42 protein-coding genes and 1 tRNA gene are annotated in these 49634 nt (G+C 70.4%); 17 read left to right on the forward strand and 26 right to left on the reverse strand.

Translation table 11 applies throughout. The features are described from left to right. The 4 genes from HKK72_RS14285 to mfd form a co-directional block, all read right to left on the reverse strand. The coding region (locus tag HKK72_RS14285) for a biosynthetic peptidoglycan transglycosylase (RefSeq protein ID WP_315987243.1) at positions 1-776 on the reverse strand (776 nt) is incomplete at its 3' end. 33 nt (positions 777-809) lie between these two features. Then, a complete protein-coding gene (locus tag HKK72_RS14290; RefSeq protein ID WP_187234833.1) occupies positions 810-1772 on the reverse strand; it encodes a MazG family protein in 963 nt (320 codons plus the stop codon). A gap of 2 nt (positions 1773-1774) precedes the next feature. Continuing rightward, positions 1775-2422 carry a SurA N-terminal domain-containing protein gene (locus HKK72_RS14295; RefSeq protein ID WP_187234834.1) on the reverse strand — a complete coding sequence of 216 codons (648 nt, stop codon included), beginning with the start codon at positions 2420-2422 and terminating at the stop codon, positions 1775-1777. Positions 2423-2506: 84 nt separating this feature from the next. Beyond that, the gene (gene mfd, locus HKK72_RS14300; protein WP_187234835.1) at positions 2507-6055 is read right to left on the reverse strand and encodes a transcription-repair coupling factor; all 3549 of its coding nucleotides are present in this window, start codon (positions 6053-6055) and stop codon (positions 2507-2509) included. Positions 6056-6392: 337 nt separating this feature from the next. Here mfd and HKK72_RS14305 point away from each other — a divergent pair, with 337 nt between their 5' ends. From HKK72_RS14305 to HKK72_RS14360, 12 genes are all read left to right on the forward strand, one after another. Beyond that, positions 6393-7214, forward strand: coding sequence for a class I SAM-dependent methyltransferase (locus tag HKK72_RS14305; RefSeq protein ID WP_315987244.1), 822 nt, complete (start codon positions 6393-6395; stop codon positions 7212-7214). Positions 7215-7340: 126 nt separating this feature from the next. Continuing rightward, positions 7341-8951 carry an adenylyl-sulfate kinase gene (gene cysC, locus HKK72_RS14310; RefSeq protein ID WP_187234837.1) on the forward strand — a complete coding sequence of 537 codons (1611 nt, stop codon included), beginning with the start codon at positions 7341-7343 and terminating at the stop codon, positions 8949-8951. Positions 8952-9247: 296 nt separating this feature from the next. Beyond that, positions 9248-10516, forward strand: a complete 1269-nt coding sequence (locus tag HKK72_RS14315; protein ID WP_187234838.1) for a delta-60 repeat domain-containing protein — start codon at positions 9248-9250, stop codon at positions 10514-10516. A 152-nt stretch (positions 10517-10668) separates the two neighbouring features. Continuing rightward, positions 10669-11820: a hypothetical protein gene (locus HKK72_RS14320; protein WP_187234839.1), complete on the forward strand. Its 1152-nt coding sequence runs from the start codon at positions 10669-10671 to the stop codon at positions 11818-11820. Between the two features lie 221 nt (positions 11821-12041). Further along, a complete protein-coding gene (locus HKK72_RS14325) occupies positions 12042-13433 on the forward strand; it encodes a hypothetical protein (protein ID WP_315987245.1) in 1392 nt (463 codons plus the stop codon). Next, positions 13430-14620, forward strand: coding sequence for a phosphotransferase (locus HKK72_RS14330; protein ID WP_187234840.1), 1191 nt, complete (start codon positions 13430-13432; stop codon positions 14618-14620). Before HKK72_RS14325 ends, HKK72_RS14330 begins: the two co-directional genes overlap by 4 nt. Then, positions 14617-15486 carry a sulfotransferase domain-containing protein gene (locus tag HKK72_RS14335; RefSeq protein ID WP_187234841.1) on the forward strand — a complete coding sequence of 290 codons (870 nt, stop codon included), beginning with the start codon at positions 14617-14619 and terminating at the stop codon, positions 15484-15486. The genes HKK72_RS14330 and HKK72_RS14335 overlap by 4 nt, the downstream gene beginning before the upstream one ends. A gap of 7 nt (positions 15487-15493) precedes the next feature. Then, entirely contained in the window at positions 15494-16963 is a 1470-nt protein-coding gene (locus HKK72_RS14340) for a hypothetical protein (RefSeq protein ID WP_187234842.1), read from the forward strand. A 102-nt stretch (positions 16964-17065) separates the two neighbouring features. Further along, positions 17066-18805 (forward strand): Wzz/FepE/Etk N-terminal domain-containing protein, encoded by a 1740-nt coding sequence (locus HKK72_RS14345; RefSeq protein ID WP_187234843.1) that lies wholly within the window; start codon positions 17066-17068, stop codon positions 18803-18805. 14 nt (positions 18806-18819) lie between these two features. Next, complete coding sequence (locus HKK72_RS14350) at positions 18820-20502, forward strand: polysaccharide biosynthesis C-terminal domain-containing protein (RefSeq protein WP_187234844.1); 1683 nt, start codon at positions 18820-18822, stop codon at positions 20500-20502. Continuing rightward, positions 20486-21802 carry a ParB N-terminal domain-containing protein gene (locus tag HKK72_RS14355; protein WP_187234845.1) on the forward strand — a complete coding sequence of 439 codons (1317 nt, stop codon included), beginning with the start codon at positions 20486-20488 and terminating at the stop codon, positions 21800-21802. The genes HKK72_RS14350 and HKK72_RS14355 overlap by 17 nt, the downstream gene beginning before the upstream one ends. A gap of 4 nt (positions 21803-21806) precedes the next feature. Then, positions 21807-22838, forward strand: coding sequence for a glycosyl hydrolase (locus HKK72_RS14360; protein ID WP_187234846.1), 1032 nt, complete (start codon positions 21807-21809; stop codon positions 22836-22838). Here the strand turns inward: HKK72_RS14360 and HKK72_RS14365 are convergent. The 12 genes from HKK72_RS14365 to HKK72_RS14420 all read right to left on the reverse strand — a co-directional run bounded on the left by HKK72_RS14365 (position 22835) and on the right by HKK72_RS14420 (position 35474). Next, positions 22835-23830 (reverse strand): glycoside hydrolase family 26 protein, encoded by a 996-nt coding sequence (locus HKK72_RS14365; RefSeq protein ID WP_315987246.1) that lies wholly within the window; start codon positions 23828-23830, stop codon positions 22835-22837. The genes HKK72_RS14360 and HKK72_RS14365 overlap by 4 nt on opposite strands. A 16-nt stretch (positions 23831-23846) precedes the next feature. Further along, positions 23847-24782, reverse strand: coding sequence for a glycosyltransferase family 2 protein (locus HKK72_RS14370; protein ID WP_187234847.1), 936 nt, complete (start codon positions 24780-24782; stop codon positions 23847-23849). Between the two features lie 82 nt (positions 24783-24864). Continuing rightward, positions 24865-26136, reverse strand: a complete 1272-nt coding sequence (locus tag HKK72_RS14375; protein ID WP_187234848.1) for a sulfate adenylyltransferase subunit 1 — start codon at positions 26134-26136, stop codon at positions 24865-24867. A 2-nt stretch (positions 26137-26138) separates the two neighbouring features. Then, positions 26139-27050, reverse strand: a complete 912-nt coding sequence (gene cysD / locus HKK72_RS14380; protein WP_187234849.1) for a sulfate adenylyltransferase subunit CysD — start codon at positions 27048-27050, stop codon at positions 26139-26141. Between the two features lie 108 nt (positions 27051-27158). Beyond that, positions 27159-28010 carry a 3'(2'),5'-bisphosphate nucleotidase CysQ gene (locus HKK72_RS14385; protein WP_315987251.1) on the reverse strand — a complete coding sequence of 284 codons (852 nt, stop codon included), beginning with the start codon at positions 28008-28010 and terminating at the stop codon, positions 27159-27161. A 146-nt stretch (positions 28011-28156) separates the two neighbouring features. After that, on the reverse strand, positions 28157-29626 hold the full coding sequence (locus HKK72_RS14390; RefSeq protein WP_187234850.1) for a sugar transferase: 1470 nt from the start codon (positions 29624-29626) through the stop codon (positions 28157-28159). Positions 29627-29838: 212 nt separating this feature from the next. After that, entirely contained in the window at positions 29839-30444 is a 606-nt protein-coding gene (pth, locus tag HKK72_RS14395) for an aminoacyl-tRNA hydrolase (protein WP_187234851.1), read from the reverse strand. A gap of 328 nt (positions 30445-30772) precedes the next feature. Then, positions 30773-31405, reverse strand: a complete 633-nt coding sequence (locus HKK72_RS14400; protein WP_187234852.1) for a 50S ribosomal protein L25/general stress protein Ctc — start codon at positions 31403-31405, stop codon at positions 30773-30775. A 182-nt stretch (positions 31406-31587) separates the two neighbouring features. Beyond that, positions 31588-32565, reverse strand: a complete 978-nt coding sequence (locus HKK72_RS14405; RefSeq protein ID WP_187234853.1) for a ribose-phosphate diphosphokinase — start codon at positions 32563-32565, stop codon at positions 31588-31590. A 25-nt stretch (positions 32566-32590) separates the two neighbouring features. Then, a complete protein-coding gene (gene glmU, locus HKK72_RS14410) occupies positions 32591-34024 on the reverse strand; it encodes a bifunctional UDP-N-acetylglucosamine diphosphorylase/glucosamine-1-phosphate N-acetyltransferase GlmU (RefSeq protein WP_315987247.1) in 1434 nt (477 codons plus the stop codon). Positions 34025-34231: 207 nt separating this feature from the next. Then, positions 34232-34304: transfer RNA gene (locus HKK72_RS14415), tRNA-Gln, on the reverse strand. 231 nt (positions 34305-34535) lie between these two features. Beyond that, positions 34536-35474, reverse strand: coding sequence for an ADP-ribosylglycohydrolase family protein (locus HKK72_RS14420; protein WP_187234855.1), 939 nt, complete (start codon positions 35472-35474; stop codon positions 34536-34538). A 142-nt stretch (positions 35475-35616) separates the two neighbouring features. Here HKK72_RS14420 and HKK72_RS14425 point away from each other — a divergent pair, with 142 nt between their 5' ends. The 3 genes from HKK72_RS14425 to HKK72_RS14435 all read left to right on the forward strand — a co-directional run bounded on the left by HKK72_RS14425 (position 35617) and on the right by HKK72_RS14435 (position 38042). Beyond that, positions 35617-36573, forward strand: a complete 957-nt coding sequence (locus tag HKK72_RS14425) for an acyl-CoA desaturase (protein ID WP_187234856.1) — start codon at positions 35617-35619, stop codon at positions 36571-36573. 153 nt (positions 36574-36726) lie between these two features. Beyond that, positions 36727-37500 carry a TetR/AcrR family transcriptional regulator gene (locus tag HKK72_RS14430; protein WP_315987248.1) on the forward strand — a complete coding sequence of 258 codons (774 nt, stop codon included), beginning with the start codon at positions 36727-36729 and terminating at the stop codon, positions 37498-37500. A 68-nt stretch (positions 37501-37568) separates the two neighbouring features. Continuing rightward, a complete protein-coding gene (locus HKK72_RS14435) occupies positions 37569-38042 on the forward strand; it encodes a hypothetical protein (RefSeq protein WP_187234857.1) in 474 nt (157 codons plus the stop codon). A gap of 91 nt (positions 38043-38133) precedes the next feature. Here the strand turns inward: HKK72_RS14435 and HKK72_RS14440 are convergent, their stop codons facing one another. Then, on the reverse strand, positions 38134-38931 hold the full coding sequence (locus HKK72_RS14440; protein ID WP_187234858.1) for a trans-aconitate 2-methyltransferase: 798 nt from the start codon (positions 38929-38931) through the stop codon (positions 38134-38136). 83 nt (positions 38932-39014) lie between these two features. On the opposite strand from HKK72_RS14440, the gene HKK72_RS14445 reads away from it, so the two are divergent. Continuing rightward, the gene (locus tag HKK72_RS14445; RefSeq protein ID WP_187234859.1) at positions 39015-39530 is read left to right on the forward strand and encodes a MarR family winged helix-turn-helix transcriptional regulator; all 516 of its coding nucleotides are present in this window, start codon (positions 39015-39017) and stop codon (positions 39528-39530) included. Positions 39531-39625: 95 nt separating this feature from the next. Here HKK72_RS14445 and HKK72_RS14450 read toward each other — a convergent pair whose 3' ends face one another. The 3 genes from HKK72_RS14450 to HKK72_RS14460 all read right to left on the reverse strand — a co-directional run bounded on the left by HKK72_RS14450 (position 39626) and on the right by HKK72_RS14460 (position 42953). Next, the gene (locus HKK72_RS14450; RefSeq protein WP_187234860.1) at positions 39626-41443 is read right to left on the reverse strand and encodes an ABC-F family ATP-binding cassette domain-containing protein; all 1818 of its coding nucleotides are present in this window, start codon (positions 41441-41443) and stop codon (positions 39626-39628) included. A gap of 65 nt (positions 41444-41508) precedes the next feature. Then, on the reverse strand, positions 41509-41910 hold the full coding sequence (locus HKK72_RS14455; RefSeq protein WP_187234861.1) for a hypothetical protein: 402 nt from the start codon (positions 41908-41910) through the stop codon (positions 41509-41511). A gap of 140 nt (positions 41911-42050) precedes the next feature. Further along, positions 42051-42953 carry a 4-(cytidine 5'-diphospho)-2-C-methyl-D-erythritol kinase gene (locus HKK72_RS14460; RefSeq protein WP_315987249.1) on the reverse strand — a complete coding sequence of 301 codons (903 nt, stop codon included), beginning with the start codon at positions 42951-42953 and terminating at the stop codon, positions 42051-42053. Between the two features lie 118 nt (positions 42954-43071). On the opposite strand from HKK72_RS14460, the gene HKK72_RS14465 reads away from it, so the two are divergent. Next, entirely contained in the window at positions 43072-44679 is a 1608-nt protein-coding gene (locus HKK72_RS14465) for a serine/threonine-protein kinase (RefSeq protein ID WP_315987250.1), read from the forward strand. A gap of 49 nt (positions 44680-44728) precedes the next feature. Here HKK72_RS14465 and HKK72_RS40955 read toward each other — a convergent pair whose 3' ends face one another. The 6 genes from HKK72_RS40955 to HKK72_RS14490 form a co-directional block, all read right to left on the reverse strand. Then, complete coding sequence (locus tag HKK72_RS40955) at positions 44729-44986, reverse strand: Uma2 family endonuclease (protein ID WP_261986812.1); 258 nt, start codon at positions 44984-44986, stop codon at positions 44729-44731. Then, on the reverse strand, positions 44962-45306 hold the full coding sequence (locus HKK72_RS40960; RefSeq protein ID WP_261986813.1) for a Uma2 family endonuclease: 345 nt from the start codon (positions 45304-45306) through the stop codon (positions 44962-44964). Before HKK72_RS40960 ends, HKK72_RS40955 begins: the two co-directional genes overlap by 25 nt. Before the next feature lie 47 nt (positions 45307-45353). After that, complete coding sequence (gene rsmA, locus HKK72_RS14475) at positions 45354-46226, reverse strand: 16S rRNA (adenine(1518)-N(6)/adenine(1519)-N(6))-dimethyltransferase RsmA (protein WP_410050302.1); 873 nt, start codon at positions 46224-46226, stop codon at positions 45354-45356. Positions 46227-46304: 78 nt separating this feature from the next. After that, positions 46305-47087 carry a resuscitation-promoting factor gene (locus tag HKK72_RS14480; RefSeq protein WP_187234865.1) on the reverse strand — a complete coding sequence of 261 codons (783 nt, stop codon included), beginning with the start codon at positions 47085-47087 and terminating at the stop codon, positions 46305-46307. Between the two features lie 255 nt (positions 47088-47342). Then, positions 47343-48173, reverse strand: coding sequence for a TatD family hydrolase (locus HKK72_RS14485; protein ID WP_187234866.1), 831 nt, complete (start codon positions 48171-48173; stop codon positions 47343-47345). 81 nt (positions 48174-48254) lie between these two features. After that, positions 48255-49634, reverse strand: a 1380-nt coding sequence (locus tag HKK72_RS14490; RefSeq protein ID WP_187234867.1) for a methionine--tRNA ligase, incomplete at its 5' end; no start/stop codon positions are given.

Below are 49634 nucleotides of genomic sequence, written 5' to 3' on the forward strand. Positions count from 1 at the left end.
CGGGTCAGCACGACATCGCGGCGCGTACGCGCGGCCTTGGGGTGCAGCCGGGGGTTGTAGGCGTGCGGATACCGCACCAGCCCGGCCAGCGTCGCCGCCTCACGGAGGTTGAGCTTCGCGGCTCCCTTGGAGAAGTAGTGCCGGGCCGCCGCCTCGATGCCGTACGCCCCGTCGCCGAAGTAGGCGATGTTGAGGTAGTTCTGCAGGATCTGGTCCTTCGACAGCCGCCGCTCGAGCGCGACCGCGTAGCGCAGTTCCCGCACCTTGCGGGCGGGCGTGACCTCCAGTGCCGCCCGCCGTTCCTCATCGGTCGTGGCCTGCTCGAACAGCAGATTCTTGACGTACTGCTGGGTGATGCCCGAGCCGCCCTGCGTGACGCGGCCCGCCTGTGCGTTCTGCACCAGTGCGCGCAGCGTGCCCTGCGAGTCGAGCGCCCCGTGCTCGTAGAACCGGCTGTCCTCGACCGCCAGGACGGCCTGCCGCACGATCGGGGCGACCTGGTCGAGCCGCACCTCCACCCGGTTCTCGAAGAAGAACGTCGCCAGGGTGGAGCCGTCGGCGGCGAGGATCTTCGATCGCTGGGGCAGCGCCGGCGTCTCCAGATCGTCCGGGATGTTCTGGAACCAGCGGGCGCCGTCGCGCGCGCCGAGGCCCGTCGTGCAGGCAACTGGCAGCAGCATCAGCGCGACCAGTACGCCGGCGACGGAGCCCATCCCCGCAAGACGGCTCAGGGCGCGCAGTGACGCTCCTGCCCGTGCCTCCCCGCGTGACACCACAGGGTAAGCCTAGAGCGCAGAGATCTCGCCGCCCTAACGATCCTGTTCCCACTCTTGGACACGGTCACGGAAACGCCTGGCGATGTCGCGCAGGTCCGCCTCCGCGTCGTGCCCCTCCGCGCGCGCCCTCGCGACGAGCGCGAACAGGTCGGCGCCGAGGCCCTCGCCGAGGTCGGCGGCCAGTTCCTCGGGCGCGCCGGCGCGTGCGGCGCGCCGCTGCAGCTGGGCCGCGAGCGACAGCGCGGGCTGACCCATCGGGACGCCGTCGAGGATCGAGTGGTCCTCGCTCTTCTCCGCCCGCTCGGCCGCCTTGATCTGCTCCCAGTTGGCGTTGACCTCGTCGGCGTCGGCCACCGTCACGTCGCCGAACACGTGCGGGTGGCGCCGCATGAGTTTGTCGACGATGCCGCCCGCCACGTCGTCGATCGTGAAGCGCGTGTCGTCGGAGCGCTCCGAGGCCACGACCGAGTGGAAGGCGACCTGCATCAGCACGTCGCCGAGCTCTTCGCGCAGCCCGTGCAGGTCCCCGCTCTCGACCGTGTCGAGCACCTCGTAGGACTCCTCGAGGAGGTAGGGAACGAGCGACGCGTGCGTCTGTTCCCTGTCCCACGGGCACTCGCGGCGCAGCGTGTCCATCACCGTCACCAGGTCGAGCAGCCTGGCGCCGGGCAGATCGTAGGAGGCGTGCAGCACTTCGATGTCCACGGTCTCGGCACCGCCCGACACGACCAGCGTGCCGATCTCGCGGAGCAGCCGCTCGTCCCCGTCGGGGGCGGCCACCCAGACGACCGTGCCGGATCGCGCCGCCTCGATCAGCGTGCGTGGATCGGCCGGCACGACCTCGACCGGCACGCCCGCCTCACGCAGATAGGGCAGCTGCGGGTGATCCTCTGAGCCCACGAGGACCCGAGAGGCCGACCGCAGGGTCTGCCAGGCCGGCCAGGTGAGCACGCCGGGCGCCACCCGGTGGGTCGTGGCGAGCATGACCAGAGCCATGGTCAGCGAATGTCCGTACCGTTCTTGGACAGCGTATGGACCATCGGGGCGATCCCTCCCTGTCGCGGGTCGAACGACCCGTACCGCGGGTTGATCTTGATCTTGAGCGTCTTGGCCGCGCTCAGGTACGTCTCCTGCAGCCGGCGCAGGGCCTCCTGCTGCTGTTGCTGGTTCGCCTGCGGCTGGGCGCCCACGGTCGCGCCCGCCTGCTGGGCGACGGCCTGGAGGATGAGGCCCGAGCGCACGAAGTCACGGCTGTAGCGGACCGGCAGCGAGCCCGCGAGCAGGTTCGCGTGGATCACGCGATCGCCGCCGTTGCGGGCGATCATCTCGTCCACCTGGCCGCGGCCGACCGTGATGTTCTTGTCCTTCGCCACCTGGTCCCACACCCGTATCTCGATGAGCTGGTAGAGCGCGCTGCGGATCGGTGAGTCGGGGTCGAACGGGATCTGCTGACCCTGCTGCTGCAACCGCTGCTGGAGCTGCCCGGCGTCGGGGTTCGCGGCGAACTCGCGCTGCCAGTCGTCGACGACCGATTCGAGCTGCGAGACCGTGATGCGCTGGTCGCCGACGGTCGCGGCGGCGCCCAGCTTCACCGGCTGGCAGGCGGTCAGCGTGACTCCGGCCAGAACGGCCGCGGCGGCGGCCACAGCTTTGCAGGATGTACGGAACACGAGCTTCCAATCACGTCCGTGACCAATGATCACAGTTCGGCACGATCAGCGGTCGGCAGTCTAGTTTCCAGATTTGACCGGTTCGAGCAGCAGGGCCTCCACCAGGTCGGTGCACCATGCCAGAAGCTCCTGGTCGCGGAGCGGGCGGCCGCCGAGCGGAGCCGTCTTGGGTGTCGGCACCAGCAGGGTCCGCTGAGCGGATTTGAGCAGGCTCTTCGGGTACAGCCGTTGCAACCGTACCTGCTTGGAGTCGGGCAGCTCGACCGGGGCGAACTTGATGTGGTTGCCCTGAAGCGTCACGTCGGTGAGACCGGCCCGACGTGCCTTGGCGCGGAACCTCGCCACTTCGAGCAGGTTGAGCACGGCCACCGGGAGCGGTCCGAACCGGTCCTTCAGCTCCTCGTGCACCGCGGCGATCTCGTCGGCCGACTCGATGCCGGCGATGCGCCGGTAGGCCTCCAGCCGCAGCCGCTCCCCCGGCACGTACCCATGCGGCACGTGCGCGTCGATCGGCAGCTCGACCTTCACCTCGGCCGTCTCGGCCGGGCCCTCGTGGCGCAGCTCACGGACCGCCTCGCCCACCATGCGGACGTAGAGGTCGAAACCGACGCCCGCGACGTGGCCGGACTGCTCGGCGCCGAGGATGTTGCCGGCACCGCGGATCTCCAGGTCCTTCATCGCGACGAACATCCCGGCGCCCATCTCGGTGTGCTGGGCGATGGTCGCCAGCCGCTCGTGAGCGGTCTCGCTCAGCGGCACCTCCGGCGGGTAGAGGAAGTAGGAGTAGGCCCGCTCACGCCCGCGACCCACCCGCCCGCGCAACTGGTGCAGCTGTGACAGGCCGTACATGTCCGCCCGGTCGACGATCAAGGTGTTGGCGTTGGGGATGTCGAGCCCGCTCTCCACGATGGTCGTGGCGACGAGCACGTCGTAGCTCTTCTCCCAGAAGTCCACCATGACCTGCTCGAGCTGCTGCTCGTTCATCTGCCCGTGGGCCGTCGCGATGCGCGCCTCGGGCACGAGCTCGCGCAGCGTCTGCGCGACCCGGTCGATGGACCGCACCCGGTTGTGCACGAAGAAGACCTGGCCCTCACGGAGCAGCTCGCGCCGGATCGCCGCGGCGATCTGCTTCTCATCGTAGGGACCGACGAACGTCAGGACGGGATGGCGCTCCTCGGGCGGCGTCAGGATCGTGGACATCTCGCGGATGCCGGTCAACCCCATCTCCAGCGTCCGCGGGATCGGCGTGGCCGACATGGCGAGCACGTCCACCTGGGTGCGCAGCCGCTTGAGCTCCTCCTTGTGCTCAACGCCGAACCGCTGCTCCTCGTCGATGATGACCAGGCCGAGGGACTTGAACCTGCTCTGCGACGACAACAGCCGGTGCGTGCCGATCACGACGTCGACGGTGCCCTCGGCCGCGCCGCGCAGCGTCTCGGCCACCTCGGCGTCGGTCTGGAACCGCGACACCGGCTTGACCACGACCGGGAAGGCGTTGAACCGCTCGCTGAACGTCGACATGTGCTGCTGCACGAGCAGCGTCGTCGGCACGAGCACCGCCACCTGCTTGCCGTCCTGCGCCGCCTTGAACGCGGCCCGCACCGCGATCTCGGTCTTGCCGTACCCGACGTCGCCGCAGATCAGCCGGTCCATCGGCACCGGCTTCTCCATGTCGCGCTTGACCTCTTCGATCGCGCCGAGCTGGTCGGGCGTCTCGACATAGGGGAAGGCGTCCTCGAGCTCGCGCTGCCACGGCGTGTCCGCGCCGAACGCGATGCCGGGCGAGGCCATCCGGGCCGAGTAGAGCCGGATCAGCTCGCCGGCGATCTGCTTGACCGCCTTGCGCGCGCGCCCCTTGGCCTTCTGCCAGTCCGCGCCGCCGAGCCGGTGCAGCGACGGCGACTCGCCGCCGACATAGCGGGTGATCTCCTCGAGCTGGTCGGTCGGCACGAAGAGCCGGTCGCCCTTGGCGTACTCGATGATCAGGTACTCGCGGGTGGCGCCCTGCACCGTACGGCTGACCATCTCCACATAGCGCCCGACGCCGTGCTGTTCGTGCACCACGTAGTCGCCGGTGCGCAGTTGCAGCGGGTCGATGCCGCCCCGGCGCCGGGACGGCATCCGCCGCATGTCCTTGGTGGAGGACTTCTGCCCGGACAGATCGGTCTCGGTGAGCACCGCCAGCTTGACGGCGTCCCAGACGAAGCCGTTCTCCAGCCGTCCCGTGGCGACGTGCACGATCGACGGCTCGGGCGGCCCCGGCAGCCCGCCCAGCCGCGCGCCCAGCCCCTCCTCGCGGACGACCTCGGCGAGCCGCTCGGCCGGGCCGTGGCCCTCGGTGAGCAGAACGACGTGCCATCCGTCGTGGATCCACTGTTTGACGTCGGTCATCACCCTGCCGGTGTCGCCGCGGTAGGCCTCGGCCGCGTGCGCACCGATGACCGCCACGAGATCGGACCCGCCGGTCTCGTCGGCCGCCTGCTCCTCGTCTGCGGGCCCGAACGGCGTGACGTTCCACCACGGGAGGTCCAGCTCGGCGGCGCGCTCGCGGATCTCCTCCAGGCTCTTGTACGCCGCCGCGCCGAGGTCGATCGGCGCCTCTCCGCCGGCCGCCGCGTTGACCCACGACGCCTCCAGGAACTCCTGGCTGGTCCGTACGAGCTCGATCGCGCGGGAACGGAGCCGCTCAGGGTCGCAGACGAGGACGTATGAGCCCTTCGGCATCAGGTCGAGCAGCAGTTCCATGTGGTCGGCGAGGACCGGAGAGAAGGCCTCCATGCCCTCGACCGTGTCGCCGTCGGCCAGCCGGCCGAGGATGTCGACCAGGGACGGGTGCTCGTCGGCGAGCCGTTTGGCGCGTTCCCGTACCTCCGGGGTCAGCAGCAGCTCGCGGCAGGGCGGCGCCCACAGGCCGTCCTGCGCCACCTCCAGGGACCGCTGGTCGGCCGCTTTGAAGTAGCGGATCTCCTCGATCGTGTCGCCCCAGAACTCCACCCGCAGCGGGTGCTCCTCGGTGGGCGGGAACACGTCGAGTATCCCCCCGCGCACGGCGATCTCGCCGCGCTTCTCCACGAGGTCGACCCGGTGATAGCCCCCGTCGACCAGCCGCCCCACCACGTCGTCGAGCCCCGTCTCGTCTCCCGTCCGCAGCCGCACCGGTTCGAGGTCGCCGAGGCCGGACACGATCGGCTGCAGGACGGCCCGCACCGGGGTGACCACGACCCGCAGCGGACCGGCGGCGGGGTCGGCGGGGTCGGGGTTGGCGAGCCGGCGCAGCACCGCCAGGCGCTGCCCGACCGTGTCGGAGCGCGGCGACAGCCGCTCGTGCGGCAGCGTCTCCCAGGCCGGAAAGTGCGCGACGGCGGCGGGGTCGAGCAGGCTGGTGAGGGCGGCGGTCAGATCCTCGGCCTCGCGGCCGGTCGCGGTCACGGCGAGCACTGTGCCCTCCGTGCCGGCGATCTCGGTGGCCAGCGCGGCGGCCAGCATCGGCCGCAGCGACGTCGGGGCGACGAGGTCGTAGGTGGTGACCGGCCCGCCGCGCGCGGCGTCGAGCGCACGCCGCAGGGCGGGGTCGGATCGGGTGAGATCGAGAAGTCCGGAGAGCGTCATTTCAGCCAAGAATATTTCTGCCGAGGTCAGGCGGGGGCATCGCGCCGGGTCGGTGCAGCCCGAACCGCCCGGGAACGTGATGGACCCGGGGATCGTCACCAGCCTACGCGGCCCGCCCACGGCCCCGGTCGCCGTTCCCGTCGCCCGCCGGATCCCCCTCGCGCCGCCCGGCCGATTCCCCAGGCGGGCGCCCGCCGGACCGCCTTTCGACCCGCCCTGCGGATACCTTCGAATCACCCTGCGAATCGCCCTGCGAATCGGCCCTGGCACGCCCATAAGACACGTCAAGGACCCGCAAATGACGGACACTCCGCTGTCGCCTGGCTACGCTGCGTCCGTGACCGATCTGCGTACGCCGCCGGTCAACGACGGCGAGTCAACCGGGCCCCGCCACCCGATCCAGCTGTTCTCCCTGCGCGCGCGTGAATACGCCTACCACAAGCCCCTGCAGACCATCCAGGTGCTCGAGGCGGGCTGCGGCTGGGGGCACGGGCTCGATCTCGGTGCGAAGGAGTGCCACGTCACCGGTGTCGACGTCGACACCCCGGCGGTCCGCGCGCACACCAGCGGCCGCGCCGATCTCGACGCCTGGCACCTCGGCGATCTGCGCACCGTCCCCATGCCACCGCGCATGTACGACATCGTGCACGCCCACTTCCTCATCGAACGGGTGGCGCACGCGGAACTGGTGCTCGACCGGTTCGTCGCCGCGCTGAAGCCCGGCGGGCTGCTGCTCGTACGGTTCCGCGATCGCGAGACCGCCTACGGCTTCGTCGACCGCGCGCTGCCGGGCTGGCTGCGTGCCCTCGCGTGGCAGGTGATGTCCCGGCGCACGGGCGACCCGGGCGACGACGACCCCGGCCGCCGGCCGGACGCTCCGGAGAGGTGGCTCGGCCCGGAGGGCACGCCGCCGCCCGCGGTCTACGAGACGATCGCGTCCCTCAGCGGCATGCAGTGGTACTGCGTGATGCGCGGCCTCATGATCGCCGAGGAGTACACCTCCGTCGACGCGATGGCCGCCTTCGGCCGCTGGAGCCACCTTGTCAACGGTGTCTGCCGGGCGGTGGCGGGGCTGTCCCGAGGACGGCTGACCGCTGAGCACAGCGAGGTCACGCTGGTCATCCGCAAGCCGGAGAACCGCCTCGCCCGCGTCATCTGAAACTTCCTGAGATCACGGGCTTTGGGGCAGGACCCTCCCATTGTGTTCCCCGGATGTGCACCTCGGCCTGACCAGCATTAACGTTTGGAAGGCTGGATCCGTGCGCTGATCTGAGCGGAGAGTCATGTGACCGCCGAACACAACTTTTCCGACCTGCCGACGTGGGCGCCCGACTTCGCCGAGCTGGCCGACCTCGAGCTGCTGCTGTCCGGGGCCTTCACTCCGCTGACCGGCTTCCTCGGCTCGATCGACACCGCCGCGGTGATCGCCGGCGGCCGGCTCGCCGACGGCACGCCGTGGCCGGTCCCCGTCGTGCTCACGGTGCCGGAGGAGCTCACCAAGGAGGACCGGCTCGTCCTGCAGGACCCGGAGGGCCTGCCGCTCGCCGTGCTGCGCGTCACCGAGGCCTGGCAGGACTCCGCCACCGGCACGCACCGGCTGGCCGGCCCGGTCGAGCCGCTCGGCGCCCCGGCGCACGGCCCGTTCCGCGGTCTGCGCCACCGGCCCGGCGACCCCAGGCTCATCGCCGAGGCCGCGCCGGGGCCCGCGACCGAGAGCGCCGAGGGCTCCAGGGCGCCGTCCGAGACCGGCGTGGTGCTCGCGGTGGCCACCCGCGAGCCGCTGCACCGCCGTCAGCTCGGCCAGCTCAAGCAGGTCACCGAGAAGCTCGCGGCGGGAGCGGGGCTGCGTCCCCCGGCCGGCCCGGAGGCCGTGCGGATCCTCGTGCTGGCGCTCATGTCCGACGAGCACGACGACGCGCTCGTGCGCTCGCTGCTGGCGGTCCGCCGCGAACTGCCGGAGGGCGCCCTCATCGTCCCGGTGCCGCTGACCAGGCGCACTGATCCCGTACGCGACCTGCTCTTGCGCTCGCACGTGGCCAAGGCGTACGGCGCCACGCACCTGTTCGGCGACCCGGCCGAGGTGGCCGAGGCCGCCGGCCCGCACCAGGGCGCCGGGCTCGCCGCCGAGACGCACGGCACGGCCGTCCCGCTGATCGTGCCCGAGCCGTGGGCCTACGACGCCGACGTCGAGGTGTGGCGCCCGGTCGCCAAGATCGAGGCCGATCACGCCAGGGTCGAGCTCACCCGGGCCGACATCGACGAGATGCTCGACCGGGGCGACCCGATCCCCGAGTGGTTCACGCCGCCCGCCGTCGCGGCCGAGCTCGCCGCCGCCCGGCCGCCACGCCACCGCAGAGGTGTCACGGTGTTCTTCACCGGTCTGTCCGGCTCGGGCAAGTCGACGATCGCGCGCGGGCTCGCCGACGCGCTCATCGAGCACACCTCCCGTACGGTCAGCCTGCTCGACGGCGATGTCGTCCGCAGGCTGCTGTCGGCCGGCCTGACGTTCTCGAAGACCGACCGTGACCTCAACATCCGCCGGATCGGCTATGTCGCCGCCGAGGTGACCCGTCATGGTGGCGTGGCCGTCTGCGCGCCCATCGCGCCCTACGCCGCGACGCGGGCCGAGGTACGGCGCATGGTCTCGGCAGCCGGAGACTTCGTGCTGATCCACGTGGCCACCCCCCTGGCGGAGTGCGAGCGGCGCGATCGCAAGGGTCTCTACGCCAAGGCACGCGCTGGACTCGTTCCCGAGTTCACCGGGATCTCCGACCCGTACGAGGAGCCGGACGACGCCGACCTCGTGCTCGACACCTCTCAGCTCACGCCGGACGAGGCGGTGAGGGCCGTTCTCGACCTTCTGGAGGCGGGCGGCTGGGTCCGGCCGATCTCCTGATCGCACCCTCCTGACCTGCCCCTTGAGCGCGCCCTCCTGAGCGCACGGGGGTCATCGCCGCGACGGCATTCGACGTCGCGGAACGGCGTTGTTTCCTGCTTCGTTTCCTGCTTCGTTTCCTTCTTCGTCATAAAGCCGTACCGCCCTGGCAGTGCGGCGTTCTCGCCGAATATGCACGCGCGGACAGGCACCCGAGGCGGCCAACATCTCGATCGCGCAAACGCACCTCGGACCCCGCCGGATATGTGCCATCATCATGCGGAACTCTTGCCAGTCGTATCTTAAGGAACCACAACATGCGCCGACGTTTCATCGCGGTGTCGACCGCGGTCCTGGCCTGCACAATGAGCCTTGCCCCCGCAGCCAGCGCGGATCTCAAGCAGACCAAGGTGGTGTCGACCAACCCGGCGAACACGACTCCGCATGTGCTCGACGGCACCGTCCGGGCGATCGCCGTCGTCGGCACGAAAGTCGTGGTCGGTGGCAACTTCGAGAAAGTGCGCGAGGCCGGCACGGGCAAGCCGACGATCGCGCGGCACAACATCTTCGCCTTCGACTCGAAGACCGGGAAGGTCGACACGACCTTCAAGCCGAAGGTCGACGGCACCGTGTACGCCCTGGAGACGGGCCCGTCCAACACCGTCTACGCCGGCGGTGCGTTCGCCAACGTGAACGGCGTCGCCCTGGGGGCGCTCACCCAGCTGTCGGTGCCCGCGGGCACCGCGGTCGCCAAGTTCAAGGCGCGCGTCGGCGGCGGCCTGGTCTTCACGATGGTGCGGCGCAACACGCGCATCTACATCGGCGGCAAGTTCACCAAGGTGGCCGGCCAGGCCCGCACCGGCCTGGCCAGGATCGACGGCACCAGCGGGGCACCGGACGCCAACTTCAACCTGAGCGTGAGCATGCCGCGCGCCGGTGAGCTGAAGGTCTTCGAGCTGGCGGTGAACCCGCAGGACACCCGGCTGGTGATCAACGGAACCTTCACCATGGTCGCCGGCACCCGCCGCTACCAGATCGCCATGATCGATACCACCAAGACGCCCGCCGCGCTGACCAGCTGGTCGACGGAGCGCTACGCCTCCCCCTGCAACATCAACTCCTTCGACACCTACATGCGGGGCATGGACTTCGCCCCTGACGGTTCCTACTTCGTGGTGGTCACCACGGGCGGCCCCTTCGGCACCACGCAGCTGTGCGACAGCGCCGCCCGGTGGGAGACGAACAAGACCGGCGCCGGCCAGCAGCCGACCTGGGTGAACTACACCGGCGGCGACACGCTCCTGTCGGTGTCGGTCACCGGGGCGGCGGTCTACGTCGCCGGCCACCAGCGCTGGCAGGACAACCCGCAGGGCAAGGACAAGGCGGGGCCGGGCGCGGTCTCGCGCGAGGGCATCGCCGCCCTCAACCCGGTCGGGGGCAAGGCCCTGGCCTGGAACCCGACCCGCTCCCGCGGACACGGCGTCGAGGCGCTCGTCGCCACGTCGACCGGACTGTGGGTCGGCAGCGACACCGACCAGCTCGGCAAGGAGTACCACGGCAGGGTCGGGTTCTTCCCGCTCTCCTGAACCGCGACGCCCGAGCCGCGGCCGATTCAGCCGCAGCCGATCGGGCCATGACCGACGAGGTGGCCACCGAGTTAACTCGGTGGCCACTCGCGTTTCACCAGATTGTCGATCCGAGTGGCCTAGTGGTCGCGGCAAAACTATGATTCACCGCCATGACTGCCCCAAGGAACCCCCGCCGATCGGCACCGAAGAGCCGTAAGTGGCTCTGGGGAGGCATCGCCGCGGCGGGCGGGCTGGCCTGTGCACTGGCCATCGGGGTCGCCGTCGTCGATACCGGCTCGCCCAGCGCGGCCGCCGATCCCATCGAATCCGGCTCGCAGGCCGCGAACGCGCAGGACGGCAAGGGCGGCGAGCCCGCCGCGAAGCCGCGCAAGTGCACCGTCTCGGCGCTGCTCGTACCCTCGTGCGGCGCGTGGTGGGGGGTGACGCCGGGCGCGTTCAGCGGGCAGCGTCCGCAGCGGGCCCTCAGTAACTTCGAGCGGCGGACCGGCCGGACCGTCGACATCTTCCACTATTTCCACAAGGGCAAGCAGTTCTTCCCCACCCCCACCGAGATCGCCATAGCCCGCGAGCCGGGCAAGAACCGCAAGCTGCTGCTGAACTGGAAGCCCGACGACGGCGAGTCGTGGGCCAAGGTCGCGAACGGCTCCATGGACGCGCACATCGACCAGCTGTCCGCGTACATCAAGGCCAACTACCGCGAGCGGTTCTGGCTGGTCCTGCACCACGAGCCCGAGGAAGAGGTGAAGCTGCAGCCCGGCTCCGGCTACACCCCGGCCGACTACAGCCGGATGTTCCGGCACGTCGTGCAGCGCTTCCGCAAGAACGGCGTGAAGAACGCGCTGTTCACGGTGGCCTACCGCGGCTACTCGAACTGGACCATCAAGCCGTGGTTCATGCAGCTCTACCCCGGCGCGGACGTCGTCGACTGGGTGGCGTTCGATCCCTATGTCAAGGGCCCGCAGACACCCGACTTCGCTTCGCTCATCGACAAGGCCGCGCCGCTCGAGCACGACCAGGGCTACCCCGGCTTCTACACCTGGTCGCAGACCCGAATGCCCGGGAAGCCGTTGATGATCGCTGAATGGGGGATTCTGAACGACAAGACCACCCCCGAGGAACGGGTCGCCTTCTTCCGCAGCGTGGGCAGCCAGATCAAGGACTTCCCGCGGCTCAAGGCGCTGGTGTACTTCGAGGCGCCGCACGGCGGCCTTGGCGACTCGCAGGTCCACACCGACCCGGCCACCCTGAGGGCCTTCCGTCAGCTGAGCCGCCAACGGGACTTCAGGCCTACGGCGAGGTGACGCGATGGGGCCGGCCCTCCGCCCTCTGCGGCGCGGTGAGACCGGCTCCGGCGGAGGGCCGACCGGCCCAGGGCGACCCCGGGCCGGTCGGGCTGGCGGTACAGTTCGCCCGGCGGACGGCCATCTTGGGCGGCGGCCTTCCACGCCGCCGCACCGGCCAGCGCACCACGGCGTTGCGGCACTGACGAGCCCCTCGCGGCACAGAGACGGGGATCCGGATTGTGACTGCCACGACACCCGCGATCGTGCGACCGACCCCGCCGGTCATTCCGGCGGCGCCACCGGGACGGCGGGCGCGGTCACGCGCGGGCTGGCCGCTCACCGTCGTCTTCCTCGGTTTCCCGCTGTGGTGGGTGCTGGGCCTGGGAGCGCTGATCTTCATGATCATGGCGCTGCCCATGGCGGTGTTCCTCTACCGCAGGCGCGCGACCCTCGTGGTCCCCCGTGGCTTCGGCGCCTGGCTGCTGTTCCTGTTCTGGGCCCTGCTCGGGGTGGCGGTGCTGTGGGCCGACGCCCCCGGAGCGGTGCCGGGCGGCGGCGGGGTCAACCGCATGCTCGTCTTCGGCTGGCGGATGACCTGGTACCTGTCGTGCACGATCGCCCTGCTGTACGTCGGCAACCTGCGTGAGGACGAGCTGCCCAGCGACCGGATCGGCCGGCTGCTCGGCTACATGTTCGTCGTCACGACCGCCGGCGGGCTGCTCGGCTCGTTCTTCCCCCAGCTGCAGCTGACCTCGCTGATGGAGATGGTGCTGCCGCAGGGCCTCGCCACCAACGACTTCCTGAGGGACGCGATCCATCCCAAGACCGCCACGATGGAGACCATCACGGGGGTCATGCAGGCCCGTCCGATGGCCCCCTTCGCCTACGCCAACACCTGGGGCGCGGCCTACGCGTTCTTCCTGCCGTATTTCGGCATCACCTGGATCGTGCGAGGCGACAAGTGGCGGCGGCTGGCCGCCGGCCCGATCCTGCTGGTCTCGCTGTGGCCGGTCGTCTACTCACTCGACCGCGGGCTGTGGGTCGCGCTCGGGCTCATCGCCGCCTTCGTCATCCTCAAAATGATCCTCTGGCGAGGCGGCCGGGCGATCGCCTGGACCCTGGTGGTCCTCACCGTGGGCGGGGTCGTCGCCGCCGCCTCGCCGCTGCCCGGTCTCATCGAGAAGCGGCTGGACAACCCGCACAGCAACAACCGCAGATACCTGCTCACCGAGCAGACCGTGCGCAGCACGCTGGCCGGCTCGCCCGTCGTCGGGTTCGGCACGACCCGCAACGTCCAGGGCAACCTCGTCACGCTGGGCGGCGGCAGCCGTCCCGACTGCAAGGCGTGCGGCGCCCCGCCGCTCGGCACCCAGGGCCACCTGTGGTTGTTGATCTTTGCGAACGGTCTCGTCGGAGCGGCCGCGTTCCTGTTCTTCTTCGCCATACGATTTGTACGACATTGGCGGGATAGATCGGCCTACGGCATGGCTGGTTGCTGTGCCCTGCTGTCCTTCGCCCTGTTCACGCTCATCTATGACCTCGTGGAGGTACCGCTGTACACCGTGATGATCGCGGTCGCGCTGATGTGGCGGGCGCAGCGCGACACCCTCAAGAGCCGGGTGCCGCGATGACCGCGGACGGCTGGCTCGAGACGGTGGAGGCGCTGTGGCCGGGCGCACGGGTCGACGTCGTGAGCCCGGGCACGCGGGGCGCGCAGGCCACGCAGCGGGAGTTCGCGTTCCTGCCGGACGCCGACCGGCCGCGGCTGCTGCTGCCGGGGAGCCCCCGGGCGGCGGCCACCGCGCTGCGCCGCTACAGCCATGACCTGACTATCCCGCAGCGGGTGTCGCGCAGCCTGACCGCCACCGCGATGCGCACCGGGCTGCCGCAGCGGACGCTGCGCGACCGGCTCCGCGTGGTCGAGGACGGCGAGGGCGGGTCCATCGAGGACCGGCTCGGCGGCCTGCTCGGCGAGGCGGTGGTCGTGAGCGTGGGCCTCGGCACCGCGCGGGCCAACCGCAAACCGATCCTGCACGTCCTCAGCCCTTCGGGCCGTCCCCTCGCGTTCGTGAAGGTGGGCGACACCGAGACCGCCCGCGATCTGATCACTCAGGAGGCGGCCGCGCTGGAGTTCCTGGCCGGCGTCCCGCTGGAGCGCGTCGCAGTGCCCCGGGTGCTGCACCACGGACCGTGGAACGGCATGACCCTGCTGGTGCTCTCGCCCCTGCCGACGAGCGCGCGCGGCTGGCGTCCCCGCCGCAACGTCCCGATCGAGGCGATGAGAGAGGTGTTCGCGGCCGCCGGGGTGACGAGCGGTCCGCTCGCCGACAGCGGTTTCCTGGCGCGCCTGCGCGAGGTCCCGTCGCGGGTGTCCGATCCCGAACAGGCCGGCCGGCTGGACGCCGTGATCGAGCGAGTCGGCCGCGCGTACGGCGGCCAGACGCTGCGGTTCGGCGCCTGGCATGGCGACTGGACGCCATGGAACATGGCGTGGCACCGCGGCAAGGTGCAGTTGTGGGACTGGGAACGGTTCGCCCGCGACGTTCCGGCCGGGCTCGACCTGCTGCACTGCCGCCTTCAGGAGGCGATGCGCTCGGCCGGCGAGCAGCCGTACACCTCGTGGCCCGCCGGCAGCGTGCGTACCCTCACCGAGGTCGGGGTGACCGGCCGCGACGCCGCGGCCACCCTCGAGCTCTACTTCGTCGAACTGTGCTGCCGCTATCTGCTCGCAGCCCAGGGACCCATCGGCGCACCCCTGCGCACCCAGGCCGAGCGCCTGCTCACACTGCTCCAGATGAACGCGGGGAGAAGCTCATGATCACGCGACGCGACGCGCCGCAGTGGGTGAAGGAGGCCGGCCGGGCGGCCAGCCGCAACGCCGGCCGGCTCACCTCGGGCGCGCGGATGCTGCCCGACTTCCTGCTGGTGGGCACGCAGCGTGGGGGCACCACGTCGCTGTTCCGGTCACTGGCCGAGCACCCCGGTGTCGTCACGCCGAACTTCCACAAGGGCGTTCACTACTTCGACGTCAACTACCACCGCGGGCAGGGCTGGTACCAAGGCCACTTCCCGGTCCGGGCGGTGGCGCGGCGGCGGGCGACCGGCGACGGCGGGGGCCCGCTGGCCTTCGAGTCGGCCGGCTACTACATGCACCACCCACTGGCGCCCCAGCGCATCGCACGCGACCTGCCGGAGGTGAGGCTGCTCGCGATCCTGCGCGACCCCGTCGAGCGCGCCTACTCGGCGCACAAGCACGAACTGGCCCGGGGCTTCGAGACCGAGTCGTTCGAACGGGCCCTCGAGCTCGAGCCCGAGCGGCTCGCCGGCGAGGTCGACCGGATCCGCGCCGAGCCCGGCTACACCAGCCACAGCCACCGGCACCACTCCTACGTCGACCGCGGCCAGTACGTCGAGCAGTTGGAGGCGCTCTTCGAGCGGTTCCCCCGCGAGCGGGTGCTCGTCGTCTTCGCCGAGGACTTCTTCGGCGAGCCCGAGCCCTGCTACGACCGGGTCGTGGACTTCCTCGGGCTGGCGCGCTGGCGGCCCGCGGCGTTCGAGCGGCACAACGCCCGGCCCCGCTCGCCCATGCCCGAGGATCTGCGCAAGCGCCTCACCGAGCACTTCGAGCCGTACGACGAGAGGCTCACCACGCTGCTCGGCGAGGTCCCGGCCTGGCGGCGGTGATCCAGGAATGACCGATCGCGCCGGAGCGCGTACGTCCACCGCCCCGAGAGCGGGGCCGGACGCCGTGCCCTTCGGCCGCTACGGAGCGTTCCTGCGGCGCAACGGAGCGATCGTCGTCCTGGCACTGATCCTCGGTGTCTCGGCGGGCGCGCTGCGCACCGCGTTCACCGATCGGACCTACACCTCCACCGTCGAGATCTTCGCACCGGCCGTCGCGCTGCACTCCGGCGCGAGCGTGACCGCGATCCTGCCCGCGACGCCCGCGACCGGCGACCAGGATCCGCCGAGTGAGTCGACCATGGACACCGAGGCTCAGCTGGCCCTGTCCGAGAAGGCGCTCGCCCCGCTCGCGAAGGTACGGGGCTTCCCGGCCGACCGCGTGGCGCTGAGGAAGCGCATCACCGTCACCGTGCCGGCCTACACCCGAGTGCTGACCCTCCAGGTCCGTGCGGCCGACGCGAAGACGGCGCGGGACGGCGCACGCGCGCTGACGAGGAGCTACCTGGCTCTGCGCAAGGAGATCATCGCCGGCATCCAGGCACGCAACCGCCAGGCCGTGGCGCGGAACCTGTCGCTGCTCCGGGCGGAGCTGCACGCCATCGACGGAAAGCCCACCGACATCGCCCGGCTGACCGCCCGCGGCAGGCGACAGGTGATCACCAAGCAGATCGGTGTGATGCAGAGGCAACTGGCGCAGACCGAGGACAGGACCCTGCAGTCCGGCGAGGTCGTGAACAGCCCTGAGGTGCCGCTGCGCGCCGACGACAGCCGCGGCGACGTGGGACTGAGCACCGGGCTGGGCGTCGGGCTGCTCGCCGGCCTGCTGCTCGGCCTGATCCAGGACCGGCGGCCCCGGCGCATCCGTACCGCCGCCGACGTGCGGCGCGTGGGCGCGCTGCCCGTGCTCGCCGAGGCGCGCGACCGGCCGGACCTGCTGCGCGACGCCTGCCGGAGACTGCGCAACATCATCCACGAGGAACAGGCCACCACGGTGCTGCTCACCGGCGTCGCCGAGGCTCCCACCGAGCAGGTGGCGCGCATGCTGGCCTCGGTCTGCGCCCTGGGCGGCACGTCGACGATGCTTCTGCGAGTCGGCGTCGACGCGGACGAGAACGTGGTCGCCGGGCCCGCCGCCGGTGTGAACGGTGCGAACGGCGCCGTCGAGTCCCACCGCGGGGCCGACGCGACCGAGGGCGTCACCGTGCGCACGATCCCCTCCGGCGGCGACAGGCAGCTCTCGGCGGCCGTGCGCAAGGCCCGGCGCGAATCCGACCTGGTCGTGATCACCGGCCCTCCACTGCACAGCTCCGACACGGCGACGTTCGCGACGATCTGCGACCTCACCTTCCTCACGGTGGAGCTCGGCCGCGTCTCCGCCGACGAGCTGATCTGGAACACCACCTATCTGGCCTACACCGCGGCGCCGGCCAGGGGACTCGTTCTCATCGACCCGGCGAACCAGCGGAGGCGATCGTGAACCGGGCCCGACCGGGCCCGGCGGCGGGCCCACTCCAGATAACCTGCTGGGAAGCAGGTGACCCTTGCGGTTTCACCGTCGAGCACCCAGAGGGGACCCAACGTGGCGGTTGACCAGTCGGCTGAGGCGCCGGGACAGCTGGCCACCCTGCTGGCCCGGCACCGCGGGCTCATCGCGCTCGTCGGCCTGCTCGGGCTCATGGCCGGGCTGGTGGTGGGGTTCATGCTGCCGGCGTCCTACACGGCGTCGGCGGCCGTCCTCGTGACCCCGCTGGAGGGCAACCCCTACTCCCCGGTCGGGCGCGGCGACGACATCGTCAATCTCGGCACCGAGGCGCAGATCGTCAGCACCGACGCGGTGGCGAAGATGGCCAGGGACCGGCTGCGCACCGGCGACCCGCGGGCACTGCGCAGCAAGGTGTCGGTGGAGAACCCGCCCAACACCCAGGTGCTCAACATCGGCTACAGCGGCTCGAGCGCCGAGAAGGCCCGCGCGGGCGCCCAGGCCTTCGCCGAGTCCTACCTCGAATATCGCCGGCAGCGCTCACAGAGCATCCTGGACGGCAAGCTCAAGAAGCTGGAGGAGCAGTCCAAGCGGGTCCAGCAGGAGATGCAGGCGACGAACGCGAAGCTGCCCGCCTCTTCGGGCTCCCAGCGCACGTTCCTCAACCAGCGCATCGCCGCCTACACCAACCAGCTCGGCATCATCGACGAACAGTCCAACGACATCGCCAGCACCACGGTGAATCCGGGCCAGGTCATCACGCCCGCCATCCGGCCGGGCAGCACCGGGCGGATCACCGGCACGGTGCTGGGCGGCGTCGGCGGCCTGGTCGCCGGACTGCTGCTCGGTGCGGGCATCGCCGTGCTGCGCGATCGCCTGGAGCGGCGGGTCGCCGACGCGGACGCGCTGGAGCGGCTCGGGCTGCGGGTGCTGACCGTGGTCCCGCCGTTCGACGACCCCGCCGAGGCGCTGGCCCTCGTCGACGCGCCCAAGAGCGAGGTCGGCGACTCCTACCGCCGGCTGCGCGCCGCCACCGTCGCGGCGTTGCCCGAGACCCCGGTCACCGTGCTGGTCACCAGCGCGACGCCCCGCCGTACGGCCATGCTGACCAGCTCCAATCTGGCGCTCGCCCTCTCCTACGCCGGATCCGCCACGATCATGATCGACGCGGGGACCGCCGGAGTGGACTCCGCGGCCCTGTTCGGGCTGCGCAGCCCCAAGGGCCTGTCCGACACGCTGCTGGACGGAGTCGACCCGGCCACGCTGCTGGTGCACGGTGCCGCGCAGCTGCGGTTGCTGCCGCGCGGCGGTCACGCCGAGGAGTCCTCACAGCGGTTCAGCGGCCCGCGGATGCGCGACGCGGCCGCGGTCCTGCGCGAACGCGCGGACTTCGTCATCATCAACGGGCCGAGCCTGCACGACGCGGACGCTCAGGCGCTCTGCACCCTCGCCGACGCGGTCGTGCTCGTCGTGACGCTGGGCGTGACCACCCGCGACGACGTCGCCCAGGCGCGGACCGAGGTGCAGCGCGCCGGAAAGACCGTCATCGGCGCGGTCGTGGAGAGCCTCGAGATGGACCGGATCCACCTGGCCGACATGCGCAGGAACTCGGCGCCCCGGCACGACGCCCGGGCCGGTCAGTCCAGGCGCAGCGCCCCGGCGAGCTTCGGCGCCCCCGGCCACCGGGCGGCCGACCCGCTCAGGGACCTGCCGGGGGGCCCGGGCGTTGGCGCACCGCTTCCGGGCGTGGGCGGACCGCTTCCGGGCGAGGTCGAGGAGGCCACCGAAGAGCCGCCCGCGGAGTGGGCGGCACGCCGGCCCTCCGAGCCCGGCGCCTAGGAACCGGCCGCCACATGAGCTCCGCACGCATGGAGCCCACCATGAACCGGCTCGCCCGGGGTGGAGCGCTCAACCTCGCCGGCGCGGTGTCCGCGGGCGTACTCGGGCTGGCCCTGGTCGTCGTGGTGGCGCACGTCTACTCACAGCAGGTCGCGGGCGCCTTCTTCGCCGCCACGTCGCTGTTCATCATCCTGGGGGCCGTGTCGGGCCTGGGCTCCGACGCGGGGCTGGTCCGGTGGCTGCCCCGGCACCTGGCGCTCGGTGATCGGGCGGCGGCCCGGCGCACGGTCCCGATCGCGCTGATCCCGGTGCTGGCCACCGCCTGCGTCGCCGCGTTCGCCGTGGCGGTGGCCGCGCCCTGGGCCGCCGGGGTGATCGACGACGCCCATGCCGCGCAGCTGACCGCCATGCTGCGGGTCCTCGCGATCTTCCTGCCGATCGCGGCGTTGCACGACGGGCTCCTCGCGGCGACCCGCGGGCATGCCACCATGCGCCCCACCGTCCTGATCGAGAAGATCTTCCGGCAGGCGGCACAGGTCACCGGCGTCGCCATCGCGCCGCTCGTCTCCGACCACGCCGCCGCACTGGCCCTGGCCTGGGCGTTCCCCTACCTGCCCGGCGCGATCGCGGCCGCCGTCTGGTACCGCCGGCTCGCCGCCGTGTCGCCCGCCGAGCGCGTGGCGGCCGCCGAGACCGCGGCCATCCCCGCCTCCGCTCTTCATGCGGTCGGCAAGCGCCCCCCGGCGTCTCAGGAGCCCGCCACGCGGGCCCCCGAGACGCCGCAGGCCCCGGCCGGGCACGGACCGATCCGCGAATTCTGGTCCTACACCGCGCCCCGCGCGGTCGCGCAGATCTTCCAGACCGCGCTGCAACGCGTCGACATCGTGCTCATCGCGGCCCTCGGCTCCGCACGTGACGCCGCCATCTACACCGCCGCGACCCGGTTCATGGTGGTGGGACAGCTCGGCACCCAGGCCATCCAGCAGGTGATGCAGCCCGCGGTGAGCAGATTGCTGACGCTGTCCGACGACGCGACGGCGGGCCGCGTGTTCGCGGTGAGCACGACCTGGACCGTAGCGCTCACCTGGCCGGTGCATCTTGCCGTGGCGACGGCCGCGCCCGCCTATCTGAGCTCCTTCGGCGCGGGTTACGCCGACGCGGGGCAGGCCGCCACCGTGATCCTCGCCCTCACCATGCTGCTCGCCACCGCGAGCGGGCCGGTCGACGTGATGCTGCTGATGGCCGGGCGCAGCGGGCTGAGCCTGGTCAACAACGCCGCCGCGCTGGCGGTCAACCTGGTCCTCAACCTGCTGCTGATCCCGCACTACGGCATCGTGGGCGCGGCGGTCGCATGGGCCGCCGCCATCGTCACGCGCAATCTGCTGCCGCTCGTTCAGGTGCGCCGGATCCTCGGCATGAGCCCCATGAGCGCCGGGCTGCTGTGGGCGGCAGGTTCGGCGGCGGTGAGCTTCGCCGCCCTCCCGCTGCTGTCCAGGGCAGGCCTGGGCACCGGGGTCGGCGCCGTGTGCGCCGGTCTGATCCCCGGCGCCGCCCTGTACGTCACGCTGCTGTGGGTCGCCCGGCAACGCCTCGGACTCAACGCCTTCGGCTCGCTGCTGCCCGGCCGGGCCGCGCCCACGCCCCCCGCTCCACCCGACGCCGTCCCGATGAGGAGTGTTCATGTCCACGGTTCCTGACCAGGTACGCCGCAAGTCGCGGACGGCTCTGCGCAAGGCGGGGCTGGCTCCGAGCGGGCCCGTGTACGGGCGGATCGTCGACACCGGCCGCGCGCTGCCCGTCCCGCCGAAGGCCCGTGTCCTCATCTCGACGGCGATCCTGCGCCGCCCCTGGCGGATCTCCGTCCCCCTGGACCGGCTGCTGGTGGGCGCGCAGGGCGGCTGGACCGCGCGGGGCTTCGCGGAGCGTACGGATGATCTGCTCTGGCCGTCGACGCCGCTGCTCGAGGGCCCGCACGTCGCACTGCTGCGACAGGCGGCCGCCGGCGAACCGACCGACGAGGAACTGCTGGACAGCCCGTACGGCCGCCTCGGGCGACGGTGCATCGAGGCCGGCGGCGACTACTTCGGGGCCACCGACGACGCGGGAGTGGTCGCCTCGGCCCGCGCCTTCATCGGCCGGTCGCGGGGGGCGGAGGCCGGCGGCGACCGGCGCCCGCAGCAGAGCGGATCGCTCGACCCCGTGCTGGTGGCGCCGGTCCGGAACTCCTCGTACTACCAGGTGCTCGACGGCCATCACCGGCTGGCGCTCGCCGCCCATCGGGGCGAGACCACCGCACGGGTCGTCGCCAAGTGGGCGCCCGTGACCACGCCGCTGCAGGACCTGCTCCTGAAGATGAGCTGGCTCGACGGGACCAAGGAGCTCTACCAGCCGATCGACGCCCCGGAGCTTCAGGACGAATGGACGACGGTGCGCCGCTGCACCGACCGGCGCGACAAGATGCTGGCCTTCCTCCAGGAGCGCGGCATCGGCGCTCCGGCCACCTATCTCGATGTCGCGAGCTGCTACGGCTGGTTCGTGGACCAACTGCGGCAGGCCGGCTTCACGGCCGGTGGCATCGAACGCGACCCCCTCGCCGTACCGCTGGGCCAGGCCGTCTACGGGCTGCCCGACGGAGTGATCAGCACCGGCGACTGCGTCGAGGTGCTCCGTGCCGCCGAGCGTCCCTGGGACGTGGTCTCCTGCTTCAGCCTCCTGCACCACTTCGTGCTCGGGCGCGGTTCGGTCGGCCACGAGGAACTCATCAAGCTGCTGGACGACGCGACCGGCCGGGTGCTGTTCTTCGACACCGGCCAGGAGAACGAGGCATGGTTCAAGAGCTCGCTGCGCGGCTGGAACCCCGCCACCATCGCCGACTTCCTCCGTGCGAACACCTCCTTCGACGAGATCGTCGACCTCGGCCCCGATGACGACGCGCGGCCCCCGTACGCCGACAACTACGGGCGGCACCTGTTCGCCTGCGTGCGTTCTCGCCCGTAGGCGAATGCGAGCGTTCATCGCCAGAGCCGGGCGGGGGGCGGCTGTCACGGCGCTCACCATCGCCGTCCTCATCCCGGGCCTGGCGGCCGGGGACGCCTTCCGCGCGCCGGACGCGCGGGGACGAGCGGACCGCACAGGGGCGTCCGGCGACCAGGACGGCGTGATCCTGGGAGCAGTGGGCAACTCGCGCGCCGAGACGATCGAGCGGGAGCGAGAGACGGGGCGCCGGGTCCAGGGCATCCGGGCCTTCAAACGTTGGAACGAGCCGCTGATCGGCGCCGACCAGCGATGGGCCAAGCGCACGCATCACACGGTGTTCCTGTCGGTGAAGTCCCGGCTCCTGGACGGGTCGCTGCTGCGATGGCGCGATATCGCGAACGCCGCTCCGGGCAGCCCGCTGGACGCCGATCTCCACCGGCAGGCGCGCGAGCTCAAGAGCTTCCGGGCGACCGTCTATCTGATCTTCAACCACGAGCCGGACGCCAAGACGTCGCGGCCGATGGGCGAGCCGGCCGACTTCGTGGCCGCCTGGCGGCGGCTCGTCTCCACCCACCGCGAGGCCGGGGTCACCAACGTTCGGTATGTCTGGACGATGACCGACCAGGCGTTCCAGCAGGGCTACGCCGACAAGTACTATCCCGGTGACCGCTATGTCGACGGCATCGCCGTGGACGCCTACAACTGGTACGACTGCCGCGGGGGCAGGGGCCGGTGGACCAGCCTGGCCGACCTCATCGAACCGCATCGGCGGTTCGGTCTGCGGCATCCCGGCAAGGACCTGATGGTGCTGGAGTGGGGCTCGGTCGAGGACCGGTCCCGGCCGGGGCGCAAGGCCCAGTGGATCCGCGACGCCGCCGCATTGTTCGACCGGCCGAAGTACCGCGCCTACCGTGCTCTGGCGCACTGGGACGACCGCTACACGGGTCCGCCGTCGGGACAGCCATGCCAGTTCGACTACCGCACGTCGCCGGCCGCTCTGGCCGCCTGGCGGGACATGGCGGCCGGCTCCGCCTTCCGGGCCAGGCCGGCCCGCTAGGTGCTCTTGACTGGCAGGTTGCGCGGGTTGAAATAGGGCGTGGTCGCGAATTCGCGCATGGCCGACGTGGCCGCCTGGTCGCCGCCGAGCGAGTAGCGCTCGGCGGACGTCTTGCCCGCCTTGTCGGAGTCGAAGTAGACGACCGCCTTGACCTGCGGGTTCTGCAGGGTCTTGGCCGCCTTGCGCAGCCACTCGGCCCGCCTCCCGGCGTAGGACCGCGGCACGCCGAACTCGGCCACCATGATCGGCTTGGGGTGGGACTTGGCCCAGTCCATGAAGTTCTTCATCGCCTCGGACACATCCCGGTAGTCGGCGCCGGTGCCCGGGTAGGCGTCCCCGCAGATCCAGTCGATCTCCTCGTCGCCGGGGTAGTACTCGGCGGCCTTGCCGTCAGCGAAGCCCGCCGCTGTCGGACACCAGACCCAGGCGACGTTGTCGACCCCCTCCTGCCGGAAGACCGCCCGGATGTGCTTCCAGGCGGCGACGTAGTCGGCGGGCGAGTTGATCCTGGACCTGAGCGCCGACCGGTCCATCCCCGGCTGCCAGCGAAGGAAGATCGGCTTGGCGGTCGCCTTGATCGCCCGCGCCCGTTCGCGGATCACCCGGTCGCCCGCTCCGGACGCGACGACCTTGGTGTCGGTGCCGTTCCAGGACAGCAGCAGATAGCGGTTGCTGTTCAGTACGGCGGTATCGGCCTCGCGCGGAAAGGGTTGATCCCAGTTCCGGAAGGTGTGCACCACGTCCATCTCCCGGCCGAGGCTGGCCTCGAAACCGGTCACGGCGCCGAGAGGGCCGGGCCGCCCGCGATAGGACCGCGACGGTTCGACGAAGGCGCCGAAGTACGCGCCCTGCGCCGACGGCGTGGGAGCGACACCGGGCCGGACCGTGGACTTGATCTGGGGTGCCTTGGCCTCGCTGCCGGCACAGCCCATGGGAAGCAGGACCGCCGCCGCCGCGAACATCGCCGTCGCCGCGCGCGTACGCGCCTTCACATTCTCCTCCGCTCGGTCAGATGCCGCGGCCGCGAGCGTGCAGTGCGAGCAGCACCCGCTCACCGGAGACGAGCCCGGACGCCACCGCCAGCGCGAACGGCACCCGTTGCTCCTTCCAGTTCGCCCGCAGGGCACGGCCAGCCCATCGCACCGCCTCGCGCCGCCGCCCCACACAGGCGTGGCCGAAAGCGATCTGCGCGTAGACCCGGGCACCGCCGACCGGTGACCGTGCTATCTCGGGGTACCGGTCGAGGAACCATTGAAGGGCCGCGATTTTCGTTTCCCAGGCTTGGGCATAGTAGGACGTTCTGCCCCACAGCACCTGGACGTACGGATGATCGACGTTAACGATCGGGTGACGCCGCGCGGCCCGCAGCGCCAGATCCCAGTCCTCCCCCTGGCTGCCCGGGATCTCCTCGTCGACCATCCCCATCTGGACCAGCGCGGTGCGCCGGGCCACGTAGGTGGAGGAGTGCACCATGACCATCCGGGACCGTACGAGCTGGTCGTAGGTCACCTGGTCGGTCTCGGCGAGCCGCGGGATCCGCTCCCCGTCGAAGTCGATGAGGATGCCGCAGCTGACCAGTTCCGCTCCGGCATCGGCGGTGAGCGCGTCGACCTGGGCGGCGAGCTTGCCGGGCAGCCAGACATCGTCGTCGTCGCAGAAGGCGACCAGGTCGGTGTCGAGTGCGAGGATTCCGCTGTTGCGGGCTCCGGCCAGCCCGGGCGAACGGGTGTTGGTGATGAGCCGCACGCGGTCGCCGGCGAGGCTCTGGTCGGGCTCGGCCCGGTCGTAGACGACGACCGCGCGCAGTTCCCCGTCGTACTCCTGGGCCAGCACCGCGTCGAGCGCCTTACGGAGCAGTTCCGGGCGGTTGTGCGTCGGCAGCACGACCCCCACGGAGGGCCGGACGCCGGTCGGTTGGGGCGGGAGATGTCGGGGGGTGTCCATGGCCGGCCTCTGTCATCTGGCGTCTGTTGGCTGGAACGTCGCTTGCCCGGAACGTCGGTCACCCGGGGCGTCGGTCACCCGGTCACCTGGCGTCGGTGATCATTCCTGCGCCAACGGTAGCGTTGGTGGCCTCGTCGATGAGGATGAATCCTCCGGTCAGCCGGTTACGTCCATAGTCGTCGACGAAGAGCGGCTGAGTGACGCGCAGGTTGATCCGGCCGATCTCGTTGAGCCCCAGCGACTCGGCGTTCTCGTCGCGGTGCAGTGTGTTCACGTCCAGCCGGTACTGCAGGCCGGTGACCATGGTCCTGGCCGTACGGGTCGTGTGCTTGATGACCAGCTTGGTGCGGGGGGTCAGCGCCCGCGTGTCGCTCATCCAGCAGACCATGGCGTCCAGGTCCTGAGCCACCCGGGGACGGTTGTTGGGCCGGGCGATCATGTCGCCCCGGGAGATGTCGATGTCGTCGGCCAGCCGCAGCGTCACCGACATCGGGGGGAACGCCTCGTCGACCGGCCCGCCGTCCGGGCCGACGATCGAGGTGATCTTCGTGTTCAGGCCCGAAGGCAGGTGCACGACCTCGTCCCCGGGCTTGAGAACGCCGCCGGCGACCTGACCCGCGTAGCCCCGGTAGTCGTGCAGCTCCGGATCGGTCGACTTGTGCGGCCTGATGACGTACTGCACGGGGAAGCGCACATCGATGAGGTTGCGGTCCGAGGCGATGTGCACGTTCTCCAGATGGTGCAGCAGCGACGGGCCGTCGAACCACGGCATGTTCACCGACCGGTCGACCACGTTGTCGCCGTGCAGCGCCGAGATCGGGATGAACGTCAGGTCGCCCACCTTGAGCTTGGCCGCGAACGCGGTGAACTCGTCATGGATGCGGTCGAACACCGCCTGGTCGTAGTCGACCAGGTCCATCTTGTTCACCGCGAGGACCAGATGCGGCACCTTGAGCAGCGTCGTGAGGAACGCGTGCCGCCGCGACTGCTCCAGCAGCCCCTTACGGGCGTCGATCAGGATGATCGCCAGATCCGCGGTGGAGGCCCCGGTCACCATGTTCCGCGTGTACTGAATGTGGCCGGGAGTGTCGGCGATGATGAACTTCCGCTTCGGCGTCGCGAAGTAGCGGTAGGCGACGTCGATCGTGATGCCCTGCTCGCGCTCGGCCCGGAGGCCGTCGGTGAGCAGCGCGAGGTTGGTGTACTCCTCGCCCCGATCGGCGCTGGTGCGCTCGACCGCCTCGAGCTGGTCCTCGAAGATCGACTTGGAGTCGAACAGCAACCTGCCGATGAGCGTGGATTTCCCGTCATCGACCGAACCGGCGGTGGCGAACCGCAGAATGTCCATGGACATGACTAGAAGTAACCTTCCTTCTTGCGGTCTTCCATGGCCGCCTCGCTGGCCCGGTCGTCGGCGCGGGTCTGGCCGCGCTCGGTGATCCGCGTCGCCGCGATCTCCTCGATGACCTCATCGAGGGTCGACGCGGTCGACTTGACGGCGCCGGTGCAGCTCATGTCGCCGACCGTGCGATAACGCACCAACGCCTCGAACGCCGGCTCGTCCTCGCCGCGGGCCGCGTACGGGCTGTCGGCGAGCAGCATGCCGTCGCGTTCGAAGACCATGCGGGTGTGCGAGAAGTAGATCGGCGGGATCTCCAGCTCCTCGGTCTGGATGTAGTCCCAGATGTCGAGTTCGGTCCAGTTCGACAGCGGGAAGACCCGGACGTGTTCACCCCGGCGGATCCGGGTGTTGTAGAGGTTCCACAGCTCCGGCCGCTGGTTCTTCGGGTCCCACTGGCCGAAGTCGTCGCGGAAGGACACCACGCGCTCCTTGGCGCGAGCCTTCTCCTCGTCCCTTCTGGCCCCGCCGAACGCCGCCGTGAACTCGTGCTCCTCGATCGCGTCGAGCAGCGGCACCGTCTGCAGGCGGTTGCGGCTGGCCCGCCGCCCGGTCTCCTCGACCACCCGGCCCTTGTCGATCGCCTCCTGCACCGACGCGACGACCAGCCGTACGCCCATCTCGGCGACCCGGCGATCGCGGTACTCGATCACTTCCGGGAAGTTGTGGCCGGTGTCGACGTGCATCACCGGGAATGGGATCGGCGCGGGCCAGAACGCCTTCTCGGCCAGGCGCAGCATCACGATGCTGTCCTTGCCCCCCGAGAACAGCAGGACGGGGCGCTCGAACTCGGCCGCCACCTCACGGATGATGTGGATCGACTCGGCCTCCAGAACAGCGAGCTGGGACAGCAGGTAGTCACTGCGCATGGGACAGAGCTCTCTCTCCGCGTGGTCGGGCGGCATCGCCTGGGCAGGTGGATTCGGTATTCGGCTTCAACAGACGACGTCCATCAAACGACGTCGCCCGGGCGACGTTCAATCGCCACCGTTGCTCTCCCGAATGCCGGCGAGCATCATCGGCGCCAACTCCGGGTGGCAAACCAGGATATCCGGCAGTGTGGGGTCGTGTTGGTTGTAGACCAGCTCGGAGCCGTCGATCCGGGATGCGTGGGCGCCCGCGGCGAGCGCCACGGCGACCGGTGCCGCCGAGTCCCATTCGTACTGGCCGCCCGCGTGAACGTAGGCGTCGACCTCGCCGACCAGCACCGCGGAGATCTTCGCGCCGGCCGATCCGATGGGGACGATGTCGGCGGTCACTCCCCGCGCCTCGAGGTAGGCCTGAAGGCTCTGCATGAACCGTGGCGGCCTGCTGCGGCTCACCGTCACCCGGATGCGGCTGAGGTCCGGCAGATCGCGGGTGACCAGTGGTGACCGCTCGGACGTGCTCTCGTCGGTGATCTCGGCGCCGCCCGACACGGTCGCGAGGGTCCTGCCCCAGGCCGGCAGCGCCACGGCGCCCGCGACGAGGCTCCCCTTCGTCCAGAGGGCCACGTGCACGGCCCAGTCGTCGCGGCCGTCCTCGCCGAACTCGCGGGTGCCGTCCAGCGGGTCGATGATCCAGACCCGCTCGGAGCCCAGCCGGGCCGGGTCCGCCCGGCCTTCGGGTCCCTCCTCACTGAGGACCGCGTCCCCGGGCCGGTATCTCGCCAGCGCCGCCATCAGATGCTCGTGCGCCGCCTGGTCGCCGGCGTCCATCAGATCGCGGGGGTCGTCGAATCCCTTGTCGGCGCGCAGATCCAGCAGCAGCCGCCCCGCCGAACGGGCCAGCTCCGCCGCCAGCGCGTGGTCGTCAGCCGCGACCGGGCCGTCCCCCGAGAGCTCCGTCATCATCGTGCCTTCGTCGTCGCGCGGCATCGCCGCTGGGTCTATCGGCCTGATCACGCCCGGCCGGCGATCCCGCACACCCGAGCCCCATGAGACGAGACTCACACGACCCGACACCACGGAGGCTGCGGTGCTACGGATTCACCGGCTCAGTACGCACCGGACCCGTGCGCGACCGCAGACCAGGTCTTCCACAGGATCTGCAGGTCGAGTGCGAGGGACCAGTTCTCCACATAGCGCAGATCGAGGCGTACAGATTCCTCCCAGGACAGATCCGCTCGCCCGCTGACCTGCCACAGACCGGTCATGCCCGGTTTGACGACGAGACGCCGCCGGACGTCGTCGCCGTACTTCGCGACCTCGTCGGGCAGCGGCGGCCTGGGCCCCACCAGCGACATGTCGCCCCGCAGCACGTTGATCAGCTGGGGCAGCTCGTCGATGGAGTAGCGGCGCAGCCAGCTCCCGATCGGGGTCACCCGCGGGTCGCTTCTGATCTTGAAGAGCACACCGTCGTCGTGTTGGTTCTGCGCGATGAGGGCGGCCTTGCGCTTCTCCGCGTCGGGCACCATCGTGCGGAATTTCAGCACGGTGAACTCGTGGCCGTCCTTGCCCACCCGGGTCTGCCGGAACAGGGCCGGGCCCTTGCTGGTGAGGCGGATCGCCACCGCGATCGCGCCGAACAGCGGACCGAGCAGGAGCACGGCGAACAGCGCGGCGGCCCGGTCGAACAGGCTCTTGAGCAGCTGGCGGCTACCGCTCAGCTCGGGATGCTCCACGTGCAGCAGCGGCAGACCGGCCACCGGGCGGATGCTCGTGCGCGGGCCCGCCACGTCCATCAGGGCCGGCGCGACCACCAGGTCGGTGTCGTTCTTCTCCAGCTGCCAGGCCAGGCGACGAAGCGCCACCCCGTCGAGTTCGGGACAGGCCAGCACCGCCACGGTGTCGGCCCTCATGGAATCGACGACCAGCGCCGTCTCGCCGAACGCGCCCATGACCGGGACGCCCTCGACTTCGCTGAGCCCTTCGTTCCCGGCCGCGAAGGCCTCGGGAAGGCACACGGCGACGACGTCCATGCCGTGGTAGCGCTCGCGGCGCAGCTGGCGCACCAGGTCGGCCACCGCACCCCGGTGTCCCACCGCGACGACGCGCCGCATGCAGGTGCCGGCGTTGCGCAGCCGGTGCAGGTGCTTGCGCAGCAGGAAGCGGCCGAAGAGATTCAGTACGGTCGCGAGCGGCAGTGCCAGCACCACATAACCGCGGGCCAGCTCGGTCTTGGTGGCGTAGGACAGGATGGCCAGCGAGGCGGTACAGGTGAAACCGGCCTGCAGGACCCGGCGGAACTCCTCCGACCCCACACCGATGAGGCGCCGCTCATGCGCACGGAACATCACCAGCGTCGCCATCCAGAGGACCGGCAGCGAGGCGGTGACCACGACGTACCGGGTGCTGTAGGCGGTCGGCGCGCCGAACCGGACGATGAAGGCGATGAAACCCGCGGCGAGCACGCTCAGGAAGTCGACTCCGAACGCAGCGCGGACATACCAGTTCGGCCACGAGGTCGCCTGCTCTCGCCGATGCCCGGAAGTGGAATCAGCCAGAACCCGATCGACCACTGTCATACGTACATCACGCCCCGCCACACCAGTTGCTCACCACTCAGACGTCACAAGGACGCCTGATGGGCACCTTTGGTTCACCTAGCGCACGAACCTCATGTGGCGAGCATCTTACGGGCGCCGCAAGGCCGACGGGCGCGTTCGTCCAGACATGGGCCTGACCGGGAGCTCAATAGATCATCCAGGGTGACGGGAGAGGCCCGACGTGATCGAGATCACAGTGACTGAGCCCCGTGGAAGGCGTTCTGCGCGTCCGCGAGGCCCGCCCCGATGAGCGCCTCCACCGCGTCCGCGGCGCGCTCGACGTGCACATCGAGGTCTTTGCGTTCGGTCGCGGAGAAGTCGCGCAGAACGAAATCGGCCGGGTCCATCCGGCCGGGCGGGCGCCCCACCCCGAATCGAATGCGCAGATAGTCGCGGTCGCCCAGCGACTTGGTGACGGACCGGAGCCCGTTGTGGCCATTGTCCCCGCCGCCCCGCTTCAACCGGATGGAGCCGTACGGGATGTCGAGCTCGTCGTGCACGACGATGATCCGATCGAGCGGCACCTTATAGAAGTCACGCAGCCCCGCCACGGGCCCACCGGACACGTTCATGAAGGACCGCGGCTTCGCCAGCACCACACGTGTGCCGGCACCGCTCGGGCCGGGAACGTCGAGACGCCCCTCGACGACCTCGGCGCGCGTCTTGTGCGACTTGAACCGGCCACCGACGCGACCGGCCAATGCGTCGGCCACCATGAAACCGACGTTGTGCCGGTTCCCCGCGTACGCCGGACCGGGGTTGCCCAGCCCGACTATCAACCATGGTGCTGTGCTCATTGCCTCGCTCCGCTCGGCGGCTCGGGCTGTGCTCATGGCCACGCCTTCGGCGCGGCGGCTCGGGGCGCTTCGAGGCGGTGTCTTCCCTCGTCGCTCACGAGCGCTCGTTCCTCGCACTCGCTCGCTCCTCAGTCCAGACACCGCCGCGCCCCTCGCAGGCCTTCGGGGCCAGACGACGCCGGGCCCCTCATAGTGTCCATCCGTTCGCCCCGCTCGTCGGCTCGGGACGGTCTTGGGGCGGCGTCTGCCTCATCATGCCGAAACGCCCCGCCTGGTCGGACGGGGCGTTCTCGGGCATTGCTCGGTCACCGATGGGGATCGGTGTGGGTCACTCGGCGGATTCGGTGCTCGCCTCGGCCGCGGGCTCGGCTTCGGCGGCCTCGGGCGCCTCGCCGCTGATCTCGGCCTCGACCTGGTCGGCGGTCTTCTCCGCGACGACGTGCAGGACCAGCAGCTCGTCATCGGCGGCCAGAGCGACGCCACGCGGGAGCTTCAGGTCCTTGGCGAGGACGGCGGTACCGACCTCGAAGCCCTCGACGTCGACCTCGACGGACTGCGGGATGTGGGTGGCCTCGGCCTCGACCGCGATCTGGACGACCTGCTGGTCCAGCATGCCGCCGGGCGCGATGTCACCGGTCACCTGCACCGGGATCTCGACGTTGACCTTCTCACCCAGTTTGACCAGCAGAAGGTCGATGTGCTCGAGAAAACCCTTGATCGGGTCCCGCTGCACGTCCTTGGGCAGCGCGAGTTCCTCGCCGCCGTTGAGGCCGTGCACACGGAGGAGCACGTTCGGGGTCTTCAGGGCACGCATGAGGTCGTGGCCGGGAAGTGAGATGTGCTGCGGGTCGGTGCCGTGACCATAGAGGACAGCGGGCACCTTGCCGGCCCGGCGGGTGCGCCGGGCGGCACCCTTACCGAACTCGGTGCGCGGCTCGGCGGCGATGCGTACCTCGGACACGGCGAAAACTCCTCGTCGAATAAAAGCTGGTCGGTGCTGATCCGATACTCGATGCTCGTATCGGCGTCGAAAATCGTCGGGGCGCGCCCTGCGGCGTACGGGACCGTACAGCACAGCGTGGGGCGCACGCAGTCCCAAGAGTCTAGCCGATATACGGCCCGCAGGCCGCATCAGGGCGGCGATCAGGACTGGCCGCTGAAGAGACTGGTCACCGAACCGTCGCTGAACACTTCATTGATCGCCCGGGCGAGCAGCGGCGCGATCGACAGCACCGTCAGCTTGTCGTACTGCTTCTCCTCGGGGATCGGCAAGGTGTTCGTCAGAACCACCTCGGAGATCCGGGAGTTCTTGAGCCGGTCCACCGCCGGGCCGGACAGCACGCCGTGCGTGGCGGTCGCCACGACCTTGGCCGCTCCCTGCTCGAACAGGGCGTCCGCCGCCTTCACGATCGTGCCACCGGTGTCGATCATGTCGTCGACGATCACACAGGTCCGGCCCTTGACCTCACCGACGACCTCGAAGACCTTGACCTCGTTGGCCACCTCTGGATCGCGCCGCTTGTGGATGATCGCCAGCGGGCAGCCCAGCCGGTCGGTCCATCGCTCGGCGACCCGCACGCGGCCGGCGTCCGGAGCCACCACGGTCACCTGCGAGGGGTCGAGCTTGCTCTCGACATAGCTCGCAAGGATGTCGAGCGCGAACAAATGGTCTACGGGCCCGTCGAAGAACCCCTGGATCTGCGCCGTGTGGAGGTCGACCGTGATGAGCCGGTCCGCCCCCGCGGTCTTGAACAGGTCGGCCATGAGCCGCGCCGAGATGGGCTCGCGGCCCCGGTGCTTCTTGTCCTGACGGGCGTAGCCGAAGAACGGGGCCACCACGGTGATCGTCTTGGCGGACGCGCGCTTGAGCGCGTCCACCATGATCAGCTGCTCCATGATCCAATGGTTAATGGGGGCGGTGTGGCTCTGCATGACAAAGGCGTCACTCCCGCGCACCGATTCCAGAAACCGAACGAACGTCTCGCCGTTGGCGAAGTCGTAGGCCGCTGTCGGAGTCAACTCGATCTCGAGGTTGTCCGCGACCTCCTCGACCAGCTCGGGGTACGCCCGGCCGGAGAAGAGCATCAGTTTCTTCGCTCCGGTCGCCTTCATGCCACTCACGTTCCGCTCCCACCCTCATTGGACTTCATGACTCGCCGGCGGACGCTTCCCTGGCCCGGCGTGCCGCCTCGGCGGCAGGGGTCCCAGCGCGTTTACGCTCGACCCACCCCTCAATATTGCGCTGCCGGCCTCGGGCGACCGCCATCGCCCCTGGTGGGACATCACTCACGATCACCGAACCGGCGGCGGTGTAGGCGCCGTCGCCGATCTCGACCGGTGCGACGATCATGTTGTCGCTGCCCACCTTCACGTGGTCGCCCACGGTGCTCCTGTGCTTCTCCACACCGTCGTAGTTGACGAAGACACACGCGGCGCCGATGTTCGAGCCCGCTCCGATGTCGGCGTCCCCGACGTATGTGAGATGAGGCACCTTTGAGCCTTCCCCCACTACGGCGTTCTTTATCTCGACGTAGGTGCCGACCTTGGCCCCGCGGCGCAGCCTGGTGCCGGGCCGCAGATAGGCGAAGGGCCCGACGCCGACCTCCGGGCCGATCTCGGCGCCGACGCAGACGGCGTTGACGACGGTGGCGTCCTCACCGACCAGGGTGTCGGTCAGGGTGGTGCCCGGGCCGATCTCGGCGCCCGCCTTGACATGGGTACGGCCGCGCAGCCGGGTGTCCGGGTGGAGGACGACGTCCGGCTCGGCCGTGACGTCGACGTCGACCCAGGTGGTCTGCGGGTCTATCACGGTGACGCCGTCGCGCATGTGCCGTTCGAGCAGCCGGTCGTTGAGCTGCCTCGTCGCCTGGGCCAGCTGCACCTTATCGTTGACGCCCTGCGTCTCGATCCAGTCCGCCGCCTTGTGGGCGCCGGCCCGGTGGCCGTCGCCGCGCAGGATGGCGATCACGTCGGTGAGATACTCCTCACCCTTGGCATTGTCGGTGGTCACCCGGCCCAGCGCGTCGCCGAGGAGCACGCCGTCGAAGGCGTACATGCCGACGTTGATCTCGCTGATGGCCCGCTGGGACTCGTCGGCGTCCTTGTGCTCGACGATCGCGCTGACGCTGCCGTCGCCCTCGCGCACGATGCGGCCGTAACCGGTCGCGTCCGGGATGTCGGTGCTCAGGATCGTCGCCGCGTTGCCCTCCTGCTCGTGGACGCGGACGAGATCCCGGAGGGTCTCGCCGCGCAGCAGCGGGTGGTCGCCGTTGGTGACCACGACGGTGCCGGCGAGGGCTCCGACCTGTTCGAAGACCATGCGTACGGCATGCCCGGTGCCACCCTGCCGGTCCTGGACCACGGGCTGGGCGTCTGGAGCCATGTCCTTGAGGTGGGCGATGACCTGGTCGCGGCGGTGGCCGACCACGACGATCAGGCTCTGCGGGTCGAGCTCGCGGGCCGCGGTCAGCACATGGCCGACCATGCTGCGGCCGCACAGCTCGTGCAGGACCTTGGAGGTGCGGGACTTCATCCGGGTGCCCTCACCAGCGGCGAGGACGATTACAGCAGCCGGGCTCACTTGAGGAGACTCCTCGGCGTCGCGGACGGGACAGTCGGGCCGCACGGGAGGCGCCATATGGCCGACGACCTGCGTGAACACCAGTGATGGCAGGCCACGGCCCGCCCGACCATCGAAGGATACCGTCCGGCCTGTCGCTGTCACTCCGACAGGTTGTGATTGCCCTGCCGCACCACGGGGGCGGCATGCGCTGTGGACATCGGTGTGCTCCGCCGCCAGGGATCGAACCTGGAGTCTTCTGGACCAAAACCAGCTGCGTTGCCAATTACGCTACGGCGGATCGAGCGGACATCTCTTCAGCAAAAGGAAGAGCCTCGGTCAAGGCCAACGATACCGGCCCCGGCGGGTTCGCCCACAACCCAATTGGACCGTGTCCCGGTGCGGGCGCTCCCCGCGCCGGACGTACCGATACCACCTGACGGCCGCTCGATGGCCGAAGACTCGGCCGCGATATGCGCGGCGCCGGCCATTGCCATTCCGCCGCCGGCGTCTTTCCGCCGCGAGCGACCATTCATCCGAGCGGCGCCCAGGCGGGCAGTGGCTCGCGGGCCGCGCGCCAGGCGGCGGGGATCCCCTCCGCGCCGACCCGGGCCGCCACGATCCCGCCGACGATGGCGGCAGTGGTGTCCACGTCGCCCCCGACTGCGACGCAGGCGCGGACCGCCGCTTCGTAGTCGTCCCCGTGGCGGGCGGCCACCCACAGGGTGAACGGCACGGTGTCGGGTGCCGTGATCCGCGAGCCATTGCCGAGATCGTGTGCGGCCCGCTCCACCGAGTGGCCGCGCATACCGAGCGCCCGATCCAGCCCGCGCCTCACCTGACCGGCCGGTACGAGATCCAGAGCCGCCTCGATGAGGTCGCCGGCGACGAAGCCCGATGACGCGTCGGGCGGGCCGGACCCCGGGGCCGGCCCCGAGTCGGGTTCCGAGGCAGAGCCCGCAGCGGCGAGCGAGGCGGCCACGGCGACCGCGACGGCGCCGGCGACTCCCTCGGGGTGCGCGTGGGTCACCTCCGCCGAGGCGACCGCCTCGGCCGCCGCCCGCTCCGGGTCGCCGGCGAAGTACGCGCCGAGCGGCGCGACCCGCATGGCGGCGCCGTTGCCGTACGACCCGTTGCCCCCGAACGCCTCCACCGACGCCGTCTGCCAGCGCTCGCCGTCCCGTACGCGCTCCAGCAGTTCCAGCGCTCCGGCGCCGTAGCGCCGTCCGATGTCCAGGCGGGTGGCGAAGGCCCGCGCCAGGGCATCCTGGTCAATGGACCCGCAGCGCAATAGGACATCGAGGACCGAGCACGCCATCTCCGTGTCGTCCGACCATTCCCAGGGGGCCGCAGGGAGATCGACCGAGGCGGACAGGCCGCGATTGGACAGCAGGAAGAACTGATCGCCGAAGGCGTCGCCGACCGATAGACCGGTCAGCGAGTCGAGGGCGGGTCGGTGGGTAAGAATCATGAGACCAATCCGTTATAAAAGCCACGTCACGTCGGGTGTGCCACACGTTCACGTCGGCTTCAGCCACGAGGGGTTGGTTTACTTACGCGAGCGTAGGTTACGGTTGCGTAGGTAAGGTCTCCCTCAGAGAGAGCGGTGTCCCATGACCGAAGCTCCCGTCCTCGATCGCGCATCTGCACAGGTCCGTTCCGAGATCGAGCCGGAGCCCTCAGGCACGTTCGAACGTGTCCTCACCGGAGTTTTCACCGGCGTCCCCTTTCTGGCGCTTCTCGCCGCCGTCCCCCTGGCATGGACCTGGGGACTGCTCGGCTGGAGCGACGTCGCGATCGGCGCGGTGTTCTACTTCATCACTGCGGCCGGCATCACTGTGGGCTTTCACCGGCATTTCACGCACGGCTCGTTCAAGGCCGTACGTCCGTTGCGCATCGCGCTGGCGCTGGCCGGCAGCCTGGCCATCCAGGGGCCGGTGATCACATGGGTGTCCGACCACCGCCGGCACCACAAGTACTCGGACAAAGAGGCCGACCCGCACTCGCCGTGGCGGTTCGGCTCGGACTGGAAGGCCCTGACGAAGGGGCTGTTCTGGGCGCACTACGGCTGGTTCTTCGACGAGAAGCGCACCTCTCAGGAGCGGTTCTCCCCCGATCTGCTCGCCGACAAGGACATCCGGCGCATCGACCGGGCCTTCCCCGCGCTCGTCGCGGTCTCGTTCCTGCTGCCCGCCGTGCTCGGCGGCCTGATCACCATGTCCTGGCAGGGTGCGCTGACCGCGCTCTTCTGGGCCTCCTTCGTCCGGATCTCCATGGTCCACCACGTGACCTGGTCGATCAATTCGATCTGCCATACCTTCGGCGTCAAGGACTTCGAGGTCCGTGACAAGTCCCGCAACGTCTGGTGGCTGGCGATCCTGTCCCTGGGCGAGTCCTGGCACAACCTGCACCACGCCGACCCCACGTGCGCGCGGCATGGCGTGCTCCCGGGCCAGGTGGACATCAGTGCCCGTATCATCTGGACGTTCGAGAAGTTCCGCTGGGCGAGCGACGTCCGGTGGCCGAACGCCGCACGGCTGGCGAACAAGCGTGCGGTCCGCCAGGGCTGATCCCTCGACCTTGCGCCTCGGTCCGGCAGGACCGAGGCCGCCGGCGCGAACGGTCCGGCAGGGCGCTCATGTTTTCCGCCGGCGTCCGGGCGAGCGGCCGGAGATGCGGGATGATCACTTCTTTCCCGTGAAAGGCGGACCATCATAGATCCCGTGACTGAACCAGCGCCTCGGTCCCGCAGGAAGCGGATGACCGGGAAGGAACGGCGTGAACAGCTGCTCGACATAGGCCGTGGCCTGTTCGCCGAGCGCGGCTTCGACGGCACGTCGGTCGAGGAGATCGCTGCCAAGGCGGGTGTGTCCAAGCCCGTGGTCTACGAGCACTTCGGCGGCAAGGAAGGCCTCTACGCGGTCGTGGTCGACCGCGAGATGGAGCGGTTGCTCGCGGTGGTCACCCGGGCGCTCACCGACGGCGTCCACTACCGGGACAAGCTGGAGCAGGCAGCCCTCGCGTTGCTCGAGTACATCGAAGAGTGCAGCGACGGGTTCCGCATCCTCGTGCGCGACTCGCACGGCGCCGCGGGCACCGGGAGCTTCGCCAGCCTCCTGAGTGAGATCGCCCACCGGGTCGAGCACATCCTCGGCCGGGAGTTCGATCGCCACGGCTACGACGACAAGCTCGCGCCCATGTACGCGCAGATGATCGTCGGCATGGTCGCGTTCACCGGCCAGTGGTGGCTGGAGGCTCGCAAGCCCAAGCGCGAGGAGGTCGCCGCACATCTGGTGAACCTCGCGTGGAACGGGCTGTCGAGGCTGGAGCCCAAGCCGTACCTCGACCCACGGCGACGGCGCAAGGAGCGCGAGAAGCTGGAGAAGAGGGCGGAGAAGGCGGCCGCCAAGGCAGAGCGCAGGAACCGGAAGGGCGACGACGACGCACCCGAGGCGCCCTGGGTCCCACAGCAGGCCGAGAGCCCGGGACCGGCCTGAGCGGTCGCCCGGAAAGCGTCCGAGCCACACCCTAGAGTTCGAATGTCAGTTCGAACGAAGGGTGAGTGATGGACACTCCGGCATCGATCCCCGCTCCGACCGCCTGCTCCGTCGCGCCCGTGCTCGACCGGGCCGAGATCAAGCGCTTCGCGGACACGCTCGCCGCCATCGACCGCGACGCCGTGCCCGCCGACCCACTCGGCCGTGAGATCCATTTAGCCGTCACCGAGCTGCACCGGTTCGGCGTCAGCGAGCCCACGAACGAACGGCTGGCCGAGCTGCTGGTGCCGCTCGACCGGGCGCTCGCCGCCCTGAGCCCCGCTCATGTCGGCCGCGCGACCCCACGCGCACTGGTCGAGCTGGTGCTCCGGGTCGACGACGCCAAGTCGCTGCTGGAGACACCCGATCTGGGCGTCGTCGCGACCGAGGAGCTGGCCGGCCGGCTGCGCCGGTTGTACGGGGGGATCGTCTCGCTCCGCGGCGCGTCGTCCCGGCTGCACCGAGCATGGCGTGCCGCCTCGGCCGGCGGGGAGGACCGGTGACCGCGCGTCGGAACGTCGGCAGGTGACCGCCCCGATCGGTGGCCCGATACCCCCTCCGGGTCACCGACCGGGGTCCTCCGAAAGTTGGTTCTCAGCGCACCCGCTGAGCCACGACGAAGATCCGGCGGAACGGGAACACCGTCCCGAACGGCCTGCGGGGATAGGCGTCCCGCAGCCGGGCGGCGTACTCCCCGAGGAATTCGGCGGCGTCCTCGGCGTCCAGCGCGCTGAGCACCGGGCGCAGGGCGGTGCCCTTGACCCACTCCAGCACCGGATCGTCGCCCTGCAGAACCTGGGCATATGTCGTCTCCCAGGCATCGACGCGGCACCCGTGCCCGGCGAGCAGTTCGAGGTACTCGCCGGGTGATCCGACCGGATGCCATCGCATCACGTCGGCCAGCCGGGCCCGCCACCGTGGCGACCGGCAGATCTCCCGCAAGAGTGCGTGGCTCGGGGCGTCGAAGTTCCCCGGCACCTGGAAGGCCAGCCGGCCGTCCGGCGTCAGCGCCTTGATCCATTGCGGTAGCAGGTCACGATGCGCGGGCACCCATTGCAGCGCCGCGTTGGAGACCATCACGTCCACGGGCCGGCCGTCGCCGGGTGTCCAGTCCGCCAGATCGCCCACTGTGAAGCGCAGCCCGGGAGCGGCGTGCTCCTGAGCCGCCGCGATCATCTTGGCCGAACTGTCAATCCCCTCGACCTCGGCGGTGGGCCAACGCTTCGCCAGCGAGGCGGTGAGCTCACCGGATCCACAGCCGAGGTCCACCACACGCCGGGGATCCGTGGCAGGCACCCTGCTCACCAGTTCGAAGAACGGCCTGCTCCGCTCGTCGCCGAACAAGCCGTACTGCCTCGGGTCCCACGCATCGCCGTGCGCCTGTCCGGACATCGAGGAGCCTCCCCTCACCGCTATCGTGACGCCGATACATTATCTCGACGTCGAGACAGGTAGGCTCGTCCACTGTGGAGGGTGTGGAGGATGAGGTCGACCGGCTGGTCGCGGCGTGGGGGGTGGAGCGTCCCGATCTCGACATCGAGCCGCTGCACGTCCTCAGCCGGGTGTCCAGGCTCGCGCGGCATCTGGATCGGGCCAGACGCGCGGCGTTCGTCGCCCACGACCTGGAGTCGTGGGAGTTCGACGTCCTCACCGCACTGCGCCGGGCCGGGCGGCCCTATCAGCTGAGCCCCGGCCGGCTCCTTCGCGCCACCCTCGTCACCTCGGGCACCATGACCAACCGGATCGACCGGCTCGCGGCGGCGGGGCTCGTGGAGCGCCACCCGGATCCACAGGACAAGCGCGGCGTGCAGGTCCGGTTGACCGAGGCCGGCCGCCGTCGGGTCGACGCGGCCTTCGCCGACCTGCTGGAGCGGGAGCGCGGGCTGCTGGGCGGGCTCAGCTCCGCGGAGCAGCGGCAGTTGGCCGGGCTGCTGCGCACCCTGATCGTCCCCTTCGACGCCGACGCCGCTGAACCCGGCCCGCCCGCGTAACCCGGCCACGTCGATGTCGAGTTGCGGCGTGTCGTGGGTCTCAACGGCGGACGACCAACGACACGCCGCAAGTCAACGACGTACCCCCGCCGGTCTCAGGCGTCGAGGTCGGCGGCGAGGAGCAGCCACTGTTCCTCGGTCTCCTCACGCTCGCCCTGCACGGACTTCAGCTCCGCGTTGAGCTCCAGGAGTCTTCCGTAGTCGGTGGCATGCTCGACGAGCAGCTCGTGGAGTTCGCTCTCACGTCGGCCGAGTTTTTCGAGCCTGCGATCCAGCCTGTCCAGTTCCTTGCGGGCCTTCCAGTCCTGCCCGCCGCCTCTCGCCCCGCCCCCGGAGCCGCCGCTCGACGGGCCCGTTACCGCACCGGAGGCCCCGGCCGCCGGGGCCCGGCCGGCCGGAGCGCTCGCCGGAGCCGCCGGGCCCGTACGGGCCGAGCGGCGGCGCTCGAGGTACTCGTCCACGCCGCCTGGCAGCATCCGGAGCCCGCCGTCGCCGAGCAGAGCCACCACGTGATCGGTGATCCGCTCCAGGAAGTAGCGGTCGTGGCTGACCACGACCAGCGTCCCGGGCCAGCCGTCGAGGAGGTCCTCGAGCTCGGTGAGCGTCTCGATGTCGAGGTCGTTGGTCGGCTCGTCGAGCAGCAGCACGTTCGGCTCGCTCATGAGCAGCCGCAGCAGCTGAAGGCGACGGCGCTCCCCACCGGACAGGTCGCCGACCGGCGTCCACTGGGCGTCGCCGCGGAAGCCGAGCCGTTCCAGCAGCTGCCCGGCGGTGAAGTCCCGCTTACCGACGGTGATCCGCCGCTTGATCTCCTCGACGACCTCGAGCACCCGGCGCGAGGGGTCGAGCTGCGCGACGTCCTGGGACAGATGGGCGAGCTGCACGGTCTTGCCGCGGACGACCCTGCCTCCCCCGGGCGTGACCGACCCCTCGAGCAGCCGCAGCAGCGTGGTCTTGCCGCTGCCGTTGACCCCCACGATTCCGATCCGGTCGCCAGGCCCGAGCCGCCATGTCACGCGCTCGAAGATCTGCCGGGTGCCGAGCTGGAGGCTCACGTCCTCGACGTCGTAGACGGTCTTGCCGAGCCGTGCGGTCGCGAACCGGGTGAGCTCGACCTTGTCGCGGAGCGGCGGGACGTCGGCGATCAGCGCCTGTGCCGCCTCGACCCGGAATCTCGGCTTGGACGTGCGGGCCTGCGGACCACGGCGCAGCCAGGCGAGCTCCTTTCGCAGCAGGTTCTGCCGCTTCTCCTCGGCCGACGCGGCGATGCGGGAGCGTTCGGCCTTGGCGAGCACGTAGGCCGAGTAGCCGCCCTCGTAACGCTCGACCCGGCCGTCGACGACCTCCCACGTGCGTTCGGTGACCTCGTCGAGGAACCACCGGTCGTGGGTGACGACCACCACACCCGAGCGCCGGGCCTTGAGATGCCCGGCCAGCCACACGATCGCCTCGATGTCGAGGTGGTTGGTGGGCTCGTCGAGCACCAGCACGTCGCTCTCGGGCACCAGCAGCCTGGACAGCGCCACACGGCGCCGCTCGCCACCGGACATCCCGTTCGGGGAGGAGTCGAGGTCGACGCCTTCCAGCAGGCCGGTGAGGATCTCGCGAGTGCGGGTGTCGCCCGCCCACTCGTGTTCCGGCCGGTCGCCGATGACGATGTCACGAACGGTCGCTCCGTCCGGGAACTCGTCCCGCTGGCCGAGGTAGCCGAGCCGCAGATCCCGGGCATGGGTCACCCGGCCGTCGTCGGGGTCGACGAGCTTGCCGAGTATGGACACGAGGGTGCTCTTGCCGCCGCCGTTGCGGCCCACGACGCCGATGCGCTCGTTCTCCTCGACGCCGAGTGACACGGCGTCGAGCAGCGGGCTGGGGCCATAGGCCTTGCTGACGGTCTCGAGATTGATGAGGTTCACGACACCCACAAGGCTAGTGGCTGCGCCAGGTGGTGCGGAGCGTTCGGCCTCCAGGCCCGGCTGACCTAGTCGGAGCCGGGCGAGCCCTCCTGGCCGCCGGGGTGGCCGGCGCCGCCGTACGGCGGGCCACCGCCCTGGTGGGGAAGGCCGCCCTGGCCGTACGGGCCGGGTCCGGCGGGCGGCGTGCCGGGCTCGGATCCGTGACCGGGCGGCGGGAAGCCCTGGGGGTCCCCGTACCCCTGCCGGCCTGGCAGACCTGGGCCGAACGAGGGCGGGTACCCGTGCTGACCGGCGGATCCCTGCTGCGGACCGTACCCCCGCTGCGGAGCGCCGTGCGGACCCGGGGGATACGCAGGTGGGCCACCCTGCCCGCGTCCGGACCGGGTGACGGCCATGACCACCGCCACGATCGCCCCGATGACGACGGCCAGCAAGATCAGGATGATAAGGAGGCTGATGACGCTCATGGAGACCCTTCCCACGGTCTGTCGCCACGGCACGGAAGCACGGGGACACTACCCCAACCGCCGACGGTCACAACCAGATCATGTCGGAGATCCATGGTCGGATCCCGGGACCGGACCGCCGTCTCCGGCCGGCCGGATGCTCACACGACAATCGCTCCCGGCACCGGCCCGTACGCGCGCACGGTCGACCGGGCGACGCCCGCGTCCGACAGGGCGGCCGCGAGGTCGAGAGCGTGCGCGTCCGACTCCGCAAGGAACGCGCAGGTCGGGCCGGATCCGGACACGAGCGCGCCGAGCGCCCCGAGTTCCCGGCCGACTGTGAGCGTCCGCCGCAGGGAGGGGCGCAGCGCGAGCGCGGCCGGCTGCAGATCGTTGGTCAGCGCCGAGCCCAGTTCCTTGACGTCCCCGGTCGCCAGGGCGTCGATGAGCCGGTCGGACGCCTCGGGCGGGCGCACCTTCTCGCCGTGCCGCTCCCGAAGGCGGTCGCATTCGGCGTAGACCGCGGGCGTGGACAGACCGCCGTCCGCGAGGGCGAAGACCCAGTGGAACCGGCCGTCCACCGGTACGGGGGTCAGCCGCTCCCCCCGCCCGACTCCGATGGCGGTGCCGCCGAGGAGCGCGAACGGCACATCGCTGCCGATCGCCGCGCCGAGCTCGGCCAGCTCGGCCGCCGTGAGCCCCGCCCCCCACAGGCGATCGCATGCGACGAGCGCGGCGGCCGCGTCGGCGCTGCCGCCCGCCATTCCGCCCGCCACCGGGATGGCCTTGTGGATCCGCAGCCGTACGGCGGGCCGCACCCCGATCCGCTCGGCGAGCAGCCGGGCGGCCCTGGCGGCGAGGTTGTCGTCGTCGGCCGGGACCTCCTCGGCCGACGTGCCCTCGACACGCACGAAGAGATCGTCGGCTGGGGTCGCGGTCAACTCGTCGAACAGCGACACGGCATGGAAGACGCTCACCAGGTCGTGGTAGCCGTCATCGCGGAGCGGCCCCACGCTGAGCTGGAGATTGACCTTCGCGGGCACACGCACGCTTACGGCTGTCACACTCAGAAAGCGTAGGGGACCCCCGACAACCGGCGATCTCCGGGCACCATCGAGCCCCGCGCGTACGTCTGACTTGGGTACGGTTTGCCTACATTGACAGCATGGAGGGGCTTGCCCGGTGCAGGAGCAGAAGGGGCAGGCGAAACTGCCCAGCGGTGCCGAACCGCTGAGATCCGGCGATCCCACGGCGATCGGCGCGTACGAGTTGGTCGGCAGGCTGGGTGAGGGTGGCATGGGCGCCGTCTACCTCGGCCGGGGGGCCGGCAACCGGTTCGTCGCGGTCAAGGTGATCCGCCCGGAACTGGCGGCGGACCGGACCTTCCGCGCCCGGTTCCAGGACGAGGTGACGAACGCGCAGCGGGTGGCGTCGTTCTGCACCGCCCAGGTGCTCGGTCACGGTGAGCAGGACGGCAGCCCCTACCTCGTCACCGAGTACGTCGACGGCAAGCCGCTGGACGAGTACATCGCGAACCAGGGTGCGCTGCCTCCGGGCACACTGCACGGCGTCGCGGTCGGGGTCGCGGCGGCGCTCACCGCGATCCACTCCGTCGGGCTCGTGCACCGGGACCTCAAGCCGTCCAACGTCATGTTGTCGGTGTCCGGACCCCGAGTGATCGACTTCGGCATCGCACGGGCGACCGACGCCGCCGCACAGCACACCCAGACCGGCTTCGTCGTCGGGAGCCCCGGCTGGATGGCGCCGGAGCAGGTGATGCGCGGTGAGACCACCACGGCGGTCGACATCTTCGCGTGGGGCACGCTGGTCGCCTTCGCCGGCACCGGACGCCATCCGTACGGCACCGGCACGCTCGTCACCATGGCCGCCCGGGCGCAGAACCACAAGCCCGACCTGGACGGCCTGCCGGAGGAACTGCTCGGCCTCGTCACGCGGGCGCTCGACCCCGAGCCCGAGCGGCGGCCCTCGGCACAGCAGCTGCTGCTCTCCCTGGTGGGCGGCGCCGAGGAGCCGTCGACCGGCCAGGACGCACAAGCGGTGGCGGACCAGGTCGCGGATCAGGAGCTGGGCCGCACCTGGGTGGCCGAGGCGCTGCCGCCGGACCTGATCCCACCGCCGTGGGTGCCGCCGTCGCCGCCGCGCGGCGTCCCGATCCCGTCCCACCAGTACACGCCGCCGCCGGTCCCGCTACAGCCGCCTCCGGCGCCTCCACGGGCACAGACGCCTCCGCCGATGATGCGGCCGAACTACCCGCCGCCGCCCAGGCGGCGTCCGCGCCGGAAGGGACCCATCGGCTGCCTGATCGTCCTCATCATCGTGATGGGCCTGATCATCGTCGCGGCCATCGCCTTCCGCGACCGGCAGCCCACCGAGGGCAGGGTCGGCCGGCCGGCCCCGGACGGCCAGTTCACCTTCATCGTCCGGAGCCCGGTGAGATGCGGCAAAGAAGCCGCGATCCGGGGGGTACAACCCGCCCTCGCCCAGCTGTGCCAGGTGCGGGTGACCGTGGAGAACACCGGAACCGACCAGCGGACACTGTCACCGAACCATCAGAAGCTCATCGAGGACAGCGGCACCGTCATCGATGCCAGGTTGCTCATGCGCGTGGGTACCAAGAACAGACTGACGCAGGCCCCCGCCACGCCACTGGCACCCGGCGAGACGTTCTCGGGGGTTCTGGTCTTCGACGTGGGCACGGGGTTCAAGCCTGAGGCGGTCGAACTCCACGACGCCGACCTGAGCAACGGCGTCCGCATCCCCTTGCCCTGAGCCCGCCAGACGCGTCGCGGCACGACCGGAGCCGTGGCGCTCGCCGAGATCAGATCATGTCGCCGGTGTCCAGGCTGAAGGAGAACGGGGCAGGTAGTTCGATCGTCTTCCCGAACACCCCGGAGTGGCTCTCGGTGTAGTCATCGCCGGCCGGCTCGCTGAACAGCGTCACGGTTTCCCTCTCCCGGTCCACCAGGAGATAGAGGGGGATGCCGCCGCGCGCATAGCAGTGGCGCTTGGCCTCGCGGTCGTTGTCGGGACGCGACGACGTCACCTCGACGATCAGCGCGAGACCATCCGGGCGCATGTAGGCGGCCTCATCGGCAAAAGGTCCAGTGCCACGGGCGCGAAGACGCCGTCGGGGATCGCATGGTTCTTCGGGCAAGAACCGCCGCTCGGCAGGACCAGCACCCGGTTGCCGGAGAAGTCCATCTCCGCCTGCGACATCCGCATCACCTGACGGACGATCCGGCTGATGGCCCGCTCGTGATGTCCCCCGGGAGGCGGCGACACGATGATCTCCCCATCGATCAGCTCGGCCCTGAAGCCATCAGGGGTCCGCAGTGCCAGAAAGCCCTCAAGAAGGACGTCCTCCGGCAGATGCGACTCGTAGGCCATCGCCGTCATGCCGACTCCTTCCCCTCTTGGCCTCAGCATTGGGAACAACTGCATGATCACGGGTGGGTGACGGGGCGGTGCTCGGCGATGCGGGCGAAGGCGTTCACGTCGAGGGCCTCGCCGCGTGCCGTGGGATCGACGCCCGCGGCACGAAGGGCCTGTTCGGCCGCTACCGGTGATCCGGCCCACCCGGCGAGCGCGGCCCGCAGGGTCTTGCGCCGCTGCGCGAACGCCGCGTTGACGGCCGCGAACACCGCTTCGCGCGACACCGCCGCGACCGGCGGTTCTCGACGGGTGAAGGAGACCAGGCCCGAGTCCACGTTGGGCATCGGCCAGAACACCGCCCTTCCCACCGGTCCGGCACGGCGCGCCTCGGCGTACCAGGCCATCTTCACCGAGGGCACACCGTAGATCTTGCTGCCCGGCGCGGCGACCAGCCGGTCGGCGACCTCCGCCTGCACCATGACCAGGCCGTGCCGTAGCGATGGAAGAGTGGCGAGCAGGTGCAGGACGACAGGGACCGCGACGTTGTACGGAAGGTTCGCGACCAGCGCGGTGGGCTGCGGTCCCGGTACGCCGTCGATCTGCAGCGCGTCCGCGTTGATGACGTCGAGCTTGCCGGCCCGCTCAGGTGTGCGATCCGCCACGGTGCCGGGCAGCGCCGCCGCCAACGTCCCATCGATCTCGATCGCGACGACGCGCCGTACCTCGGGCAGCAGGGCCAGCGTCAGCGACCCCAGCCCCGGCCCGACCTCGAGGACGACATCGTCAGGGCCGAGGTTCGCCGCCCGCACGATACGGCGCACGGTGTTGGCGTCGATGACGAAGTTCTGACCCAGCGTCTTGGTCGGCCGGATGCCCAGCCGTGCGGCCAGTTGCCGTATGTCCGCCGGGCCGAGCAGCGGCGTCTCTGTCTCACGCACCCGCACAGTCTCTCAGCCGCCCGGTACGCCCTCCGCCGCCGAGCCGCCCGGGCGGATCCGGATGCAATGGCCGGGAGGGCGCGGTCAGCTGAACAGGTACTTGCCGCAATGCGGCCACTGCCCCTGCCAGCGGCCCTGCACCCTGTTGTAGAGCTGCTGGGCCCGGTAGGTCTGCTCGGCGGGGGTGGCGTCGGAGGGCCGGCCGGTGCCGCCGACCGACGCCCACGAGGCGAGGGAGAACTGGTAGAGCCCGTAGTAGCCGGCCGAGTTGATCGCCTTGGGATTGCCGTTCGACTCGCAGTCGGCGAGGCCCTTCCAGTTGAGCCGCGCGGCGGCCCCGCCCGTGGGTGCGCCCTTGGTGCCCACCGCGACGATCTGCGCCACCGGCTTGCGCTTGATCCGCTGGGCGATGATGGCCTTGACCTTCTTGCCCTTCCGCGGAACGTAGGCGACCCGGACCACCCTGATGCCGGGACGGCCCTTGCGCAGGACCTTCTCGTCCCAGACGAACATCGTCTTGTTCTTCTTCTTGATCACGGGCGGCGGGATGGCGAGCGTCCGCGTCACGGGCTTGGACAGCAGCCGGTACACCTTGATCTGCGCCGCGGGCGGCTGGTCGAGAGCCGGCCGGACCAGGTCGTAGGGGCCAACCTCGATGCCCAGCTCGCTGAGCACTTCGCGGACGGTCCCGGCCGTGGTCATCGTCTCCTTTCGGCCACGATCCGCGAAGACGACCACCTTGACGGGAGGTCGCGCCGCCCGGGCGTTATCGGCGACCGTCTGCGGCGAATCCTCGTCCTTGAAGACCATGAACGCGGATGTCGTCACGACGAGCAGCGCCACGACTCCCGCGACCAAGATGATCATGACTTTGGGGGAACGACGCACCTGTCCTCCGATAACTTTCGGCAGCCCCCCGCTCACCAGCCACAGACAGTACGGTCACCGCGCCCCCCGCCGCCACTCATTCGACGAAACCGCGTGGGACGGGTGAGACGGGACGGATCGCCCCGACGAACCCGGGAATGATCACGAAATCACCGGCGGGGACGGCCGGAACCCGCCCACCGACGGGCGGGGCGCCGCCGCCGAGCGAGTGTGGGTCACCGAAGGGCGCGGGGGTCACCAGGGGCCGAACAGGCGCTCTCCGTTGGCCGCGATGGCGGTGCACACCTCGGCGACGTCGACGCCCTTGACCTCGGCCACGCAGCCGACGGTCAGCGGGATCAGGTACGAGGCGTTGGGCTTGCCGCGGTGCGGGACGGGGGTGAGGAACGGCGCGTCGGTCTCGACCAGCAGCAGCTCCAACGGCGCCACCTCTACGGCCTCGCGCAGCGCCGCGGCGTTCTTGAAGGTGACGTTCCCGGCGAAGCTCATCACATAGCCCCGATCGGCACAGACCCGGGCCATCTCGGCGTCGCCGGAGAAGCAGTGGAAGACCACCTTCTCGGGCGCGCCCTCCTCGGCCAGGATGCGAAGCACGTCGTCGTGGGCCTCACGGTCGTGGATGACCAGGGCCTTGCCGGTCTGCTTGGCGATCTGGATGTGCGCCCGGAAGGACCGCTGCTGGTCCTCCACCGGCGCCCAGTCCCGGTAGTAGTCGAGCCCCGTCTCGCCCACCGCGACGACATGCGGCTGCAGGGCGAGTTCGGCGATGTCCTCCAGGACGTCCTCGCGGATGCCGGTGGTCTCGTTGGGGTGGATCGCCACGCCCGCGTAGACGTCGCCGTGCTCGCGCGCCACCCGGGTCGACCACCGAGACGACTTGAGGTCGCAGCCGATCGTCATGACCCGGCGTACGCCCACGGCGTGCGCCGCCGCGAGCGCCCGCGGCACCGGCAGATCGAGCAGGTCCAGGTGGCAGTGGCTGTCGAACACCTCGACGGGGAGCCGGTCCGGCAGTGGCGGGTAGGCCGCACCCTGGAAGCCGTCGCTGCCGCGATTACTGCTCATGGATGGCTCCACTCGCCTCCGAGATCCTGCGCGCCGTCGATCGCGGCCCGGCCCGCCTCGGTGACCTCAACGAGCCATCGGTCACGCCTGTTCCAGCCGGGCGAGTTCCTCGTCCACGATCTTGGGGTCGAGCTTCTTGAACAGCGGCGTCGGCTTGGCGAGGGGGGTCCCCGGCTTGATGGGGCGGTGCTCCCATCGGGCCTCGTCGTCGTACCGGCCGGTGATCACCGAGTAGGTCGCGCCGTCCTCGGACACGTCCTGGAGCTCCGGCATGCCGGACCAGCCGCTCTCTCCGCCGAGCATCTCGTGGACCTTGCCCGAGGAATTGGGCAGGAACGGGGTGAGCAGTGTCTTGGCGTCGTCGACCACCTGGAGGGCGACGTGCAGGACCGACCCCTTGCGCGCGGGATCATCCTTGATCTTCCACGGCTCCTGCTGTGAGAGATAGGCGTTGGCGTCCCGTACGACGTCGAAGGCCTCGGTGACGGCGTTCTTGAACCGCGACCGGTTCAGCTCGGCGCCGACGGCGGCGAAGGCGCTGCGGCTGCGCTCGAGCAGGGCGCGGTCGGCGTCGCCGAGCTCGCCGGGCTCGGGAACCGCCCCGAAGTCCTTGGCCGCCATCGTCACCGACCGGTTCACCAGGTTGCCCCACTGGGCGACGAGCTCGTTGTTGTTGCGCTCCAGGAAGTGCTGCCAGGTGAAGTCGGTGTCCTGGTTCTCGGGGCCGGCCACCGCGATGTAGTAGCGCAGCGCATCGACGTCGTAGCGCTCCAGGAAGTCGCGCACATAGATCACGACCTGCCGGGACGAGGAGAACTTCCGGCCCTCCATGGTGAGGAACTCCGAGGAGACGACCTCGTTCGGCACGTTGAGCCTCCCGAGCGAGCCCGGCTCGCCGCCCTTGTCGCCGAGGCCGCTGTAGCCGAGCAGCATCGCCGGCCAGATCTCGGAGTGGAAGACGATGTTGTCCTTGCCCATGAAGTAGTACGACAGCGCCTCGGGGTCCTGCCACCAGGCGCGCCACGCCTCGGGGTCGCCGGACCTGCGCGCCCACTCGACCGAGGCGGAGAAGTAGCCGATGACCGCGTCGAACCACACGTACAGCCGCTTGTTCGGCTGGTCGCGCCAGCCGTCCAGCGGGATCGGCACGCCCCAGTCGAGGTCGCGGCTGATCGCCCGTGGCTGCAGGTCGTCGAGCAGGTTGAGCGAGAACTTCAGCACGTTGGGCCGCCACTCGCCCTGTTTGGACCGCAGGTACGAGCCGAGCGCGTCGGTGAACGAGGGCAGGTCGAGCATGAAGTGCTCGGTCTCGGCGAACTTGGGCGTCTCGCCGTTGATCCGCGACCTGGGGTTGATCAGGTCGATGGGGTCGAGCTGGTTGCCGCAGTTGTCGCACTGGTCGCCGCGCGCGCCGTCGTAGGAGCAGATCGGGCAGGTGCCCTCGATGTAGCGGTCCGGCAG

Source organism: Actinomadura sp. HBU206391, assembly GCF_014323665.1.
Taxonomy (GTDB): domain Bacteria; phylum Actinomycetota; class Actinomycetes; order Streptosporangiales; family Streptosporangiaceae; genus Actinomadura_C.

What these genes read in the sequence shown, in the direction of transcription:
- HKK72_RS14290 (WP_187234833.1), bottom strand. Translation starts at nt 1,772, where the DNA reads ATGGCTCTGGTCATGCTCGCCACGACCCACCGGGTGGCGCCCGGCGTG.
- mfd (WP_187234835.1), bottom strand. Translation starts at nt 6,055, where the DNA reads ATGACGCTCTCCGGACTTCTCGATCTCACCCGATCCGACCCCGCCCTG.
- HKK72_RS14315 (WP_187234838.1), top strand. Translation starts at nt 9,248, where the DNA reads ATGCGCCGACGTTTCATCGCGGTGTCGACCGCGGTCCTGGCCTGCACA.
- HKK72_RS14320 (WP_187234839.1), top strand. Translation starts at nt 10,669, where the DNA reads ATGACTGCCCCAAGGAACCCCCGCCGATCGGCACCGAAGAGCCGTAAG.
- HKK72_RS14330 (WP_187234840.1), top strand. Translation starts at nt 13,430, where the DNA reads ATGACCGCGGACGGCTGGCTCGAGACGGTGGAGGCGCTGTGGCCGGGC.
- HKK72_RS14335 (WP_187234841.1), top strand. Translation starts at nt 14,617, where the DNA reads ATGATCACGCGACGCGACGCGCCGCAGTGGGTGAAGGAGGCCGGCCGG.
- HKK72_RS14340 (WP_187234842.1), top strand. Translation starts at nt 15,494, where the DNA reads ATGACCGATCGCGCCGGAGCGCGTACGTCCACCGCCCCGAGAGCGGGG.
- HKK72_RS14350 (WP_187234844.1), top strand. Translation starts at nt 18,820, where the DNA reads ATGAGCTCCGCACGCATGGAGCCCACCATGAACCGGCTCGCCCGGGGT.
- HKK72_RS14355 (WP_187234845.1), top strand. Translation starts at nt 20,486, where the DNA reads ATGTCCACGGTTCCTGACCAGGTACGCCGCAAGTCGCGGACGGCTCTG.
- HKK72_RS14360 (WP_187234846.1), top strand. Translation starts at nt 21,807, where the DNA reads ATGCGAGCGTTCATCGCCAGAGCCGGGCGGGGGGCGGCTGTCACGGCG.
- HKK72_RS14370 (WP_187234847.1), bottom strand. Translation starts at nt 24,782, where the DNA reads ATGGACACCCCCCGACATCTCCCGCCCCAACCGACCGGCGTCCGGCCC.
- HKK72_RS14375 (WP_187234848.1), bottom strand. Translation starts at nt 26,136, where the DNA reads ATGTCCATGGACATTCTGCGGTTCGCCACCGCCGGTTCGGTCGATGAC.
- cysD (WP_187234849.1), bottom strand. Translation starts at nt 27,050, where the DNA reads ATGCGCAGTGACTACCTGCTGTCCCAGCTCGCTGTTCTGGAGGCCGAG.
- HKK72_RS14385 (WP_315987251.1), bottom strand. Translation starts at nt 28,010, where the DNA reads ATGACGGAGCTCTCGGGGGACGGCCCGGTCGCGGCTGACGACCACGCG.
- HKK72_RS14390 (WP_187234850.1), bottom strand. Translation starts at nt 29,626, where the DNA reads ATGACAGTGGTCGATCGGGTTCTGGCTGATTCCACTTCCGGGCATCGG.
- pth (WP_187234851.1), bottom strand. Translation starts at nt 30,444, where the DNA reads ATGAGCACAGCACCATGGTTGATAGTCGGGCTGGGCAACCCCGGTCCG.
- HKK72_RS14420 (WP_187234855.1), bottom strand. Translation starts at nt 35,474, where the DNA reads ATGATTCTTACCCACCGACCCGCCCTCGACTCGCTGACCGGTCTATCG.
- HKK72_RS14425 (WP_187234856.1), top strand. Translation starts at nt 35,617, where the DNA reads ATGACCGAAGCTCCCGTCCTCGATCGCGCATCTGCACAGGTCCGTTCC.
- HKK72_RS14435 (WP_187234857.1), top strand. Translation starts at nt 37,569, where the DNA reads ATGGACACTCCGGCATCGATCCCCGCTCCGACCGCCTGCTCCGTCGCG.
- HKK72_RS14440 (WP_187234858.1), bottom strand. Translation starts at nt 38,931, where the DNA reads ATGTCCGGACAGGCGCACGGCGATGCGTGGGACCCGAGGCAGTACGGC.
- HKK72_RS14455 (WP_187234861.1), bottom strand. Translation starts at nt 41,910, where the DNA reads ATGAGCGTCATCAGCCTCCTTATCATCCTGATCTTGCTGGCCGTCGTC.
- HKK72_RS40955 (WP_261986812.1), bottom strand. Translation starts at nt 44,986, where the DNA reads ATGCGCCCGGATGGTCTCGCGCTGATCGTCGAGGTGACGTCGTCGCGT.
- HKK72_RS40960 (WP_261986813.1), bottom strand. Translation starts at nt 45,306, where the DNA reads ATGACGGCGATGGCCTACGAGTCGCATCTGCCGGAGGACGTCCTTCTT.
- HKK72_RS14480 (WP_187234865.1), bottom strand. Translation starts at nt 47,087, where the DNA reads ATGATCATCTTGGTCGCGGGAGTCGTGGCGCTGCTCGTCGTGACGACA.
- HKK72_RS14485 (WP_187234866.1), bottom strand. Translation starts at nt 48,173, where the DNA reads ATGAGCAGTAATCGCGGCAGCGACGGCTTCCAGGGTGCGGCCTACCCG.